50 protein-coding genes, 7 pseudogenes and 1 other annotated feature (1 of these 58 running past the window's edge) are annotated in these 57671 nt (G+C 55.7%); of the genes and pseudogenes, 33 read left to right on the top strand and 24 right to left on the bottom strand.

Annotation, left to right across the window (positions count from 1 at the left end; translation table 11 throughout):
- The 8 genes from IM295_RS21385 to IM295_RS21350 all read left to right on the top strand — a co-directional run.
- Nucleotides 1-151 carry the final stretch of an acetyl-CoA carboxylase biotin carboxylase subunit gene (locus IM295_RS21385; RefSeq protein WP_047955834.1) on the top strand. The gene continues 1247 nt to the left of window position 1, outside the view, so 151 of the gene's 1398 nt are visible here — the last part of the coding sequence; its start codon lies off the left edge, out of view; the stop codon is at nt 149-151.
- On the top strand, nt 141-1031 hold the full coding sequence (locus IM295_RS21380; RefSeq protein WP_193067291.1) for an allophanate hydrolase subunit 1: 891 nt from the start codon (nt 141-143) through the stop codon (nt 1029-1031). Before IM295_RS21385 ends, IM295_RS21380 begins: the two co-directional genes overlap by 11 nt.
- Entirely contained in the window at nt 1012-1839 is an 828-nt protein-coding gene (locus IM295_RS21375; protein ID WP_223812790.1) for a biotin-dependent carboxyltransferase family protein, read from the top strand. Before IM295_RS21380 ends, IM295_RS21375 begins: the two co-directional genes overlap by 20 nt.
- A gap of 111 nt (nt 1840-1950) precedes the next feature.
- The gene (locus IM295_RS21370) at nt 1951-2625 is read left to right on the top strand and encodes a TetR/AcrR family transcriptional regulator (RefSeq protein ID WP_047063024.1); all 675 of its coding nucleotides are present in this window, start codon (nt 1951-1953) and stop codon (nt 2623-2625) included.
- Between the two features lie 52 nt (nt 2626-2677).
- A complete protein-coding gene (locus tag IM295_RS21365) occupies nt 2678-3922 on the top strand; it encodes a S9 family peptidase (protein ID WP_080346974.1) in 1245 nt (414 codons plus the stop codon).
- A gap of 54 nt (nt 3923-3976) precedes the next feature.
- Nucleotides 3977-4846 (top strand): aldo/keto reductase, encoded by an 870-nt coding sequence (locus IM295_RS21360; RefSeq protein ID WP_047063023.1) that lies wholly within the window; start codon nt 3977-3979, stop codon nt 4844-4846.
- Nucleotides 4791-6140, top strand: coding sequence for an alpha/beta fold hydrolase (locus IM295_RS21355; protein ID WP_223812791.1), 1350 nt, complete (start codon nt 4791-4793; stop codon nt 6138-6140). Before IM295_RS21360 ends, IM295_RS21355 begins: the two co-directional genes overlap by 56 nt.
- 25 nt (nt 6141-6165) lie before the next feature.
- A complete protein-coding gene (locus IM295_RS21350) occupies nt 6166-7095 on the top strand; it encodes an NADP-dependent oxidoreductase (protein WP_047063021.1) in 930 nt (309 codons plus the stop codon).
- Nucleotides 7096-7466: 371 nt separating this feature from the next.
- Here IM295_RS21350 and IM295_RS21345 read toward each other — a convergent pair whose 3' ends face one another.
- The gene (locus tag IM295_RS21345; protein ID WP_052768068.1) at nt 7467-8117 is read right to left on the bottom strand and encodes a TetR/AcrR family transcriptional regulator; all 651 of its coding nucleotides are present in this window, start codon (nt 8115-8117) and stop codon (nt 7467-7469) included.
- A gap of 128 nt (nt 8118-8245) precedes the next feature.
- Between IM295_RS21345 and IM295_RS21340 the strand changes: the two genes are divergently transcribed.
- The 8 genes from IM295_RS21340 (at nt 8246) to IM295_RS21305 (ending at nt 17113) form a co-directional block, all read left to right on the top strand.
- Nucleotides 8246-9613, top strand: a complete 1368-nt coding sequence (locus IM295_RS21340; protein WP_047063020.1) for an efflux transporter outer membrane subunit — start codon at nt 8246-8248, stop codon at nt 9611-9613.
- Nucleotides 9614-9627: 14 nt separating this feature from the next.
- On the top strand, nt 9628-10788 hold the full coding sequence (locus IM295_RS21335) for an HlyD family efflux transporter periplasmic adaptor subunit (RefSeq protein ID WP_047063019.1): 1161 nt from the start codon (nt 9628-9630) through the stop codon (nt 10786-10788).
- Between the two features lie 20 nt (nt 10789-10808).
- A complete protein-coding gene (locus IM295_RS21330) occupies nt 10809-12356 on the top strand; it encodes a DHA2 family efflux MFS transporter permease subunit (protein ID WP_072208238.1) in 1548 nt (515 codons plus the stop codon).
- Nucleotides 12357-12374: 18 nt separating this feature from the next.
- On the top strand, nt 12375-13034 hold the full coding sequence (locus IM295_RS21325) for a paraquat-inducible protein A (RefSeq protein WP_047955835.1): 660 nt from the start codon (nt 12375-12377) through the stop codon (nt 13032-13034).
- Complete coding sequence (locus tag IM295_RS21320; protein WP_047063016.1) at nt 13031-13654, top strand: paraquat-inducible protein A; 624 nt, start codon at nt 13031-13033, stop codon at nt 13652-13654. The genes IM295_RS21325 and IM295_RS21320 overlap by 4 nt, the downstream gene beginning before the upstream one ends.
- A complete protein-coding gene (locus IM295_RS21315) occupies nt 13651-15312 on the top strand; it encodes an intermembrane transport protein PqiB (RefSeq protein ID WP_047955836.1) in 1662 nt (553 codons plus the stop codon). The genes IM295_RS21320 and IM295_RS21315 overlap by 4 nt, the downstream gene beginning before the upstream one ends.
- Nucleotides 15309-15926 (top strand): membrane integrity-associated transporter subunit PqiC, encoded by a 618-nt coding sequence (locus IM295_RS21310; protein ID WP_047063014.1) that lies wholly within the window; start codon nt 15309-15311, stop codon nt 15924-15926. The genes IM295_RS21315 and IM295_RS21310 overlap by 4 nt, the downstream gene beginning before the upstream one ends.
- A 152-nt stretch (nt 15927-16078) precedes the next feature.
- A complete protein-coding gene (locus IM295_RS21305; protein ID WP_047955837.1) occupies nt 16079-17113 on the top strand; it encodes a hypothetical protein in 1035 nt (344 codons plus the stop codon).
- Between the two features lie 139 nt (nt 17114-17252).
- On the opposite strand, the gene IM295_RS21300 is transcribed toward IM295_RS21305, so the two are convergent.
- The 7 genes and pseudogenes from IM295_RS21300 to IM295_RS21270 form a co-directional block, all read right to left on the bottom strand.
- Nucleotides 17253-18215 carry an MBL fold metallo-hydrolase gene (locus IM295_RS21300; RefSeq protein WP_047955838.1) on the bottom strand — a complete coding sequence of 321 codons (963 nt, stop codon included), beginning with the start codon at nt 18213-18215 and terminating at the stop codon, nt 17253-17255.
- Nucleotides 18216-18386: 171 nt separating this feature from the next.
- Nucleotides 18387-19079, bottom strand: a pseudogene (locus tag IM295_RS21295) (MipA/OmpV family protein).
- A 402-nt stretch (nt 19080-19481) separates the two neighbouring features.
- On the bottom strand, nt 19482-22565 hold the full coding sequence (locus tag IM295_RS21290) for an efflux RND transporter permease subunit (protein WP_047063008.1): 3084 nt from the start codon (nt 22563-22565) through the stop codon (nt 19482-19484).
- The gene (locus IM295_RS21285) at nt 22562-23692 is read right to left on the bottom strand and encodes an efflux RND transporter periplasmic adaptor subunit (protein WP_047063006.1); all 1131 of its coding nucleotides are present in this window, start codon (nt 23690-23692) and stop codon (nt 22562-22564) included. The genes IM295_RS21290 and IM295_RS21285 overlap by 4 nt, the downstream gene beginning before the upstream one ends.
- Nucleotides 23693-24324: 632 nt before the next feature.
- Nucleotides 24325-24915, bottom strand: a complete 591-nt coding sequence (locus IM295_RS21280) for a TetR family transcriptional regulator (RefSeq protein WP_047063004.1) — start codon at nt 24913-24915, stop codon at nt 24325-24327.
- 961 nt (nt 24916-25876) lie between these two features.
- Nucleotides 25877-26092: pseudogene (locus tag IM295_RS21275) on the bottom strand (LysR family transcriptional regulator); the annotation flags it as partial.
- A 258-nt stretch (nt 26093-26350) separates the two neighbouring features.
- Nucleotides 26351-26559: pseudogene (locus tag IM295_RS21270) on the bottom strand (recombinase family protein); the annotation flags it as partial.
- A 66-nt stretch (nt 26560-26625) separates the two neighbouring features.
- Between IM295_RS21270 and IM295_RS21265 the strand changes: the two are divergent.
- Nucleotides 26626-26955, top strand: coding sequence for a helix-turn-helix domain-containing protein (locus IM295_RS21265; RefSeq protein ID WP_052768066.1), 330 nt, complete (start codon nt 26626-26628; stop codon nt 26953-26955).
- Between the two features lie 156 nt (nt 26956-27111).
- On the opposite strand, the gene IM295_RS21260 is transcribed toward IM295_RS21265, so the two are convergent.
- Nucleotides 27112-27258: a hypothetical protein gene (locus tag IM295_RS21260; RefSeq protein WP_154400831.1), complete on the bottom strand. Its 147-nt coding sequence runs from the start codon at nt 27256-27258 to the stop codon at nt 27112-27114.
- Between the two features lie 338 nt (nt 27259-27596).
- Between IM295_RS21260 and IM295_RS21255 the strand changes: the two are divergent.
- From IM295_RS21255 to IM295_RS21235, 5 genes and pseudogenes are all read left to right on the top strand, one after another.
- Nucleotides 27597-27912 (top strand): annotated as a pseudogene (locus tag IM295_RS21255) (IS110 family transposase); the annotation flags it as partial.
- A gap of 220 nt (nt 27913-28132) precedes the next feature.
- Nucleotides 28133-29485, top strand: coding sequence for an MFS transporter (locus tag IM295_RS21250; RefSeq protein WP_193067288.1), 1353 nt, complete (start codon nt 28133-28135; stop codon nt 29483-29485).
- On the top strand, nt 29463-30806 hold the full coding sequence (locus IM295_RS21245) for an enolase C-terminal domain-like protein (RefSeq protein WP_047062999.1): 1344 nt from the start codon (nt 29463-29465) through the stop codon (nt 30804-30806). The genes IM295_RS21250 and IM295_RS21245 overlap by 23 nt, the downstream gene beginning before the upstream one ends.
- Before the next feature lie 9 nt (nt 30807-30815).
- The gene (locus IM295_RS23230; RefSeq protein ID WP_255467567.1) at nt 30816-30947 is read left to right on the top strand and encodes a hypothetical protein; all 132 of its coding nucleotides are present in this window, start codon (nt 30816-30818) and stop codon (nt 30945-30947) included.
- A 161-nt stretch (nt 30948-31108) separates the two neighbouring features.
- Nucleotides 31109-32160 (top strand): annotated as a pseudogene (locus IM295_RS21235) (IS3 family transposase).
- A 120-nt stretch (nt 32161-32280) separates the two neighbouring features.
- Here the strand turns inward: IM295_RS21235 and IM295_RS21230 are convergent.
- The 5 genes and pseudogenes from IM295_RS21230 to dacD all read right to left on the bottom strand — a co-directional run bounded on the left by IM295_RS21230 (nt 32281) and on the right by dacD (nt 37313).
- Nucleotides 32281-33395, bottom strand: a pseudogene (locus IM295_RS21230) (IS30 family transposase).
- A gap of 512 nt (nt 33396-33907) precedes the next feature.
- Entirely contained in the window at nt 33908-34243 is a 336-nt protein-coding gene (locus IM295_RS21225) for a DUF496 family protein (protein WP_028013754.1), read from the bottom strand.
- 159 nt (nt 34244-34402) lie between these two features.
- On the bottom strand, nt 34403-35461 hold the full coding sequence (locus IM295_RS21220; RefSeq protein WP_028013755.1) for an FUSC family protein: 1059 nt from the start codon (nt 35459-35461) through the stop codon (nt 34403-34405).
- A gap of 92 nt (nt 35462-35553) precedes the next feature.
- A complete protein-coding gene (gene sbmC, locus IM295_RS21215) occupies nt 35554-36027 on the bottom strand; it encodes a DNA gyrase inhibitor SbmC (RefSeq protein ID WP_028013756.1) in 474 nt (157 codons plus the stop codon).
- A 119-nt stretch (nt 36028-36146) separates the two neighbouring features.
- Complete coding sequence (gene dacD / locus IM295_RS21210) at nt 36147-37313, bottom strand: serine-type D-Ala-D-Ala carboxypeptidase DacD (RefSeq protein ID WP_048961279.1); 1167 nt, start codon at nt 37311-37313, stop codon at nt 36147-36149.
- Between the two features lie 198 nt (nt 37314-37511).
- Between dacD and sbcB the strand changes: the two genes are divergently transcribed.
- On the top strand, nt 37512-38948 hold the full coding sequence (gene sbcB / locus IM295_RS21205) for an exodeoxyribonuclease I (RefSeq protein WP_370551817.1): 1437 nt from the start codon (nt 37512-37514) through the stop codon (nt 38946-38948).
- A 57-nt stretch (nt 38949-39005) separates the two neighbouring features.
- On the opposite strand, the gene plaP is transcribed toward sbcB, so the two are convergent.
- The 4 genes from plaP to IM295_RS21185 form a co-directional block, all read right to left on the bottom strand.
- Nucleotides 39006-40364, bottom strand: a complete 1359-nt coding sequence (gene plaP / locus IM295_RS21200; protein WP_028013759.1) for a putrescine/proton symporter PlaP — start codon at nt 40362-40364, stop codon at nt 39006-39008.
- A complete protein-coding gene (yoeI, locus tag IM295_RS21195; RefSeq protein ID WP_099458931.1) occupies nt 40354-40416 on the bottom strand; it encodes a membrane protein YoeI in 63 nt (20 codons plus the stop codon). Before yoeI ends, plaP begins: the two co-directional genes overlap by 11 nt.
- A 219-nt stretch (nt 40417-40635) precedes the next feature.
- The gene (locus tag IM295_RS21190; RefSeq protein ID WP_041909174.1) at nt 40636-41565 is read right to left on the bottom strand and encodes a LysR substrate-binding domain-containing protein; all 930 of its coding nucleotides are present in this window, start codon (nt 41563-41565) and stop codon (nt 40636-40638) included.
- 41 nt (nt 41566-41606) lie between these two features.
- Nucleotides 41607-42431, bottom strand: coding sequence for an SDR family oxidoreductase (locus IM295_RS21185; protein ID WP_136485431.1), 825 nt, complete (start codon nt 42429-42431; stop codon nt 41607-41609).
- 175 nt (nt 42432-42606) lie between these two features.
- Here IM295_RS21185 and hisL point away from each other — a divergent pair, with 175 nt between their 5' ends.
- The 9 genes from hisL (at nt 42607) to hisIE (ending at nt 49823) form a co-directional block, all read left to right on the top strand.
- Nucleotides 42607-42657 (top strand): his operon leader peptide, encoded by a 51-nt coding sequence (gene hisL, locus IM295_RS21180; RefSeq protein WP_001364200.1) that lies wholly within the window; start codon nt 42607-42609, stop codon nt 42655-42657.
- Nucleotides 42633-42756 (top strand) — a sequence feature (His leader region). (Overlaps the previous gene by 25 nt.)
- 45 nt (nt 42757-42801) lie before the next feature.
- Nucleotides 42802-43701, top strand: coding sequence for an ATP phosphoribosyltransferase (hisG, locus tag IM295_RS21175; RefSeq protein WP_000886595.1), 900 nt, complete (start codon nt 42802-42804; stop codon nt 43699-43701).
- Nucleotides 43702-43706: 5 nt separating this feature from the next.
- A complete protein-coding gene (gene hisD, locus IM295_RS21170) occupies nt 43707-45011 on the top strand; it encodes a histidinol dehydrogenase (protein WP_193067287.1) in 1305 nt (434 codons plus the stop codon).
- Nucleotides 45008-46069: a histidinol-phosphate transaminase gene (hisC, locus tag IM295_RS21165; protein WP_028013763.1), complete on the top strand. Its 1062-nt coding sequence runs from the start codon at nt 45008-45010 to the stop codon at nt 46067-46069. Before hisD ends, hisC begins: the two co-directional genes overlap by 4 nt.
- A complete protein-coding gene (gene hisB / locus IM295_RS21160; RefSeq protein WP_069733075.1) occupies nt 46066-47133 on the top strand; it encodes a bifunctional histidinol-phosphatase/imidazoleglycerol-phosphate dehydratase HisB in 1068 nt (355 codons plus the stop codon). Before hisC ends, hisB begins: the two co-directional genes overlap by 4 nt.
- Nucleotides 47133-47723, top strand: coding sequence for an imidazole glycerol phosphate synthase subunit HisH (gene hisH, locus IM295_RS21155; RefSeq protein WP_193067286.1), 591 nt, complete (start codon nt 47133-47135; stop codon nt 47721-47723). The genes hisB and hisH overlap by 1 nt, the downstream gene beginning before the upstream one ends.
- Nucleotides 47723-48460, top strand: a complete 738-nt coding sequence (hisA, locus tag IM295_RS21150) for a 1-(5-phosphoribosyl)-5-[(5-phosphoribosylamino)methylideneamino]imidazole-4-carboxamide isomerase (protein WP_193067285.1) — start codon at nt 47723-47725, stop codon at nt 48458-48460. The genes hisH and hisA overlap by 1 nt, the downstream gene beginning before the upstream one ends.
- Entirely contained in the window at nt 48442-49218 is a 777-nt protein-coding gene (gene hisF / locus IM295_RS21145; RefSeq protein WP_045260395.1) for an imidazole glycerol phosphate synthase subunit HisF, read from the top strand. Before hisA ends, hisF begins: the two co-directional genes overlap by 19 nt.
- Nucleotides 49212-49823: a bifunctional phosphoribosyl-AMP cyclohydrolase/phosphoribosyl-ATP diphosphatase HisIE gene (hisIE, locus tag IM295_RS21140; RefSeq protein ID WP_045403080.1), complete on the top strand. Its 612-nt coding sequence runs from the start codon at nt 49212-49214 to the stop codon at nt 49821-49823. The genes hisF and hisIE overlap by 7 nt, the downstream gene beginning before the upstream one ends.
- A 40-nt stretch (nt 49824-49863) precedes the next feature.
- Here the strand turns inward: hisIE and wzzB are convergent, their stop codons facing one another.
- Nucleotides 49864-50844, bottom strand: coding sequence for an LPS O-antigen chain length determinant protein WzzB (gene wzzB / locus IM295_RS21135; protein ID WP_182035433.1), 981 nt, complete (start codon nt 50842-50844; stop codon nt 49864-49866).
- A 191-nt stretch (nt 50845-51035) separates the two neighbouring features.
- On the opposite strand from wzzB, the gene IM295_RS21130 reads away from it, so the two are divergent.
- A complete protein-coding gene (locus IM295_RS21130) occupies nt 51036-52040 on the top strand; it encodes an NAD-dependent epimerase (RefSeq protein ID WP_047367916.1) in 1005 nt (334 codons plus the stop codon).
- Nucleotides 52041-52091: 51 nt separating this feature from the next.
- Here the strand turns inward: IM295_RS21130 and ugd are convergent, their stop codons facing one another.
- From ugd to IM295_RS23160, 5 genes and pseudogenes are all read right to left on the bottom strand, one after another.
- Nucleotides 52092-53258, bottom strand: coding sequence for a UDP-glucose 6-dehydrogenase (gene ugd / locus IM295_RS21125; protein WP_193067284.1), 1167 nt, complete (start codon nt 53256-53258; stop codon nt 52092-52094).
- A gap of 225 nt (nt 53259-53483) precedes the next feature.
- Entirely contained in the window at nt 53484-54890 is a 1407-nt protein-coding gene (gene gndA / locus IM295_RS21120; protein ID WP_028013772.1) for an NADP-dependent phosphogluconate dehydrogenase, read from the bottom strand.
- Nucleotides 54891-55038: 148 nt separating this feature from the next.
- On the bottom strand, nt 55039-56505 hold the full coding sequence (locus IM295_RS21115; RefSeq protein ID WP_193067283.1) for a glycoside hydrolase family 1 protein: 1467 nt from the start codon (nt 56503-56505) through the stop codon (nt 55039-55041).
- A 57-nt stretch (nt 56506-56562) separates the two neighbouring features.
- Nucleotides 56563-57435, bottom strand: coding sequence for a glucose-1-phosphate thymidylyltransferase RfbA (rfbA, locus tag IM295_RS21110; RefSeq protein WP_028013773.1), 873 nt, complete (start codon nt 57433-57435; stop codon nt 56563-56565).
- 48 nt (nt 57436-57483) lie between these two features.
- A pseudogene (locus IM295_RS23160) lies at nt 57484-57671 on the bottom strand (hypothetical protein); the annotation flags it as partial.

Genomic DNA, 57671 nt, shown 5'->3' with positions numbered 1-57671 from the left:
CATCAAAACCACCGCCCCGCTGCATCAATGGCTGCTGCAACACCCGCAATTGCAGGCGGGAGAATTTACCACCACCACCCTTGAGCAGTGGCTGGCGGAGCGCGACAGTGCAGCCACGCCGCCGCTACAGGAGAGGCGCTATGGCCAATAATCCGATTCGCTACTCGTTTGGCGGAGATGAGCATCTTTTTGCCGAAATTGACCAGTCAATGTCGTTAAATGCTTTTTTCCACGGCCTGACACTGACACGGGCACTGGAGGCATGCCAGCTCCCCGGTGTGCTGGATATTTGCCTGGCGAACGCCTCTTTCCAGGTACGCTTTAACCCGGACGTGCTGGCACCGCAAACGCTGCTCGACAAGTTGCAGGCGCTGGAAGCCGATAGCGAAGCCGACGCAACGCTGGCGACACGCATTATTGAGGTGCCGGTGCTGTACAACGATCCGTGGACACACGAGACGTTAATGCGTTTTCGCGATCGCCATCAGGCACCGGAAGGCAGCGACCTCGACTATGCCGCACACATCAACGGTTATGCGGATAAAGACGACTTTATTGCCGCGCACAGCGGTACGCCGTGGTTCGTGTCGATGGTGGGTTTTGTCGCCGGATTGCCGTTTATGTACCAGATGGTCGGGCATGACAAACAGCTCCAGGTACCGAAATACCTGCGCCCGCGTACCGATACGCCCGGGTTATCCCTCGGTCATGGCGGCTGCTTCGGCTGTATCTACTCGGTGCGTGGCGCTGGCGGTTATCAGCTGTTTGGTATCACGCCAATGCCGATCTATGATCCGGCGCAACGTCAGCCGTATCTGCAAAGCGAAATGGTGTTCTTCAAAGCGGGTGACATTGTGCAGTTCCGCGCCATCGATCATCAGACTTATGACGACATCAGCGAACAGGTGAAAAAAGGCATATTTTCCCCGCGCATTCGCGATGTGACATTTGTGCTTGCAGACTTTGTCGCCGATCCGCAGGGCTATCCTCAGTTATTGAAAAGGGGGTTGTATGACCATCAATGTGATTAAGCCTGGCCTTGCCACCACGGTACAGGATGCAGGGCGTGAAGGCTATTACCACCTGGGCATTCCCCCCTCCGGCGCATTGGATCCGTATTCAATGCAGATGGCGAACCTGCTGGTGGGTAACGCAGCCGATGATGCGGTGCTGGAGATGACGCTGCTCGGCCCGGAGTTACATTTTTCCACCGATGCGCTGATCGCGGTGTGCGGCGCGGCGATGACGCCGATCGTTGACAATCAACCTGCTGCTGCGCACAGCGCGCTGTATATCCACGCCGGGCAACATCTGCGCTTTGCCCCGGCCCGCCAGGGATGCCGTGGCTATCTGGCGATTGCTGGCGGCCTTGATGTGCCGCGCGTCCTGGGAAGCGGCTCGACCTATACGCTGGGGGCGCTGGGGGGCTTTCAGGGGCGGCGACTGGCAGCGGATGATGTGTTGAACGTGCATCCAGTAAACGCAGATCGCTTCCGCCGCGAGGGGAACACTGTTCCTGAGGCATTACTGCCGGTGCTGGAGAAATCCGTCACTCTGCGACTGGTACCGGGCCTCTATATCCACCGACTGACGGATGCCGCGGTCGATACCTTCTTTGCCGACGACTGGTATGTCAGTACCGAAGCCGACCGCACGGGCTACCGTCTGAAAGGCGGGCAGCCGCTGGCGTTTAACCCACGGACGCCACCGTTTGGCGCAGGCTCTGATCCCTCCAATATTGTCGATGCCTGCTACCCCATTGGTTCCGTTCAGGCACCGGGTGGGCTTGAGCCAATTGTCCTGCTGCGCGATGCGGTGGGCATTGCATTCACTGCCTGACAGTCTGATTGCGCTCTTACTCCTTCCAAAATCTTGCGCTTTGCCATTTGAACTGCTGCTATTTGTACTGTATAGTACAGTACAAATATCTATCCAGACCGGAAGAATAAAATGGTAGCTGACGAAAGAACCTCCGCTCCTAAGCACAGAACTGCCAGAGGAGCCCAACGTGTCCGTGACCTGACTGAGGCCGCCGCCGAGTTGTTCCTTGAACGGGGCTTTGATGCAGTCGCTGTTGATGACTTGATTGCGCGTGTTGGTGGATCACGAAGCACCATTTACAGCCACTTTGGAGGAAAAGAAGGTCTTTTCAGGCATGCAATGATCGACCTCTGTACCGAGGTTGCCAGGCCGCTGGAGCAACTGAACATCGCGGACGGAGAGCCAGGCGAGGTGCTGCCAGTTCTTGGCCGGCAACTACTGAGATCTGCCCTGTCTTCACGCACCCTTGCGTTGCATCGACTTCTGGTCAATGAAGGCCGGCGCTTTCCGGACGTTGCCAGAGCTATGTGGGACGTCAGCTACGGTAAAGCCATCCAAATTCTTTCAGTCTGGATTGCCGCTCAACAGCAGCCGGGAAAAGGATTAGGCCGCGACGTCCCCGCCAAAGCGCTGGCGGAACATTTTGTCAGTCTGGTGGCCGCTAACACCAAGCTTCAGGCTGCGTCTGGACTTCGATCACCAACATTGACTGATGCTGAAATCGAGGAAATCGTTGGTCATGCTGTACAAATTTTTCTTCATGGCGCAGCGGGTGGGCAAACGGACGAAGACAGTAAGAAATGAAACATTTTTTTAACCACGTAGCAACCAGCAAGAAGAATGGAGGTAGAAATGTATGAATACTCAAAGTAGTCAGTCCGGAAAAGAGCAGGCTAATACGAATGCGGCCAATGTAAAAGTTGCCAGCCCGGAGAAAAAACACTGGGCACAACCGAGTTTCTTTAACGACAACGTGCTGCTCGATGCGCTGATCAAGCACATCCTGGGCCTGATGCCCTATGGCATGACCGACTTCGGCGAGGTCATGGACGTGGTGCACCAGCTCAGGGGCAGCGACGAAGAGACCTGGGTCAGTGCCTGGGCCGCGCTGGCGACCCGGCTGCAAGACAGGGCCGAAGATGCGGACAGAAATAACAGGTCTGTCACCGCGGCCAGTGCCTACCTTCGCGCTTCGACGTACTGGCGCTGCGCGTTGCTTTATTTCAGCGACTTCGGGGACAAGCGTATGAAGGAGTACGCAGTCGCCAGCGCATCGTGCTACGAGCGACACATCTCTCTGTCCGGCTATCCCGCCGAACGCATCGAAATCCCCTACGAAGGCAGCTTCCTTCCCGGCTATTTCTACAGATCACCTCATGCTGACGAGAAAGCCCCGCTACTCATCGTCACACCGGGCCGGGATACCTGGGCCGAGGACACCCGGTGGGTTTGCGAAGGTGCGCTTCAGCGGGGCATTCACTGCCTGACCTACGATGGCCCTGGCCAGGGGTTCGCGCTGCGTCTGAACAACCTGACCTTCCGCCCCGACTGGGAGAAGGTTGTCAGCCCGCTGATTGACTTCGCGCTGGAGAAGTTTACGGAGATAGACGCCTCCAATATCGCGCTGATGGGCCTGAGCTTCGGCGGCTATCTGGTGCCTCGCGTGGCTGCGTTCGACAAACGTATCAAGCTCTGCATCACTGATCCGGGCAACATCAGTTGGGGACGTCAAATCATCGCGCAGCTGGAGCGTTTCGCCGACCGGCCGCTGGCCGAGCTTCCTGATCAGTTACGGAATCTGGTGAGTGATTACGCCTGGAAGCATGGCGTGCCCAACTCGATCAAAGATGTAGTGCAGGCCCTCCAGCCCTATGACAACTCAGCCATCCTGGACCAGGTGACCTGTGAAACGCTGGTGCTGGATGGAACCGGCGAGGTCTTCCACGGTGCCAGGCCGTTCTTCGACGCCTTGAATTGCCCCAAGGAGTATCTGTTGTTCGATGAGTCTTCGACGGCGCAGTCGCACTGCCAGATAGGAGGCTATGCCACGGCCACCGAATTCATCTTCGACCGGATTGCAGACCGGCTTGGGCGCGGGTAAATCGCGCGTCTCGCTGAACCTTGTGGTCTTCTCAAATTTTCCCAGGAGCATGACATGGACTCATCCGCTACCCCCTCCCCTGAATTCCGTCTCGGCGGGGATCTGTCGATCAACCGGCTCGGCTTTGGCGCCATGCGCCTGCCTTGCAATGGTTTCCGCGGTCCGGCTCGCGATCCGGAGACCGGCCGCGCGGTGCTGCGCCGCGTGGTTGAACTTGGCGTCAACCTGATCGACACGGCCGATTTCTACCAAAGCTCCGATGGTGTAGTACGAGCCAATGCGCTCATTCGTGAAGCGCTGCATCCCTATCCTTCAAATTTGGTGATTGCAACCAAGGTCGGTGTTGTATTCAACCCGGATGGCAGCCACCGGCCCGCCACGGGCGGAGACATGCGTAAGCTTGTCGAGGAGAACCTGGCAAGCCTCGGCGTGAACCGCCTCGACCTGGTGTACCTGCGCATCGGTGAGATGACGGTACCGCACGGCGAGTCGCTTGCAGAGCGCTTCGGGGCGTTGGCCGCACTTCGCGAAGAAGGCCTGATTCGCCACCTCGGCATCAGCAATGTCGATATCGGGCATTTCAATGAGGCCCGCGCCATCGCTCCGGTCGTGGCCGTGCAGAACAACTTTCACTTCGCCCGGCGCGAGGATCGGAGCCTGTTGCAGACCTGCGAAGAATCCGGCATCGCCTTCTGCCCGTTTTTCCCGCTTGGCGGAGGTGTGGGCGAGATCGACGACGGGCGGCTTACCCGAGTGGCAAAGCGGCACGGTGCCACGCCTGTTCAGGCCGCGCTGGCCTGGTTACTGGCGTCCTCACCGGCCATGCTGGCAATCCCTGGCACAGGGTCGGTCAGGCATCTTGAAGAGAATGTCGCCGCTGGCGGCATCCGGCTCACTGAAGAAGATCATGCCGAACTCGCGTGAAGCGGTTTGCCGCACGATACCGGGCCACCCGAGGCACCGTTTTATACTGATCGCAGCGACCCTTGTTACAGCGGGCATATTGACCGGCTGCGCCAGCGTAAAACTGAGCGCCCCGCCCGCTGCAGCAGTGAGCTTCGAGGACTATCGACGCGAAACAATCCAACATATACAGGCTGGTCGCCATTTTCAGCTTGCCGACCACGATGCCGAACTGACGTGGAATACACCTCAGGAGTGGCGACCCGCGTCGTCGGAGAAAGGAAGTTATCCCCGCAAAGGGATCCTGCTCGTGCATGGCCTGGGCGACTCGCCGTGGTCATTCCGGGACCTTGGCCAGCCGCTGGCAATGCAAGGGTTTCTCGTGCGAACGGTGCTTCTCCCCGGACACGGAACCCGCCCCGAGGATCTGTTGCAAACCACAGCAGAGCAATGGCAGCAGGTCGTGTGGGAACAGGCCAACGCACTGCAGAAGGATGTCGAAGGACCAGTCTACCTGGGGGGCTTCTCCACGGGCGCCAATCTGGCTCTCGACTACGCTTACTCCCATCCAGAAATCGCAGGGCTGGTGCTGTTTTCGCCAGGGTTCAAGAGCATGCCATTCGACTGGCTTGCGCCACTGGCAGCCCGTATCAGGCCCTGGCTCATCACACCGGACGGCAACGTTCCGATGCAGAATGCCGTCAAATACTTCAATGTACCGGCCAACGGTTTCGCACAATTCTACCGGACCAGCGCCAACGCGCGCCGGCTATTGCGAGAGCGGGCCTATGACAGGCCGGTATTCATGGCGGTCGCCGGGCATGACTCGGTGCTGGATACTGGTTATCTGCTCGACGTTTTCCAGCGGCGCTTCACACACCCGGACAGCCGCCTGATCTGGTACGGCAAGGCACCGGACAGTCTGGTGGATATGCAACGCGTTCTAGTTCGTCCCGACAGGCTCCCCGCATGGCGCATCAGTCAGTTTTCGCACATGAGCCTGACATTTGCCCCGGCCAACCCCGTGTATGGCGAAGGCGGAATTATTCGTATCTGCCTGAATGGCTTTAGTGCAAAAGACACGCAGGCCTGCGAGCAAGGCGTACCGGTCTGGTATTCGGACTGGGGCCACCGTGAGCAGGGAAAAGTCCACGCGCGGCTGACTTTCAATCCCTATTTCAACTGGCAGAACTCGGTTATGGCGACCGTTCTGGGCAGGTCGCAGACAGCTGATGCCTCTGCCGAAAGGCCGGCGGCTGCCAGCGTCAAAGACATCGACATCAATACTCCGCCGCGCGACGCGGTGACGTTCTAAATCCCATTGTCATTACGAGGCATCCATGAAGAGAGTCCAGTTCAGCCGCTACGGCGGCCCCGAAGAAATGTCGCTTGCAGAATATTCGCTGCCAGCCCTTGAACCCCGGCGAGTCCGCGTGCGCGTAAAGGCCGCAGCAATCAACCCGCTCGACTGGAAGATTCGCCGTGGCGTCATGAAGTTCGTTACTGGCAACCGGTTTCCCCAGGGCATGGGCTCTGACTTTGCAGGCATTGTCGACGAGGTTGGCACCGCCGTGACAGACGTCCGGGTTGGCGATGAGGTGTTCGGCACGGTAGAAATCAAAAGGCAGGGTGCGTTTGCCGAGGTCGTCGATGCTGACGCGAGGCTGGTTGCCCCCAAGCCCGCCGCGCTGTCATTCAGTGAAGCTGCGTGCTTACCCATTCCATTCGCCACCGCCTGGGCGGCCATTGTGGGCGCAGCGCGTGCTGGCAGCGAGTCGCGGATATTCATTCACGGCTGCAGCGGCGCGGTCGGCAGCAGTGCTGTGCAACTGGCTCAGGCCTGTGGAGCACAGGTTTCCGGCGCCTGCGGCGAAGCCTCGCTGGCAAGCGTGGAGCTGGCCGGTGTCCGCCCGGCCTTTACCTACCCGGACAAAACGTCCTTCGCCGCTTATGGCCCGTACGACGCGGTGTTCGACACGCTCGGCACGCTCGACGTCGCCGAGGGTCTGGCGATGCTGAAGTCCGGGGGACGCTTCATCGACATTAATCCGACACCTGGCAGAATGCTGCGCGGCTTTATTTCAGGGCGCTACCGGATGGTGTTCGCAACAGGGGGATTCAGGAACCTGCGGGAGATAGCCCGACTGGCCTGTGAAGGCAAAATCCATGTATCCATTGGACTGGAAGCGCCGTTCACCGACGCGCTGACTGTCATCAGGAACGCAGAACTCGGCCGGCGGCCTGCCGGGCGGATTGTGCTGATCATGTAATCAGCGACGGACCTGTCTCAGGAACCCGGCAATGGCAGAAAACGGCCATTGCCGAACATGATATCAACTGAAACTCAGTGGCGATCATGACGGGACATGGCGACTCTGGTTAAACAAGATTGTTCATGTATAGCTATGCCACAGCAATATCGCATGGACTGAAGCAACGAAACGACTCCAGCCTAGCCCGGGCGGCAAGGTACACGGATCGCCAGTGGTGCACGAGAATACGGGTTTTACAGCGACACAGGTATCAGTGCCTCCTGCTTTGCCGTGACGAAGGAGCCGGGCAGCATGTTGCCGGTGGTGACCTGTGCTCCATCGCTCTGGATTTGGACTTTGCGATGAGAAGGTCAGACCGAGAACAATAGTTACTGTCCCCCGCCGTTGCTGACATAAGCCCGAAGGAACGCATCGACCGCTGTTGCTACAGCTTCCTTTGGCGTAAACCAGGGTTGAGCACCAAATAACAACGGTTCAATAAATCCGATTTCGAGCAAACCCTTTAGATGCGCCGCGGCAACGCGGGCGTCTACCGGACGAATCACACCATTCTCCTGCTGACGGGCAATATAGTTTGTCATATGTTCCCACGCCCGCCCGGCCCCCATCTCGTAGAGCGTGGCTCCCAGCGTAGAACTTGCGCCTTCGGCAATGGCAGCTCGCATGATGGCAAGCGTATCTGCAGAAGTCAGCAAAGCAAGCAGGGCCTCACCAAAACGCCGAAGTGCCAGTGAAACATCCGGCTCGGACAGATCAAGCAGTCCCATAATCTCATCTGCTTGTTCTTCCATCACTGCCATCATGGCAGCAGCGAATAACGCTTCCTTGGATTTGAAGTAGCCATACAGGGTGCCTTTCGATCCTCCGATCCGCGCTGAGATCATCGCCATGCTGGCGCGCGCATAACCGACATCGCGAAATACCTCGATTGCCACATCAAGGATCGCCTTACGCCGATCGTCTGTCTTTACTCTCATTCGAAACCTCACTTTTTCATACAGCACTGTACGATTTTGCATTGACACCTGCAAGAACATATATCTAAAATGACCGTACAGTATGGTTATGTAGGCATATTATGGGGTCATCAAATTTCCAATGGCGGACCACGGCGTCGGGAGGTGTCACCGCCTTTGTGGTTGTGCTCATGCTAAGCAGCTGTGCTCCCCTGCCACAAAAAAATGACGTGGTGCCTGCAGGACCAGAAAGCTTCGCGAGTGCTACAAGCTTTTCCGCACCCGGGAGGGCCTGGCCCTCGGATCGCTGGTGGGAAGAATTTGGCGACGCCCAGCTCAATGCACTGATCACCGAGGGGTTGAAGGGAGCGACCGATTTGCGCGTGGCTTCAGCACGTTTTGCCCGTGCCGAAGCACTGGTTCAGGAGACCCGGAGCAGGTTGCTTCCCGCCATCACAGCAAATGGTGAGGTCGGATCGACCAAGCAAAGCTACAACTATCTTTCCCCGGCAAGTGGGCTGCCCGAGGGCTGGCGTGATTATGGTCAGACAACCCTCAATCTTACCTGGGAGCTCGACTTCTGGGGCCGCAACCGGGCGGCATTAGCAGCAGCGCGTTCACAAGCCGAAGCAACAGGTGCCGAAGCTGCGGCCACTCGTCTGGCTGTGTCAGCAGGCATCGCCAGCGCCTACGGAGATCTGGCCGGAGATTACGCCGAACATGATGCCGCCGAACATGCTATTAAAGTGCGTAAGCGCACACTGGAACTGATAGAGGGTCGTAATAAGCAAGGGCTGGAAAATAAAGGTGCGGTTGAGCGCGCCCGTTCAGCACTCGCCACAGCTCAGGGCGATCTGGCTGAACAGAATGAATCCCTCTCCCTCACTCGTCACCGGATTGCAGCACTGATTGGGGCTGGCCCTGATCGCGGACTGACTATAGCGCGTCCGGGCGCGACCATTACTGGCAGCTTCGGCCTGCCAGCCAATCTACCGGCCGAATTAATCGGACGACGCCCTGACATCATTGCCGCACGGCTCCGGGCAGAAGCTGCTGCGAGCCAGATCAAGGAAGCCAGGGCGGCCTTCTATCCAAACGTCAATCTGACAGGTCTGATTGGCCTGCAGGCTCTCGGCATCGGAAATGTGTTTGAGTCAGGGTCCGATTTTGGAACAGTCGGCCCGGCCATCAGCTTGCCGATCTTCGACGGCGCGCGTTTGCGCGGACAGTACCGTGCCGCCGAAGCCGATTACCGGGTGGCCGTCGCCCAATATGACGGCGCATTAACGCAGGCGCTGCGAGATGTGGCTGATGCAGCCACAAGCACACGCGCGCTGGACCTGCGGCTTGAACACGCACAGGAAGCAGAGCGCTCTGCCAGTGCCGCATGGTTCGTTGCCAGCAATCGTTATCGCGGCGGCCTTGCGACCTATCTTGATGTGCTGGCTGCCGAAGACGCCCTCATCAGCACCCGCCGCACGGTCGCGTCTCTGAAAAGCCGCGCCCTTGTCCTCAAGATCGCCCTCATCCGTGCGCTCGGTGGCGGCTATCGCGCATAAAGGAAATCCGAGCCATGTCTGAATCCACCAATACCATTGAACAAGATGTTCCCGTTGCCAACAATACTGCTGCGGATAGCAGAGCGCAAAACGCCAGGCGAAAGCGGCTATTTCTGGCCCTGCTGGCGAGCGTCGCTACGCTCGGGGGTGGCTATTACGCATATGATCTTTTCGTCGCATCCCGCCATGCTGAAACCGACAATGCCTACGTCGGGGCTAATATCGCTCAGGTGACCCCTCTGATTGGGGGGCCTGTGCGCGAAGTCCTGGTGGATGATGCGCTGCACGTGAAACAGGGGGATGTTCTCGTTCGACTGGACGATACGGATGCCAGGATAGCGCTAAAGCGCGCCGAAGCTGAGCTGGCGTTGACTGAACGCCGCGTGCGCGGTCTTATCGCCACGGATGGCGGTCTTGACGCGCAAATAGCGGCACGGGCTGCCGACGAAGTGCGCGCCCAGGCGCAGGTCTCTTCTGCACAGGCTGATCTTGCCAGAGCGAAAATCGATCTTGACCGCCGCAACGCCCTGGCTGAGTCGGGCTCCGTCTCAGGCGAAGAGTTGACCACAGCGCGCAATGCCTACAGCACTGCGCTCGCCAGTCTGAGAGTTGCTGAAGCAGCCCGTACGCAGGCCGCGGCCAATCGTGCCACTGCCATCGGGAGCCGTGACGCCAACCGGGCACTTATAGACAAGAGTACACCTGACACCAATCCCGAGGTGCTGGCAGCACGTGCTGCACGGGAGCAGGCTCAGGTCGACCTCGAACGCACCATTCTTCGTGCACCCGTTGATGGGATCATCTCCCGTCGCCAGGTGCAGGTTGGTCAGCGTGTGCAGCCTGGCGCAATGCTGATGGTCGTGGTCCCGATCCACGCCAGCTATGTGGACGCCAACTTCAAGGAGGGTCAACTCAGGAAGGTTAAGCCAGGCCAGTCGGTTAAGCTCACCTCAGACCTCTACGGTAATAGCGTTAAGTATGACGGCAAAGTCGTCGGTTTCTCCGGCGGTACCGGCTCGGCCTTTTCTGTAGTGCCGGCGCAAAACGCAACCGGCAACTGGATCAAGGTCGTCCAGCGCCTGCCAGTAAGGATTGCACTCGATCCCCAACAGCTTGCAGAGCATCCTCTTCGTGTCGGTCTGTCTATGACCGCCGATATCGACGTCTCCAACTGATTGTGAGGAACCAGACGATAATGGTTGATTCCATCTCTCAGCATGAAAATCCAGCCGCCCGGTCATTAAGGGGCGGGAAACTCATCCTCGCCGCTATCCTGATCGGGCTGGGCAATTTTTTGGTCGTGCTGGATACCACTATCGCCAACGTCTCGATCCCCCATATCGCCGGCGGGTTAGGGGTCTCGTCCAGCCAGGCAAGCTGGGTTATCACCTCCTACGCAGTGGCCGAAGCGATCACTGTGCCGCTTACCGGGTGGCTCATGCGCCGCTTCGGTGGTTATCGTGTGTTCATTACCTCTTATCTGGCCTTCGGCGTGCTCTCGCTAGTGTGTGGCCTGTCGGGCACGCTTGGCATGCTCGTCGCCGGGCGCATATTCCTGGGTTTGGCCGGTGGTACGATCATTCCCCTTTCGCAGACCCTTCTGCTGCGTATCTTCCCACCTGAGAAGGCGACAATCGCGACAATCATATGGGCGATGACAACCACAGTCGCACCGATCGCCGGTCCCATTCTTGGCGGCACGATCTCCGATAACGTCGGGTGGGAGTGGATATTCTTCATCAATGTGCCAATTGCTGCCGCCGGTGGCCTAGGACTTCTGTACCTGATGCGAGGCCAGCAGGAAACGGTCACCCGGTCTCCGATTGATGTAGTGGGTCTTGGCCTGCTTATTGTGTGGGTCGGTGCGCTCCAAATCATGCTTGATGAAGGCCGCAACCATGACTGGTTCGCTGCAACAGAAATCCGCGTGCTTGCAGTGATTGCAGTAATCGGCTTTGTCGCCTTCCTGATGTGGGAACTGACCGAAAAGAATCCCATCGTTAATCTGCACGTGTTTCGCCATCGCGGCTTCGTTGCGGCTTCCATTACCTACTCGGTTGCGTTTGGTGCGTTCTTCGCCAGTATTGTTCTGATCCCGCTCTGGCTGCAGCAGAACATGGGCTACACCGCCACGTGGGCAGGATATGCCACCGGGATCATGGGGATTCTCGCAGTAATTAGTTCCCCCATCATCGGTCAGGTAGCGGCAAGGCTCGATCCACGGCTGATTGTATCGGTCGGATTGCTGGGACTTGGTGGCATATCTGCGTGGCGGGTGGGATTCACGCCGGATATTACCTTCATTCAGATGGCCTGGCCGATGCTGCTGACGGGCCCATTCCTGATGATGTTTTTCATCCCTGTAACCGGTCTGTGTATGGCGAGCGTCACAACAGCAGAACAGGCCGACGCGGCCGGGATCTCAAATTTCATGCGAACGCTCGCCGGCGCGTTTGCGACTTCAATAGTTCAGACCGGGTGGGCCAACGCGACACGTGAGAACCAGACTGAACTGGCAAGCGCGATGACTCAGGGACAAACCACCCTCGACAGCATGATGGCCAGTGGAATGTCGAGAGAGGTTGCCACATCTACGCTGAGCAGCATCGTTGAGGGCCAGAGCGTCATGCTCGCAACACTCAACATGTTCGCTGCGATTGCTTTCTGCTTCGCCTTCGCCGCCGCATTAATCTGGTTCTCTCCAAAACCAAAGGGACCCATCGACATGAGCGGCGGTCACTAAACAACAGGGCATAAAACCATGGCAAAGAAACTGAGTCTCTCCGCTAAACTCATCGTGTTTCCAGACCTCGTTGTCTGCGAGCACTGCGACAGGGTGTACCGGCGCATCGCGCTGGCCCCGGGCGAGGTTGCACGCTGCGAGCAATGTACTGCCATCCTCTATCGCGCCAACCGTCTGGATGTCGATCGTTGGCTGGCGCTGACCGTCGCCGCAGCAATCGTGTTCGTGATCGCCAACGTCTGCCCGGTCGTTCGCATCAGTATGCAGGGGTTGCACAACGAGACCACGCTCTGGCAGTCGACGGCGGCGCTCGCCTACGGACCTGGCGCTCCCATTGCAGTACCAACTGCAATATCAATCATCGTGGCACCACTTCTACAGATCACTCTGCTGGCCTGGGTGCTGGCTTTTGCCCGCACTGGTCGGCGTGCGCCAGGCTTCGCGCAGGCGATGCGGATGCTGGTCGCGTTGCGCCCCTGGAGCATGATTGAGGTCGGTCTGCTCGGCATTCTGGTGGCGGTCATCAAACTGTCAAGTTTCCTCCAGGTAGCACCCGGACCGGGGATCTGGGCCACGGCCGTGTTAGTGCTGCTGATTACGCTGATCGCGAGCCGCGATATCCACTGGCTGTGGGAGCTGACCGAATACAACCAGCAACGGCAGGCGGGCCGCACATGAATCTGCCTCCCCGCGCGTGCCACCTGGGTGTCATCGGCTGCCATATCTGTAGACTCGTTTGCCAGGACAAGCTCGACGAAACGAAGCACGTACACTGCCCTCGCTGCGGCGCATCACTGCATCGTCGGCGCCCCGACAGCATTGTGCGGGCCTGGGCCTTGTTGATCGCTGGCTTGATTTTCTACATTCCGGCCAACGTGCTGCCGGTTATGTATACCAGCCTACTCGGCAGTGGCAGCGGTAGCACCATCATGAACGGCGCTATCGAGTTCTGGAAATCCGGGTCTTATGGCATCGCTCTGGTGATTTTCATTGCCAGCGTGGCAGTTCCCTGCACCAAGTTTCTTGTCCTCACACTGCTGCTGATAACTTCACAACGACGCAGTAACTGGGCGAGACGCGAGCGAGCCAGACTCTACCGGCTCGTTGAGGTGATCGGCTACTGGTCAATGCTCGACGTACTGGTGGTGGCTGTAGTTGCCGCGCTGGTCAAGTTCCAGGGCCTGAGTGATATCGAGCCACGAGTTGGCATCTTCTTCTTTGGCGTGGTGGTGATCCTTACCATGCTCTCAGCTATGACCTTCGACCCCCGTCTGATATGGGATGATAAACCGGAATGAATAACGAACCCGAACATATCCACCAGCCCGGCAATCCTGCAGTGGCCCGCCGTCGCTGGCGTATTTCCCTGGTATGGCTGGTACCAGCCATCGCTGCACTGGTCGGGCTGTCAATGCTGGCGCATACCTGGCTGTCAGCTGGTCCTGAAATCACTATAGCTTTCCGTACAGCGGCAGGACTGGAGGCAGGCAAAACACCGGTCAAGTACAAGGACGTGACCGTGGGCACAGTAACGGCAATCACACTCAGCGACGACGGCTCGCACGTTGCCGCCACGGTCTCGTTGGCCAGGAGCGCGGAAAGTCTGACCCGCAGCGACACGCGGTTCTGGGTCGTGCGCCCGCGTATTGGCACCGGCGGTATATCAGGCATCGACACACTTCTCTCCGGCGCCTATATTGCGGCGGATGCTGGATCGGAACATGCATCCAGCAAAGTCTTTACTGGCCTTGAAACGCCGCCAACGGTTATTGGTGGTATGCCCGGAAAGTCATTTGTCCTGCATACCGAAGATCTGGGGTCGCTGGATGTTGGCTCGCCGGTCTACTTCCGGCGTATCCAGGTGGGCCGGGTAGCCTCCTACAAGCTTGATGATGATGGTAATCACGTCAGCCTGCAGGTCTTCATCGACAAACCCTACGACAGCTTTGTCACTACCGATACCCGATTCTGGAATGCCAGTGGGATGGATGTTTCGCTGGGTGCTGACGGACTCAAGCTCAAAACGCAATCCGTGGCCACAATTGTGGCGGGAGGAATTGCTTTCGCCGCCTCTGCACGCGGCAAAGATCACACGCAAAAGGCACCTGAAAATACCCAGTTCAGTCTTGCACCGGATCAAGCCAGCGCCATGGCTGAACCCGACGGGCCGGAGCAGTTCGTCCAGCTACGCTTCGACCAGGCACTACGCGGTTTATCTGTAGGTGCTCCGGTTCAATTCTCGGGGATGGATCTGGGCAGGGTGGTATCAATAAACCTCGACTACGATCCAAGTACGCTCCGATTCCCCACAACCGTTGGCATCGTGGTGTATCCACAACGTCTTGGGCGTCTGTTGGATAAATTGCCTGGTACAAATACAGAGCAACAAGCCGCTCAATTTCTGAGAGAACTGGTCGAACATGGCCTGCGCGCGCAGGCGAGATCAGGAAATCTGCTGACCGGACAGCTCTATGTTTCGCTGGAATTTGTTCCGGATGCACCGAAAAGAACCATAGACATATCGGCACGCCCACTAAGCGTTCCCACAATCAACGGCAGTTTCGATCAGTTGCAGGGGCAGGTGGCCAGCATCGTCGGCAAGATAGAGAAGATGCCCCTCGACTCAATCGGGCGAAACCTCGACAGCACATTAGCAGAACTTGACAAGACCCTTAAGCAAGTCAACAGCCAGACGTTACCGCAAACCACGCAGACCCTGCTGCAGGCCCGGCAGGCCTTTGGTGCGGCACAAGGTGTGCTGGCCGAAGATGCGCCATTACAGCAAAACCTGGGCCAGACGCTACAGGAAGTTCAGCGGGTATCTCGCTCACTACGGGTGCTGACAGACATGCTTGGCCGGCATCCTGAATCACTGTTGCGCGGACGCCCGGAATCTCCCTCGCCTCCTGCCACAGGAAAAGACAACACAGTAAGTCAACAGGAATCGCATCAATGAAAAGTTACCGTTTTTCTGGGCTTCTCGTGCCGGTCTTCTTTCTGAATGCCTGCGCGTCTCCGCCAGTACATTACTACTCACTTCTCGCACCGTCCGGGGAAACAATAACGACGAAGCCACCGGCCCCCTTCATGGTTGATGTATTGCCGGTCGGTATCCCGTCACAGAACGATCAGTCACAACTGGTCGTACGACAGGGCGCCGCTGGTGCCGTTGTCCTTGATAACGAGCGCTGGACTGGCCCGCTGGATGACGAAATTCGTAGTGCCTTATCGTCAGTACTGACGCATGAGTTGGCCACCCAGGATGTGGCCGGGCTGCCACAGACCTCTGCCAGGCCTGTACTCAGAATCAAACTCCAGTTGCGTCGGTTTGATGCCTGGCCCGGACAACGGGTTCAGCTTGATGCCGACTGGAGTTTGGGATTCGCGAATGAGGCGGGAAAGCCACGGCTGGTCTGCCGGGGCTATCTGGATGAGCCCGCGCCAGGAGGCTATCCGGAAATGGTTCAGGCCCAACAACGACTGGTCGCTGCGTTAGCCAGGAGGATAGCGACAGATGCACGAGCCTGGGCACATTCTCGTCAGGCAGCTTGCGTGGACCCACAGGAGTAACCCCGGGAGTATTGCGCGTCCTGCCCGTGATCGACGGAGGATGTGATCGGGAGTCCGACGATAGTAGATTGATAGACAGCATCCGCAATCGCGAGAGGGTGGACCTCGCCTTCTTGAACCACCTCCCCATAAACATTGAGGGTTGAATGACAATGGATACACCCAAGAACCTGACAAACGGTGCAACGCAGGTAGCGCCGGTGGGATCAATCGAAGCCTCTGAAGACCTGACTGGAATTCCAGGCACGCATTGGCTGATCGTGAGCGTGAGAGCGTTGGCACCCGATGGCGAAGGGCGACTGGATTTGGTGAACACATCCACGCATGCAATCCGTGCCCTTTATCCCTCTCCGGAGGCGCAGGTACGCTTCGACGCGCACACCTTTCACGGCCAGCCCGACCGGCCGCCAGAGCGCTTCAATCCACACGGACTCACCATTCGTCGTGGCGCGAACGGTGTCCACCAGCTCCTCGTCGTGCATCACGGCGTCCGCGAATCCGTGGAGATTTTCACTGTCGATACCCGTGACGTTCTGCCCCGCATCCACTGGCGGGGTTGCGTGCTTACACCGGGTTCTGTGACCGGCAACGGGGTCGCACCAATGCCCGACGGATTCGTGATGACGCAGACCACGCTGCCCATCCCCAAGAAGGGAGGTCGTGCGCTGAATTTCGAGGAAATCGAGGGTGGGCGCAGCATCGGTGAGGTGCTGGCCTGGAGTTCCCGTTCCGGATGGAGCAAGGTCGATACCGGAGGCGACCTGATGCCGAACGGAATCGAAACGTCGGCTGACGGAGAATGGCTCTACTACGCAGATTCTGTCCGCCAGACCTTTAACCGCTTTTCGTTCAGAGCCGGTGCCGCGAAGAAACATGTAATTCAAACCGGTTTCCACAGCGACAATGTACACTGGGCGCCGGACGGTAGTCTTTTGCTCGCGGGCCAGCAAGGCACCCTACGGGAAATCGTTGAGTATTTCTCCGGGAAGGAAGGTGCTGCGTGCGGGAATGCGCGCGTGCTACGCATTGACCCACAAACAATGAGCGTGCAGCCGCTGGTTGACTGCGCGGATTTTCCTCTGGCGAGCGGCGCAGTCGAAATTCAGGGCACCCTGTGGCTGGGACGCATCAGGGGGACAATCGGCCGGGTGGATTTACGTCAGGTGCATACCGCATTGCCAGACTAGCGTGGGACGCCAGGGCTTGCAGGATCCACCCAGGCTTCCGCCAAGAAAGCGTGGGGACCGGGCTGCCAGCGGAAATCGTCAAGGCCTTACTCATTTTCTGTCTGTACGACAATGCGCTGACTGCCCGGCGGGTATGAGATTAGTCATTCGGATAACGCCACACGTCCGCGGTTTCGCCAACGGCAAGAACCCGCTTTTCCGATGCGGGAAGTCCAAGGCGCTCCCACTCTGCTGCCAGGCGAACCGGCGGTTCGTCTAGCGGCTCGTAGGTCAGCTTGAAAGTCCCCCAGTGCATGGCGAAGAAGCACCCGGCACCAAGATCCCTGTAGGCCCGGGCAGCCTCCTCGGGGTTCATGTGCTGGCGGCGCATGAACCAGGACGGCTCATAGGCGCCGATGGGCAAAAGTGCAGCATCGATCACCGGGAAACGGCGGCCGATTTCCCGGAACCCGTCAAAGTAGCCCGTATCGCCCGAATGGTAGATGCAGGCGGAAGCTCCCTCGAGAATGAATCCGCCCCACAGCGTTTCGTTTACGTCGGTCAAGCCGCGACGGCTGTAGTGCTGGGCGGGCACGAAAGTCACCCTCACGGGGCCGATGTCGATGGACTGCCACCAGTCCAACTCGCTTGCGGAAATCCCTTTTTTTGCGAGGAACGACGCCATGCCCAGGCCGGCGATCACCGGCGCATCGACGCTCTTCACGGATGGAAGGTCGAGATGGTCGTAGTGGTTGTGACTGATCAGCACCGCGTCGATGGATGGCAGATCCTCGGGGCGCAGGCCAGCCGGAACATTCCGCCCCCCTGGCCCCAGGGCAAGCTCACCGAAGACCGGATCGACGAGGAACGACTTCCCTTCGATCTGCACCAGCCAGCTCGCATGCCCGATCCAGGTCAGGCGCGCGCCTTCACCCGTGCCCGGTGGAGTGGCGATCGCGACGAGATCGGGCACCACACACGGCACCGAAGCCTTTCTCGGTACACCACGGCCCCGGCCTGCAAGACTATCGACGACCAGCATCCGAAATGCCGGCACCACGGTGCCGGGAGCTTCGCTCCCGTCAAGATTCCTGAAACGTCTGGATTTGCCGAAAATTGCCATAGCCACCCCTTCCACATTGACGATGAGGATGAACGCCTATGGCATGAGTCGCTCGATGAACACACCAATCGGTGTTCCAGAAGACCTTCCCAATACGTTGCATCCCCCTCATTTCGAGTCGAATGCGATACCCGGCAAACGCCAACAACGGGCGATGCCATCAATCGCTTCTCAGAACCGATAGAGGTAGCCGAGACCAAGGCCATACTGCGTGCTCTTTTCCACCAGCGGGCTGTTGCGGATCGAGCTGCCCATGTGCTTGGCGCCCATGTCGAGGAACATGGTGTGACTGGACACGGGCTGCCAGTCCACGCGAAGCCCGATTTCGGTATTGAGCGCGGAACTACCGCCGTAGGCCGGGCGCCAGCTCCGTGCCTCGTCTGACCTTACGCCGTATTAATAGTCCACGTACTCGCCATCCACCCACTCGGCCGCCAGCCGCGGGGCCAGCCCGATTGTGCCTGCGGTAAATCGCCTGTCGATCTGCAGCGTCGTCCGCATCCCCCCGCTGTTGCTCATGGCATCCGTGAGCACTTCAGCAGAGAAATTGGCAATGCCGGTACGCCAGATGGCGGCGGCGCCGAGCCAGAAACTGGAGTCTCGATCGCGCATGCCCGCGAAATATGGGGAATCGCCCGAATCGAAGCCTTCCCCGATGTACCGACCACGCAGCCTGAATGACACCGGCCCGACCGACGGAAGCTTGACGTCCAGGACAGGCCCGGCCACCTGAATCCATTTGTTCTCATAGGTAATCATTGGCAAGCCTCGAACGCGGTCGTCGAAGTCGCGGTAGACGCGGTACTGTATGCCACCGGCAACGCCAATCCCCCACGTCGGTTCACTGCGTCCGGCTTCGGGCATCGCCTGACCTCTCGCCGACTTATTCGTATCGTCGGTCTGAGCCCATGCAACGGGTGTTGAAAAAATGCCAGCGACCAGGATCGGTAGCGCAGCGTAAGACGGCTGCCGGCGCAGGCGGACTGCGCATTGAGGACGAGATGACATGATTGATCCCTTTTAAGGAAAACGTGAAAATGCCTCCCCTGTACTGGGGAATGGCAGCTCGCGGACCACGCCATCGGGCCATCTCGATGAGTTCGCGGACCATCACCAGCAGACGGCCGCACTGCACCGTCTGCCTGATTTCCATACCGTCCGGACGACACTGGGTCGTCCCGCACGGGTCAGTGCAGGCGCTGCGCATCAAGTTTCGATGTGACGAGTGAATTGCAGGACTGTTGAGTCGTGACGAGGTTAGTTGCGTCATCGCTCAACCTCGTCAGCGGTAGCGCGTACGGTGTGTCGAAAAAAACCAAGCGATGCCAGCCATTTCTCGATCCTGTCCACATACAGGAACACGGCTGGCACGACCAGCAGGCTCAAGGCAGTCGATGTGATAAGGCCGCCGATAACCGCCATGGCCATCGGCCGGCGGAAGCTAGAATCCGCACCTAACCCCAGCGCGATAGGCAACATGCCGGCGATCATCGCGATGGTGGTCATCACGATGGGACGGGCACGCTTGTGGCACGCATCCAGCAGCGCCTCGTGAACAGGCAATCCGCGCTCGCGTATACCGATAACCGCGTACTCGACGAGCAGGATGGAGTTCTTGGTGACGATACCCATAAGCATCACCAGACCGATCATCGAAGGCACACTCAACTGGCTGCGCGTGACCAGAAGCGCGAGGAACGCGCCACCTATGGACAGAGGAATGGCAGAGAGGATGGTGATGGGCTGAAGGAAATCCCTGAACAGCAGCACCAGAACGCAGTAGATGCACAAAACACCGACCACGAGCGCCATGGCAAAGCCCCCGCCGAGTTCGGCAACGATCTCCGCGTCGCCGGCCTCAATCACCTTCACACTGGACGGAAGGGACTTGATCGAAGTCAGGTTGGCCACAGCCGCCTGCGCCGTCCCGAGCGCGGTACCTCCCAAATCGGCCGAAATGGTGACGTTGCGAAGACGGTCATGGCGGTCGATCTGCGCGGGGCCACTTTGCACAGTCAGGCTGGCGACACTTGCCAGCGGCACCGACCCGTCGCGCCCCGGCACGCGCATGTTGCCGAGCGTGTCGATGTCCTGCCGCGCGGCATCGGGAATGCGCGCGCGGATATAGACCTGGCGGTTGTCGAGGTTCAGGCGCGCCACCTGAGCGTCGAAATCGCCTCTGGTTGCCACCCGCACTACGTCCCCGATCGCCTCGGTCGTCACGCCGCGCTCGGCGGCGCGCTCCGGGTCGGGACGGATGATGATCTCCGGGCGCTCCAGGCTGGCCGTCGAGGCAATGCCAGTAAGGCCCTTGACGTCGCGCAGTTCGGCTTCCACCGCATCCGCGCTCGCCTTAAGTGCCTCGGCATTGTCGCTGGCGAGGATGATCGTAAGCTTTTCGCCCGGCCCGCCGCCGCCGATGGCAAAGCGCGCCCCGGGAACATCGAGCAAGCGTTCCCGCACGGCTTTCTCGATGACCTGCTGCGAAGGGCGATCATTACGCGGCCCCAGCGTGAGCGTGAGCGACGCGCGCCGAACTTCGCCCGCCTGCGCCCCACCGGGGCCGGCACTTTGCGCCTTGCCCACCGTGGCGAAAACATGGGCGATGCCGTCAACATCGCCGATGGCTTTGCGGGCCGACCCGGCGACCGCCAACGTGTCCTCCAGCGAGCTGGCTGGCGGCAATTCGATGCTCAGGGTCGTGCTGCCGCTATCAGAGGCGGGGATAAAGCCCGTCTCGATGAAAGGCACCAGGGCGAGCGAAGCCGCGAGAAAGATGACCGCTCCGCTCAGGGTCGTCTTGCGATGCTTCAGGCACCAGCGCGCCGTTGCCATGTACCAGCGCATGACCCGGCCATCTTCCTTCTCGGGGATCGGCTCGGGCTTGAGCAGGTAGGCCGCCATCATGGGTGTGAGCAGGCGCGCCACCAGCAGCGAAGCGAGCACGGCGATCACGGCGGTCCAGCCAAACTGTTTGAACACCAGGCCGCCGATACCACTCATCATGGCCGTCGGTAGGAAGACGACCACCAGGCTCATTGTGGTCGCCATCACCGCCAGGGCAATTTCGGTCACGGCGTCCTCTGCGGCTTCCCGGACCGACTTGCCCCTGTGCCGGTGGCGCTCGATGTTCTCGATCTCCACGATGGCGTCATCGACCAGGATGCCGACGATCACCGCCAGCGCCAGCAGCGTCACGGTGTTGAGCGTGAAGCCCAGCCAGGCCATGGCCGCGAATGCCGGAAGGATGGACAGCGGCAGAGCGGTCGAGGCTATCAGCGTCGCCCGCCAGTCGCGCAGGAACAGCCAGACGACGATCATCGCGAGGATGGCCCCCTCGTACAGCATCGCCATGGAGCCCTCATACTGCTCAAGCGTCTGGCCGACCGACCCCGAAATCTCAGTCAGGCTGAGCGCCGGGTCGGCCTGTTGAAGGCCGGCCAGGGCCTCGCGAACGCCCTCGGCCAGCCGTACCTCGTCAAAGCCCCTGGCGCGGTACACGCTGAAGCCGACCACATGCTCGCCATCGAGCAGGGCCGCCTGCGTGGGGTCGGCCTGACCATCGACGATGGTCGCGATTTGGTCCAACCTGAAGCTCTTGCCGTTGGACAACGCGATTCGCAGGTCCGCAAGCTCCGATGCCTGGCGAACCGTGGCAATCGTGCGAACCGACTGCTCCTGGCCGCCAAGCTGACCACGGCCGCCGGAAGATTCCTGCTGAACCTGGCGCAGTGCACGGGAGACATCCGCCGCCGTGATGCCGAGGGCAGACATGCGCGACGGATCGAGCTCAATCCGAACCTCACGTTCGATTCCGCCAAGCCGCTCGAACCGACCGACTCCGGGAAGCGAGAAAATAGTCTTGGCAATGGTGTCATCCACAAACCACGAAAGCTGCTCCTCATTAAGCCGGGACGACGATATGGCGTAGGTCAGAACGGGCGAACCTACGCTCGTGGAAGCACTGACGGTCGGTTGCAGAAGATCATCCGGCAGATCAGACCGGATGCTGTCAACCGCGTTCTTGGTTTCGATCAGCGCGTCCGACAGGTTCTTCTCCAGCACGAATTCGACCTGGATTGAAACCAAACCATCCGTGATCGATGTGCGCAGATGGTTCAAACCACTCAAGGTCGCAAGTGAATCCTCGACCTTGCGCGCGACCTCCGTCTCCAGCTGCGCAGGAGCCGCCCCCGGCTGCGTCAGCATGACCGTGACCATTGGTAGATCAAGGTCTGGAAGATCCTGCGTAGGCAGCTTCTGGAACCCCCATAGCCCTGCGAGTGCCAGCAGTGCGAACAGCAGGATCGAGGGGATCGGATTGCGAATGGACCAGGTAGCGAAATTCATGGTCTGCCCGCCCCAGCAGGCTGCCCCTGCGAAACCCGGACCAGATCGCGATCCTTGAGGAAGCCGGCTCCCCGGACAACAACACGCTCGTCCTTGCCAAGCCCCTCGGTGACCTCGACCTCACGGCCATTACGCCGGCCGACGCTGACGCTTCGCAGCGACACGCGGGACGTGGCACTGGTGTCGGCCAGCACCAGGACGTGGCTGCGCCCATCGCGGATGACAACGCTCTCGGCGGGCACGACCAGCGCCGGCTCTGTCCCGAGTCCGAGCCTGCCGTTGGCGTACATACCAGCCCGTGCCGTGCTTCCAGGGTGGATGTCGGCGTAAACAGTGGCCAGGCGAGAGGTGCTATCCAGAATCGGCGAGGTCTGGCGAACCGTCGCCTTCGCTGTCTTGCCGTCGGGAAGGTCTAATGTTACCTGCTGCCCGATCTCGACCTGAGCGAGTTGCTCGGCGGTCAGTTCGCCACGCCACTCCAGGCGCCCCCGGCGAATCATGCGAAACAGTTCCTGGCCCACCGTAACGACGCTGCCGAGCGTTGCAGTCCTGTGGCTGATGACACCATCGTCCGGCGCAGTGACGTCGGTGTAACGCAGCCGCAACTGATTGGCAGCGAGCAGCGCATCCGCGGTCCTGGATTGAGTCACCAGCTGGAGCACGTCCTGTTCACTCATCGCGCGGCTGCTTTGCAACGCGAGCGCGCGCTGCCGGTTGGCGGCAGCCTGATCGGCATTCGCTTTCAGTTCCGCGCGTTCCGCCAGCAACAGATCCGGGTCAAAACGAGCGATAATCTGTCCCTTCCTGACGATATCGCCGACATTGACGCGAACATCGATGAGCTGATAACCACCAATCTGAGCACCGATGCTGGCTTCTTCCCATGCGGCAATCGCACCCGAAGCCCTGATCTCTATGGGCCACGAGACTTCCCGGGGGATGGTGCATGTGACGGTCAGCGCCGGCGTCGCCGCGGCAGTCGCTTCCTCCAGCGTCGTATCGCCCCTGCCGACGACTATCGCCAGCGCCGTCACAACGAGGGCCACTCCCCCCACGAAATACGCGATCCGGTGCCGCCGGAGGTGTCCCCGGGTGGGCTGGTTACGGTGTTCTTGTTCCTGACTCATGGCGATAATTTTCCTTACGGGCGATACAGGGGTGGCAGACGGAGCGTCGTCCATTTGCTCAGTCGTTGTGGGCTGCGGTACTGCGGCCCATAACGGCGGGTTCCCTGCGGCGCGCACAAGGAGACCCGGGATGGGTGCGATCGTAAGCAGCGGCGATGGCGCTTTCCTGCGCGCCCCTGAGCTGTCAACCCGGGCCTTCCTGCCCGAATAAGGTGATTACATCCGCCTTATACCGGACTTCGTTCGCGTGCGCGCAACTGCAGACGCATCGGCGGTCTGGAGAGAGGTATCCGCATCCAGCCACGCGGGGAACATAGCCGTCAGGGAACTCACGTCATTGGCGTTGCGCGCATCAGGCTCACTGCGGGCCACTTCTTCTGTCGCAGGGGCATCTCCCCACAGGTCTGGCTCTCACAAGAACCTGGCGCCAGAGAACCCCGAAGTGGTGCTGATCGTGTCTGTGCCACCTGTCTGGGTTTGCGATTTGTCTCGCGACACCGCGCCGTTGACCCCGGGCCATTGAGCGCATCTGGTCTGGCTGGGACCAGGGCCAGGCGCAGCGACCAGCACGCTCGTCATGAGCCGGGGACGATAGCGTTGCTGATGGCCCGACAAGACGTGCATAGCTGCCATCACAGTTCGCCCACCAATGAAAACGCCCTGGCCACGATGGAGCGCAGGTTCTGCCTGCCGCCATCCGCATACCACTCGTCAAGGGCAGCCGTCCATGCGGACGTCACCGCGCCCACGATGATGCGCGCTTTGAGCATGCTCAGCCCGGTCTCGCTTTCTCGTTCCACGAGTGCGGCAGCGAGCGACACCTCCCGATCCATCCGCTTTTCGCATCCCTTGGCGAGCAGAGCCGGCGTTTCCTTCAGCAGGCGCACCAGTGCAAAAGCCATGTCAGGATTGGCGTCATACCGCAGGAGCGTCGTGGCCAGCGTCTCTCTGACCGCATCCAGTGGCCCCTCGTGGTCGGGACGCCCCCGCAATTCATCGACCAGCTCATGCGTCTTCTCGTCGTGCCACAGGAAGATCAGATCTTCTTTAGTCTTGAAGTAGCGAAAGAACGTACGCCTAGCCACACCAAGCGGCTCGACGATGTGTTCGATGGTCGTGTGGGTAAAGCCCTGTTTCAGAAACAACTCAAGCCCGAGGTTGGATAGCTCCCTCCGGGTGCTCTCTTTGTGCCTTTCGCGAAGGCCGGGATTTTTATTTGCCATGAGAGTATTCTGTCATATCTGGCACCAAGTGACAATAAGGCACTTAGTGCCATAAGGCATCTGGTTTGCTCTAAACCGACGCTTCGAAGCGCTTCATTGCTGCCATATAATGAAGGTTTATAAAGACCGACCGGGAGACGCGGCTAGCACCAGAGATCAATGTGCCGGGAGGCTTCTTTCACAAGATCTTGGCCGCAGGTATAATCGAATGCTAAATCGCCTACATCAACTCAAGCGCTGCTTCGAGTCTTCCGTCGAAGTTCTGCACGATATCTGCGACACCATTGTTACGTGAGCTAGTGATCCGCTCCGCAAGTTTCTCTATGTTCTATCCAGAGGGCAGAAACACATCTGATTAGTTTACTTTTAGGTGAAATTTAGGTGGTACCAAGGGGGAATCTTCGCCTGCCAATGCCGCCAGATGTGCGACTGCAGAAGATCTCATGGAAGCCCCAATACACCGCGGGACCGTCCGCACTTGGGCTATTCGTGTCGGCCTGAGTGAACGCACTCTCGCACGGTTGCTTATTCAGGAAACCGGTATGAGCTTCGAACGCTAGCGCCAGCAGATCCAAGTCATTCTTGCGGTGAAATGGTTGAGTACTGGAATGTCGGTTCGACAGGTCGCCGATAGTCTGGGTTAAGAAAGTGCCGGTAACTTTGTGACTATGTTCCGCAAATCACTCGGCACTTCACCGAGGCGCTACATAGCTGAACGCAACCTCCGGCTCAGTTGATCGAGAGCAACGGCATCTTCGAGTGCCGTGGATGGATAGAATGATCTGTTTTATCGGGGTACCGCACGTTACTCCGACCGCGCATGACACTTCATGGCTGTGGAATGTGGCAGTGGTTTCCCGCCCCAGCCGTGGCTCGTTCACCGGCCTCCGTGGCAACAGCGAGAAGCTCGAAAAGGAATACACAGTCTGCTGCGGATTCTTGAGACCGGTTTGCAGGAAATTTATTCGCCCAAGCCATCGCGCAGACGATCGATAAGCCACTCTAGTGAAACAGACAAGCGGTTGTTATCGGAGCGAAGCAAGTAAATAGTCAAAGCCGATTCGACTGCCAGGTGACGGATAACGACATCCGATCGTTGGCTTACCGGGATCTTGGTCGCAGTCATCAAGCCGATGCCATAGCCTGCGCCGTCCAATGTAAGCATCAGATCCAGCGAGGGACACTTCCCTCGATTAATCCTACCCTGCAATAGTGGACACGGGACTAAGTGAGAAAACTCTCAACCAGAGGGACTCATGACAAGATCATTATCAATAAGCAAAAAGCCCCGTAAATTACACACACCTGAATTCCTCAATGAAGCTCTGATTGTAGTGGCATAGAAAATTTGGCCACCTGATTAAAGGTTATATTCTCATTCAACACAAAACAAATGACTTAATGAGCAAGAAAACTAAGCGTACTTTCACCCCCTGAGTTCGTGGCATAATGTACTGACTTTCGTTTCTGGCCGTCCTATTAATGCCATTGCCGGTAGCGATTTTATTGGCGTCATTTTTTAGGCCGCCCCTTCTTCCCTCGGGTCCCTTCTGAGGCCTGACCTGCTGTTGTTCGCTCGGCAATCAATTCTCGCTCAAACTCCGCCTGTGCGGCAAAGATTCCAAAAACAAGCTTGTCACTGGCTTCCCTGAGGAATACACGAACCCCCTTCTGACGCTGCTGGGCTATGAAACACTCCGTTGTCGGGAATTGCCGCTGGCGCTGAAGCTGCCAACAGAACGCAGGGCGCGCAGCGTTGCAGACAAGCTGCTGAGCCAGCCGGCCTGCATAATGGATCAGCAACAGCCTGCCCATGAAGCGGGGCTCAGCATCAGAAGCATCAACTGTCTATTCAGTCAGCAGACCGGGCTGAGTTTCAGTCATTGGCACCAGCAGGCAAAGGTGGTGGCTTCACTGCGCTGGGTGTCAGAGGGATTGCCAGTCAGTGAAATCGCATCGCTGAGCGGTTATAGTAACGTCAGCGCCTATATTGACGTATTCCGTCAGAGCTTCGGTAAAACGCCCAGTCGGTTTAACTGAGAGCACGGCAGTACGGTGCATATCCGGTAAACATAAGTATATTCCCTGATTAACGAGAATTTACATACAGCCTTATAAAGCCTGAACAGAGCTTTGTGACGTGCATATATTAACCGCGCGCCTTATGCCGACTGACAGAGCGGCTGCATCCGTTACTCATCTGAATCCTGCTGCATCAACCAACGCGCGCACGTTGTCAAAGACATCGTTACCTTTATAATCACCTTCGTCTGGAGTTGTTGATAAAGCCTGCAGCGATACGCTCAGCGCCAGTATCAGTTTAGCGCGTTCTTCAGTTAGCATCGCTCTGGCTCAGTAAGAACAGTCCCCATGATTTCACTTTGACTAGGCTTAAACGTAGCTTTAAGACTCGCCTCCCGTTGTTTGCCAGGCATTGTACTTGATGACGGACAGGACGATTGCCGGCCTTAATGCAGCAATTGTTCTGCCGCGGGCCTTAATGAAATCCGCTGGCCCACATCTCACAATTACCTCAGCGAACTCAACGTTCGGAAGTCTTATCAGGTTTGGTGAACCACGGTCTGACCTGTTTTGGCATTACATTACACTGCCTGCACAACCTGTTGACATTCTCTTTGTACTCCCAAGCTCCGAGGCTTTGTGTTGCCAACTGTTCAGTTATGGGACCGCGCATGCTTGCCGCACTGGATGATAACCGCGACCGCTTCAACAGCGCCGAAGAAATTCAAAACTACTCTGGCGTTGGCAGTGTGCGAAGTTCGTCCGACAGACATTCGTGGAATGGACTGCGAAGACGGTTAACTCATCGTACTGGGCCAGCGAGAAAAAGGAAAATCGCATCAATCCGCTATCCGAGCTCTGGCGTTCAAATAGATCCGGATAATTTATAGCTGCTGGAAAAACAGAACCTGTTACGACGAAGCAAAGTATTTGCTGGCTCTCCAAGCGCGAAACTCGCCCTTACTGAAGCCATAAAAAGCTTGTCGAATGTCTCAGCGCGTGAAGCGGACATCACCTCCTGAGTGAGCCAGCGCACAAACCCGCACGAAACTCTTCGACGTGAATTTACATAACCTTATGAAATTTTATAACTGTATGGCATTTGCCTAACCCTTCCAGGGCAAAAATACATAACTACTCACCAACCCTGCTGCGTATAACTATAGCGGTGTTTTTCTCTCACTGAAGGTGACGCATGACACAACAACGCCATGAATTATCAGCCGATCATGAGGCGCATATCGCTTCTGCGATTGGCAAATTCTTCCGCCGCATTATCCCGATGCTGGCGCTGATGCTTATTATTAACCAGATTGATCGCGCCAACATTGGCTTCGTCAAAGCCCAGCTGCAAACCGATGCCGGAATCAGCGCGGCGGCCTTCGGCTTAGGCGCAGGACTGTTCTTTATCGGCTATGCGTTGTTTGAAGTGCCCAGCAATATGATGCTGAAGAAGTTCGGCGCAAGGGTGTGGCTCACGCGCATTATGATCACCTGGGGAACGGTGGTGGTACTTACCGGTTTCGTCAGCACGCCAATGCATTTTTATATGCTGCGTTTCCTGCTTGGCGTGGCGGAGGCGGGCTTCTTCCCTGGCGTGCTGTTCTATTTTCGTCAGTGGGTGCCCAATGCCTGGCGAGGCCGCGCAACCGCAATGGTATTGAGTGCAACCGCAAGCGCGTTTCTATTCTCTGGCCCGCTCACCGGCGCAATCCTGATGATGCACGATGTCGGCGGACTTGCGGGTTGGAAATGGGTCATGTTTCTGGAAGGCGGCGGATCGATAGTGATCGGCCTGCTGGCGGCGTTTGTACTGGTATCGAAGCCAGAAGGGGCGAAATGGCTCAGCGACGCGGAAAAACAGGCGCTCGCGCAGCAACTGGCAATTGAAGACGCGACGCGTGACGAGCGTGCCGTCACACAGGGACGCTGGGGATTGATCACCGATCGCAGCCTTATATTCTACTGCCTGATCTTCTTCACCATGACCATGACCGGTTACACGCTGGTGTTCTGGTTGCCGCAAATTATCCAGCGTATTCAGGGGTTCAACAGTTTCGAATCCGGACTGCTGACCGCCATCCCGTGGCTCTTCGCCATTGTTGCGCTGTTTCTGCTGGGCAAAGCCACCGACCGTTATCGCGATAAGCTGGAGAAAGGGCTGGGCATCGCCATGCTGATCGCCGCATGCGGCACCTTTATGGCCACGCTTGGCACGCCGTGGTTTGGCTTTGTGGCGATGATTGTGGCTTGCATCGGTTCCAAAGTCAGTGCCGCGTTCTTCTGGCCGATGCCGCAAAGCGAACTGCCCGTCTCGATAGCGGCACCGGGCATTGCGATGATCAACTCTGTCGGCAACCTTGGCGGATTCTTCGCACCCACGGTGTTTGGCTATCTGGAGATGCACACCGGCAGCACCACCGGCGGCCTCTACGCGCTGACCAGCGTGTCCGTGGTGACCGGCCTGTGGCTGTTGCTGCGCACCAAACCTGTTCCCCCCACTTTAGGTCACAAGGAGAGACTTCATGTCAGACAGTCCAGTCATTAATACCATGCGCATCGTCCCAGTTGCTGGTTATGACAGCATGCTTTTGAATATCGGCGGTGCCCATAACTGCTTCTTCACGCGCATTATCGTGATCCTCACCGATTCTGCCGGGCATACCGGGGTGGGCGAAACGCCCTGTCATGCCTCGACGTTGCAGTTGCTGGAGCAGTTTCGCCCGCTGATTGTAGGCAGCTCGCTGCTGCGCCTGAATGCCACGCTGAGCCAGCTTTTCAACAGTGAGGCGCGTCAGAAGCACACTTCACACACCAACGACATCCACATTCCGCAGATGAATCCGGAGAAGTTTTATAACGCTGCGGCGGCGATTGAGGCCGCGCTACTAGACCTGCAAGGCAAGCTGTTTAACCTGCCGGTCGCCGATCTGCTTGCCAGCGGCAAACAGCGTGAGCGTATTCCGGTGCTGGGTTATCTGTTCTATATCGCCGATCGCAAGCGCACCACAATGCAGTACCGCTCGGGCGATAACGCGGCGGATGGCTGGTTCCGTCTGCGTCATGAGGCGGCAATGGACAGCGCTGGCGTTCAACGGCTGGCGGAAGCGGCAGTGGAGCAGTACGGCTTTCGTGACTTCAAGCTAAAAGGCGGCGTGCTGGCAGGCGAAGCGGAAGTGGAAACGGTTGAAGCGCTACTGGCGCGGTTTCCCGGCGCGCGCGTCACTGTCGACCCCAATGCCAGCTGGTCGCTGGATGAGGCGATTCGCTTTGGTAAACAGTTGGCAGGAAAGGTGCCCTATCTGGAAGATCCCTGTGGTGCTGAGCAAGGGTATTCAGGGCGGGAAACGCTTGCCGAATTCCGTCGCGCCACGGGCGTGGCGGTCGCGACCAATATGATTGCTAACGACTGGCGCCAATTACATCATGCGCTGCAACTTAACGCCATCGACATTCCGCTTGCCGATCCGCACTTCTGGACGATGCGCAATGCCAACGTGATAGCGCAATTGTGCAACGAATGGGGGCTGACCACCGGCTGCCACTCCAATAATCATTTTGATATCTCACTGGCAATGGTGGCGCACCTGGGCGCAGCGGCGCCTGGCGATCGTCAGACCGCCTTTGATACTCACTGGATTTGGCAGGATGGCCAGCAACTGACGCATCAACCGCCGCAGATCCGCGATGGCTATCTGGAATTACCGCCAGGCCCGGGTTTTGGCATCGAATTGAATATGGAACGCGTCGAGGAGGCGCATGCGCTTTACAACGCGCTGCCGGATAAGAACCGAAACGATGCGCTGGGGATGCAATTTTTAATTGATAACTGGCGCTATGATGCCAAACGTCCGTCAATGGTTCGCTAAGGAAGCGAAATGAAGAGAATATTACGTGCGGTGGCGCTCATGGCATCGATTGCCGCCAGCGCGCCACTGCTGGCGCAAACTTTTGTCTACATATTAGAAGCCAGTGATGGCACCATCGCACGCTACGCGCTGAACGAGTAAACCGACGCGCTGCAACTGCTGGGGTGACACTGACCCAAAATCCTGCTCCATTCAGAAACAGAATTCCGGCATGATAAACACTCCCCTGAACGGAGGTGGTGCCGATGAAAAAGTCACGATTTACCGAAGAGCAGATTGTCTTTGCCCTGTAGCAGGCCGAGCTGGGGATGTCCGTACCGGACGTCTGCCGCAAGCTGGGCATCTCCGACGCCACGTTTTACACCTGGTGTAAGAAATACGGTGGCATTTCACCCTCAGAACTAAAGCACATGCGCCAGCTGGAAGAGGAAAACCTGCGTCTGAAGAAACTGGTGGCCGATCTCAGCCTCGACAAGGCTATGCTGCAGGACGTGCTGGCAAAAAAGAACTGACGCTGGCACGCCTGCGCGAATGGATCAGGGATTTACAGGCCCGATACGGTGCCAGCGAAAGACAAATCTGTTTTGCGCTATGGCTCAGCCGCAGCTCGTTCCGGTACCATTCCGTTGCGGCAGACGACAGTGCGCTGCGCCTGCGCATCAGGGAGATTACCTAAACCAGGGTTCACCATGGCTACCGCAGGGTACACGTGATGCTCAGGCGGGAAAGCTGGCGTGATAACCACAAACGCATTTGCCGCCTGTACAGTGAACAGGGCCTGTCGCTGCGCCCCAAGCGTCCACGCCGTAATAAATCCGCACAGCGGCGACAGCCGCAGCCTCAGGGGCTGTATCCGAATCACGTCTGGGGCATGGATTTTGTCTCTGATGCGTTGTTTGACGGAAGGCGACTACGCCTGCTGACGGTTATAGACCTGTACACCCGCGAATGCCTGGGGATCTGCGTGGTGCAGAATCTGCGTTCAACAGAAGTGGCGGAAATGCTGAACAGCATAGAGCTCAGGCGTCCGTTACCTCAGATGCTGAAAACCGACAACGGCTCTGAATTTGCGGGGAAAATGCTGGACAGCTGGGTGTATGAACGGGGTATCCGTATCGACTTCTCACGCCCCAGAACGCCGACGGACAATGCGACGGTAGAGTCCTTCAACGGCAGGCTGCGACAGGAATGTCTGAACGAGAGCTGGTTCATGTCCCTGGAGGATGCGCGGTGCAAAATCGAAGCCTGGCGCATACACTATAACCAAAGTCGTCCCCATTCTGCGCTGGGCTGGATGACCCCCTCCGAATTTGCCGTAAAATCTGCCGGTTGCCAGAATATGCAGCCAGAATGAAGCCAGTTATTCCTGATTATGAATGGATCACATACGGGGAGCGGTTCAACAAACCGACATTATGGACTGACGGTTGTATCTAATACCGGGGGCAGGTCAAATCCTCTATGAGCTGTGAGTTCAACTGATGGATGCAACACACTGATTGAACCGTTCTGCGGGTGATTCATAGTCTAGCGTTTTTCTCGGTCTTTCGTTGAGCTGTCTGGCAACGCTGTTTAGTCTCTGCTGGCTGTGAATCGATAAGTCAGTTCTCTTTGGAAAATATTGTCTGAGCAACCTATTCGTATTTTCATTTGAGCCACCTGCCAGGGAGATTGAGGATCACAGAAGTAAATCTGGATGTCTGTAGCTACAGTAAATCGGGTGTGGCTGGTCATTTCAGCTCCTCGATCCCAGGTTAATGTTTTATAAAGCTCAATAGGTAATCCCCGGGCTTGCCTGATGAGTGCAGATATAACGGTTATGGTCTTGTTGTCCCTGATTTTGGCCAACATAACAAAGCGGGAATGGCGTTCTACGAGGGTGACGATACAGGAGTTTTTCGAGCCCTGGATCAGGTCACCTTCCCAGTGACCCGGTATGGCTCTGTCTGCGGCTTCAGGTGGCCTCTCGCTTATCTGTACCGCATTCGGGATTGATCCTAATCCTTTCCCTTTAAGCGATGACGTTCTGGATCTACGCACGGCTCTTCCGCTTCGGAGGCATTGCTGCAGTTCTTTTTTTAATGCCCCCCGAGTTTGTATGAAAAGCGTTTTATATATCGTTTCATGTAACACATGCATTTCCTGATTATCCGGATAACAGCGTTTCAGCCAACCGGCGATTTGTTCCGGCGACCAGTCCTGATGCATCTTCTCTGCGATGATTTTACAAAGTGTAGGTCTTTCAATTAGCTTGCAAGGTTTTGGTCTCAGAGCATTTTCCCACGCAGCAGCATCCGCTTTTGATGCACGATATTGTTTTGCACCACCGTGCCTCTTAATCTCGCGGCTAATCGCTGAGGGAGCTCTCGATAGTTTGTTTGCGATCGCTCTGATGCTGATTTTTGCTACAAGCGCTCTGGATATTTCCTCTCTTTCATCAAGTGAAAGCGCTAACGGGTGCCGCTTTCCGACAGGGGGACGGTATCCACCAGTCTGGTGGATAGTGGGCATAATAGAAGAATGATATCTGTCGAACATTCTGGCGATATCATGCACGGAATCACCTTGTTTGTATCTGTCTTGGATAATCGCTTTCTGTTCCGACGTTTAGTAAATCCGCGTTCTTCGTTTCATGGCAACGTCCCCCTTGATTAAGGATAGCGTTGCATCGACCCGTTGAACTCACAGCAAAAAGCGAACAAACCGCTTTTTGCTAACAAGTCTTATTGGCCTCAGTCAGTACTATTTTTATAGCAGGTACGACCGCACAAGTAGGCTTCCCAGCGCCACAATTAGGGAACATTGAATGCCTATAAACAGATTTATTTAACCCACAACTAATGGTGGTCATTTTGGTGGTCTTGACAGGATGAAGATTCAAGTTTAGCTTCCTTATTAGCCAGTTACTGGCAAAGGTGATCCCAGTCAGAGGAGCCAAATTTGAAAAGCCTGCTTTTGAAGCAGGCTTTTTGCTTTTCTGCGTCGGGTAGAATTGTCAGCTGGCGGCCGCGCCTGACCCGACCTACAAATCAGCGGACCGTTGATCGTCAAATAAAAAAGGCTCCCTGTCACCAGAGAGCCTTTTTCACAATTCGCTGCGATTATTCGCTTTTAGCTTCGGCGTTTTTGATTTCGCCCATCACTTTCAGCTTTTTGGAGATGTCGCGACGCTCTTTGGACAGCTCGGCATTTTTGATGATGTAATCATCAACGCGGTCTTCATAGTCGCTCTTCATGCTGGCGATGATGCCCTGAATAGCTTCAACGCTCATGCCCGGCTTGATGTAGTCGCTCAGGTTGTCGAGCAGCAGAACACGTTTCTGGTTGTCACGGATCTTCTTCTCAACGTCCTGGATTTCACGCTGCAGTTTGTTTTTGCGGCGGAACAGGCGGACGAATTCCAGAACATCCTGGAACGAAGGCTTGATAGTTTCCATTTTTTACACCCCTGATAATGTGAGATTCGGATTCGTTAAAGCAACCGCTGTAACAATAACCTTACTGACAGCAGCTGCGAATGACAATGGCTATATCGTTTAAAGCTATCATAACCCCAATTGCTGCTGAATCGAAGCAGCAGGCGTCACATCCGCGTTTTATTTGCGCAGCGCCCGACAAATCAGGTGCGATAGCAGTTCAAGCTGTCGCGCCAGCTCCAGGCTCAGCCAGACATAGCCGTGAATGGGCGTTTCCGCCACGTTATCGCCCTGCCGCTCGTTGATTAACTGCTTCAGTTCCGCCACGATTTCATTGAGCCGCTCGCTGTTCGCCAGAACGGGCTGCGGGTTGCCTTCATAGAGCGCATGGGCGATGGTCAGCAGGGTCTGCTGCGTCATCATCTGCGTCTCTTTGAGGGTCTGGGCGTTAAGCATCAACAGATGGCTGGGACGCGTGGCCCAGTGCGCGTTGATTTGCAGTTCAAGCATGCACACCAGATTGCGGCTGACCGTCTGGATAGCTTCGAAAATCGCTTTCTGAATATGGGTCTCTTTACTGGCTGGTACTATCAGGCCGCGCATTTTGACCACGTCGTTGAGGATGGTTTGCAGATGCTTTTCCAGCCGGGGACGCTCAACCAGATTCGGTGAAAACCCCGCCTGGTAAACGCGGTTAAACGCCGTGACGTAGTTAGCCATCTGGATACGCCAGTGCAGAAAAGCCCGCTGCGGCCAGATGCCGGTAAACAGCATGGCGAGCAGCGAGCCCAGAATAACGTCCCCGCTTCGCCACATCGCCGTGGTCATATCCCCTGCTGGCGCGCCGACCACGACCGCGAGAGTGATACCAATCAGCAGCGCCTGATAAGGCCGTTTGCCCAGCGCCAGCCAGCCGCACAGGAACATGGCGGCACCGCACCATGCCAGCATCACTGGAAATGAGATGAGCTCAAGCTTCAGGGCAATCAGCCCCAGGGCAGAGCCAAGCACGGTACCACCTATTCGCTCGAAGGCGCGCGGGACAACGTTTCCCCAAAATGAGATTGGCCCCATCACCACCACCAGCGTGATCAGCGGCCACGTTCCTTCCGGTATATCCAGCAACCTGACCAGTACAAAGGTCAACACGAACGCCAGCGCGATGCGACACCCGTGCACCACGCGGTAATGTTTATATAAGCGAATTTCAAAAGGGGTTAATGATTTGTCGGGACGCACACCCGCTCTCCAGCAACACGGCAAATCACAATTGTACTGTGTTTTCAGCCGGGCGGATCGCTCCCGGCTGAAAAACCCTTCATTAAGCAGGCTTAAACCGTTTTGTGCTCTACCGCGATAAACATTTCAATATCCCAGTAGCCGTCCGCGTTGCCATCATTGAGATAGCGCTCAAAGCAGGGCTTAAGCGCCATCTGGTATTTATTATCCTGCAGCAGGGAATTAAAGAACTGATACCACGGGGTTGCAAAGTCGTAGTTTTCCACGCGCGCCGTCGCCACGGCATAATCACCGGCCGCGATTTCCGTCATCATCACCCCTTCGCTGTTTTCCGGGATGACGAAATCATCCGGTACGGTAACGGCCGTATCGCAGCGCAGTTTTTCTGCCGGAACCTCATCGGGGTTATCGTAATAGACCGCCACCCACTCCAGCGGCTCAATGTGACGCCCGTCTACCCACATGACCAGCTGTTCAAAGCCCTGCTTGACCGTTTTTTCCCACGGCCCAACAAGATGAAAACCCGCAATCTTACGTTTCTGTTGCTGCTTGATGCTGTAGTCCATGCTGCCTCCGATTAGAACTGTATATTTATACACTATAAAGCAGGATTTCTATTATCGGCAAACGAGGAGTGTTTATTATGTGAGCAGACTCGCAACCCTGCCAGTCTGCCCATCAGCGGTTAAAGCGTGTGGTGAAGATAATCGCTCAGGCGTGAGAATACGCCTCCCTTATCAACGGCTTCCAGAGTGACCAGAGGCCAGTGCGCCACGACTTTGTCGCGGTCATAGAGCTGGATCTCCCCGACCCGCTGATGCGCGGCAATCGGTGCTTCCAGCTCTTTTTTATCCAGCACGTATTTGGCTTTGATGTTCGGTACTTCCGCTTTCGGCAGGGCCAGCCAGAAGTCCTGGTCGGTGCCCAGTTTCACCTGTTCTTTATCGCCGTACCAGATACGCTCTGTTCCGACTTTTTTACCGTTATGCAGGATCTGCACCGTATCGAAATTCTGCTGCCCCCAGTGCAGCAGTTTGCGGGCCTGGTCCTCGCGCCCTTTCGGGCTGTCCGCGCCCATCACCACCGCAATCAAACGACGCTGACCGTCCACCGCGGAGGCAATAAGGTTAAAGCCTGCTCCTGAGGTATGCCCCGTTTTCAGGCCGTCCACGTTCATGGTTTTATCCCACAGCAGGCCGTTACGGTTCTGCTGGGTGATACCGTTCCAGGTGAGACTCTTTTCGCTGTACATATGATAAAACTCGGGCTCACCGTGGATAATGGCCCGGGAGAGCACGGCCAGGTCATAGGCCGAGCTGTGCTGGCCCGGCGCGTCCAGCCCGTGGACGGTTTCAAAGTGCGTATCACGCAGGTTCAGCTTCTGCACGTAGTCGTTCATCATCTTCACAAACTGCGGCTGTCCGCCCGCCACGTGATCGGCCAGCGCCACGCAGGCATCGTTGCCGGAATCGACAATCAGACCGCGGCTTAAATCACGCACGGTGACGCGATCGCCCTCTTTCAGGAACATCAGCGACGAACCGTCAAAAACCGGGTTGCCCTTTGCCCACGCATCGCGCCCTACGGTGACGATGTCATCCGGGGTAATGCGGTGGCTGTCAATGGCCCGATCCACCACATAACCCGTCATCAGCTTGGTGAGGCTCGCCGGGTTACGTTGCTGATGTTCGTTGCCCGCCGTTAAAATTTGACCAGTCGTGTAATCCATCAGCACCCAGGAGCCAGCCTGAATGGCCGGAGGCTGCGGCGAAAAATCCAGTGGTTCGGCCGCAAAAGCAGATGAGACACTCGAAGCGAGTAAAGAAACAGCAATAAACAGACGGCGTTTCAACGGTATATCCTCAGGTCATTAAAAATCGATGACCTTTTTACGGGACTTCTGATGTCGTTACCTGGCTTAATTGCAAAAAAATGTGACAGAACGCAGGTTTTACGCGGAAGCGGTCTCGCAAATTTGCGACGCGGCGGCGCTTTTTATTCGGTCTGACCCGCACGATCGTTTACCATAGTGACGTCATTTTTTAACAGGATGGTATTACTGGTGTCTGACTCTGCCGCACGCCCGACTTTTTTATTCCACGACTACGAAACCTTTGGCACGCATCCGGCGCTGGACCGACCGGCGCAGTTTGCCGCCATCCGCACCGATGACGAATTCAACATCATTGGCGAGCCTGAGGTCTTTTACTGTAAACCGGCTGATGACTACCTGCCGCAGCCCGGCGCGGTAATGGTCACCGGGATCACGCCGCAGGAAGCACGGGAAAAAGGCGTTAACGAAGCAGAGTTCGCCCGCCGCATCCACGATCTGTTTACCGTGCCTAATACCTGCGTGGTCGGTTACAACAACATCCGCTTCGATGATGAAGTGACGCGCAATATCTTCTATCGCAACTTCTACGATCCGTACGCCTGGAGCTGGCAGAACCGCAATTCACGCTGGGATCTGCTCGACATCATGCGCGCCTGTTATGCCCTGCGCCCTGAAGGCATTAACTGGCCGGAAAATGAGGAAGGGCTAACCAGCTTCCGGCTGGAACACCTGACGCGCGCCAACGGCATCGAGCACAGCAATGCCCACGATGCGATGGCAGACGTTTATGCCACCATTGCCATGGCGAAGCTGGTGAAAACCGCACAGCCCCGGCTGTTTGAATATCTGCTGAGCCACCGAAGCAAGCAGAAGCTCATGACCCTTATCGACGTACCGCAGATGAAGCCCCTGGTGCATATCTCCGGCATGTTTGGCGCCTGGCGCGGCAATACCAGCTGGGTTGCGCCGCTGGCGTGGCACCCGGATAACCGTAATGCGGTTATCATGGTGGACCTGGCGGGCGATATTTCGCCGCTGCTGGAGCTTGACAGCGATACCCTGCGCGAACGGCTTTACACCCCGAAAAATGAACTCGGGGATCTGCCTGCGGTGCCGGTTAAGCTGGTGCACATCAATAAATGTCCGGTGCTGGCGCAGGCGAACACGCTGCGTCCGGAAGATGCCGACAGGCTGGGCATTAACCGTCAGCACTGCCTGGATAACCTGAAAGTGCTTCGCGATAACCCGCAGGTGCGCGAGAAAGTGGTCGCCATCTTCGCCGAGGCGGAGTCGTTCGTGCCGTCCGAAAACGTGGATGCCCAGCTCTACAACGGCTTCTTCAGCGATGCCGACCGCGCAGCCATGAATATTGTTCTGCAAACCGAGCCGCGTAACTTACCTGCGCTGGACATCACCTTCGCCGATAAGCGCATCGAAAAGCTGATGTTTAACTACCGGGCGCGCAATTATCCCGGCACGCTGGATGAAGCAGAACAGGCGCGCTGGCTGCAGCACCGTCGAAACGTGTTTACGCCAGAGTATCTGCAGCATTACGCGCAGGAGCTTGAGTCGTTATACAACCAATATGAAGGCAACGCAGAAAAACAGATCCTGTTAAAAGCCCTGTTCCAGTACGCGCAAGAGATAGTCTGAAGTGAGATATAAAAAAACCGGAGACAAGGTCTCCGGTTTTTTTTTAAATGTTAAGACTTAAGCAACGTCTTCGTACTGCGGAACCGGGTTACGGAAGCTCTTCGTAACGCAGGCCAGGTACACCAGACCGATACCTGCCCAAATCAGGCCAAGCACCATCGAGCTCTCTTCCAGGTTAACCCACAGCGCGCCCACGGTCAGGGCACCGCACATCGGCAGGAACAGATACTGGAAGTGATCTTTCAGCGTCTTGTTACGCTTTTCACGGATCCAGAACTGAGAGATAACCGACAGGTTAACAAAGGTGAACGCCACCAGCGCACCGAAGTTAATCAGCGCCGTTGCCATCACCAGGTCAAAGTTAATCGCCAGAAGCGCGATCGCACCGACCAGGATAATGTTCATCGCCGGGGTACGCCAGGTTGGATGCACGTAGCCGAAGAAGCTTTTCGGGAATACGCCATCACGACCCATTACGTACATCAGACGCGCAACGCCTGCATGCGCGGCCATACCGGACGCCAGTACGGTGATGGTGGAGAAGATCAGCGCGCCGACCTGGAACGCTTTACCCGCCACATAGAGCATGATTTCCGGCTGAGACGCATCCGGATCCTTGAAGCGCGAGATATCCGGGAAGTACAGTTGCAGGAAATAGGTCGAGAAAATAAAGATCAGACCGCCAATCAGCGCCGTCAGGAAGATGGCACGCGGGATCACGCGCTCTGCATCCTTCGTTTCCTCAGACAGGTTGCTAATCCCGTCGAAACCGGTAAAGGAGAAGCACAGAATCGTCGCCCCGGTAATCATCGGGATCACATGCGCATCACCAGACCAGAACGGTTTGCTGCTCGCCAGGGTGCCCGCGCCTTCGCCGTGGAATACGCCATAGATCACCATGCCAAGAATCACGGCAATCAGGACAACCTGAAGCACAACGATAACGGAGTTAAAGTTGGCAACGGACTTGATGCTGCGCAGGTTAAAGGCCGTCATAAAGGCTACCAGCGCCACGACGAAGATCCACGAGGGAATCGATGGCACCAGCGCTTCAAAATAGATTTTTGCCAGCAGAATGTTGATCATCGGCGCGAACAGGTAGTCGAGCAGCGAAGACCAGCCCACCATAAAGCCAACCGTCGGGCTGATGGATTTCTGGGCATAGGTGTAGGCGGAACCTGCAGACGGATAGCGACGCACCAGTTTACCGTAGCTCAGCGCGGTAAAGAGGATCGCAATCAGCGCAAAGCCGTAAGCCGTCGGCACATGACCGTCAGTGAGGCCCGATACGATACCGAATGTATCGAACAGCGTCATCGGTTGCATATAGGCAAGGCCCATCATAACAACCGGAATCAACGTAAGCGTTTTACGTAATTCCACGCGAGAGGTGTTTGGAGTTGCGTTATGCGACATAGTTATTCTCCTTTACGGTGATAACCGCCACGTAAGCGAAAAATTGCCCCATTTCTTTCTTCCTCAGCGACAACAACTGTCGGATTTTAGTAAATATCTATCCGGTACGAAGCCCGGCCTCTTGGTTTTTAGTTTCGTTTCGTACATGCAAAAAAAAATAACCGACGCCTTTTATATCGTCGATTATTCATTTGGTTGCAGCGGCGGCATTTTGCCCCACATCGGATACAAAAGGCAATACTTTGCAACGCACCGGGTCATTTTCTTTTTTCTAACTGGCTGATTTCTCGGCGCTCCCCTGAGAGTAAACTGCAGCGATAGCACTATTTGCTAAAATTTCGTCCCGCCACCAGGCGCTGGCCAGCCCGGCGGTTTGTTCATTCCAGCCGACCCACACCGATTCGTTACTGCTTTGCGCAAGCACCTGTTTTTCAACAAGCGCACCGCTATCAATAAAGCGCTGCGCCAGATAGCGCGGCAAATAGCCGCAGCCCAGGCCGCTAATTTGCAGCTCCAGCTTGGTTTTAAAGTCAAAAACGGTAATGGCCTCCTGCTCATCCAGCAGCTGCGAGGAAACCGCACATTCGGGGCGCGAGCTGTCCCCGACTACTATTGCGCGGTACCCCTTAATAACGCGACGGTTAAGAGGATCAGGCTCCTGAGCCAGCGGATGATGGGGCGCCACGGCAAATACCTGCTCCAGCACGCCCAGGCGGGCAAAACCAAAGTCACTCAACTGGGGAGGCTCGTGCAGGGCACCGACAAAGATGTCCGCTCTGCCCTGGGTTAAGGCATCCCAGGAGCCGCCCAGCACGCCGTTGATGAAGATCAGCCGGGTGACGCTGTGATGCTGGTAAAACGCTTCAATGAGCGGCGTCAGTAGAGAAAACGGAAAGGTATCATCCACGCCTATCACCAGCTCATTCTCCCATCCCTGATGGAGCTTGACGGCCTGCTTTTCCAGCTCGCGAACGGTATGAAGAACGTCACGGCCTTTTTCCAGCAGCATCTGCCCGGTGCGGGTAAACCGCGCGCGGTGCCCGGAGCGATCGAGGATCTGAATATTGAGGTCGCTTTCCAGTTTTTGAACGGTATAGCTCAGGGCCGAAGGGGTTTTGTAGAGCTTTGCCGAGGCAGCCGCAAAGCTCCCCTCTTTTTCCAGTGCATCCAGAATAATAAGAACATCCAGCAGCGGTTTCATGCTCGCCCCCTTCTGGTGTGCGATAGTCTCCGCTGCGGGGCTTATTCCATGGGCATCACCAGCGGATCGGGATACTGATACTCAAACCCCAGCTCATGGCAAATGCGATTGCCATCAACAATTTTGCCTTTACTTTCGTTCTTTGCCTCACCAAAAACCGGCGGAGCCAACCCAAGCTGGCGTGCCATGAGCGGGTAAAACGTGCTGCGCGCCGGATGAGACGGTGCACATATATTATAGATGTGTCCGCCTTTTGGAGCCTGTAAGAGTAGCTCAATCGCGCCAATAACATCTTCAAGATGCACAAGATTCACGCCATGCTGACCGTCTGGTGCCGTCTTACCGGCAAAGAAGCGCCCCGGATGACGCCCCGGGCCAACCAGCCCCGCCAGACGAACGATATCGACCTGCGTGCCGGGAAGGTTATGCAGCCAGTCTTCCAGCTCTTTCAGGACCTGACCGCTCACGGTTACGGGACGGCGCTCGGAACTCTCTTTCACCACGCCCTCAGCATCGCCATAAACCGACGTCGAGCTGGTAAAAATTATGCGCGGGACGTGATGCGCCAGCGCGCTGTCGACAATCTCCTGCATCGCCTGCAGGTAGAATGATTCGCCCGGGCCACTGCGCCGTGCGGGTAGCGTAATCACCAGCGCATCTACGTTCATCAGCGTGTCCAGATCGTCCGCATCACACACCAGCTCCGGCTCCAGACGCAGTTCAACGCCATCAATACCGCACATTCGTGCCGCTTCGACCCCATCCCGGGTGGTCTTGCTCCCGGTCACCTGCCAGCCTTTCGCGGCTAATGACATCGCCAGCGGCATTCCCAGCCATCCTAAACCGACAATCGCGACCTTTTTCATGCGAATTCTCCTGACTCTCACTCGTCTTTCATAAGGCTACGCCAGCCCGGCAGAACACACAATTCATAGCATCAATATGAAATGAATTAATGATCAAAAAAAGCCCTTGCAATATGTCGTACAACTGGTTTAGGTTAAAAGACATCAAATGAATAAGCATTCATCGAGAATTTATATGACACGCGTTCAATTTAAACACCACCATCATCACCATCATCCTGACTAGTCTTTCAGGCGATGTGTGCTGGAAGACGTTTGGATCTTCCAGTGGTGCATGAACGCATGAAAAAGCCCCCGGAAGATCTTCTTCCGGGGGCTTTTTTTTGGACCAAATTCAGACAGGTTAAAACAGGTTAACGAGGAATAAAGAATGTTAGATAACTCACGTTTACGCATAGCTATTCAAAAATCAGGCCGTTTGAGTGACGATTCACGCGAACTGCTGGCCCGCTGCGGGATCAAAATCAACCTGCACACCCAGCGCCTGATTGCTCTGGCTGAAAACATGCCCATCGACATTCTGCGCGTGCGTGATGACGATATTCCCGGCCTTGTGATGGACGGCGTCGTTGACCTCGGTATCATCGGTGAAAACGTGCTGGAAGAAGAGCTGCTGACCCGCCGCGCCCAGGGTGAAGACCCGCGTTACTTCACCCTGCGTCGTCTGGACTTCGGCGGCTGCCGCCTGTCGCTGGCAACGCCGGTTGATGAAGCGTGGGACGGCCCGGCCGCGCTGAACGGCAAACGTATCGCCACCTCTTACCCTCACCTGTTGAAGCGTTATCTCGACCAGAAAGGCGTGCAGTTTAAATCCTGCCTGCTGAACGGCTCCGTTGAAGTGGCACCGCGTGCGGGTCTGGCGGACGCCATCTGTGACCTCGTCTCGACCGGCGCGACGCTGGAAGCGAACGGTCTGCGCGAAGTGGAAGTCATCTACCGCTCTAAAGCGTGCCTGATTCAGCGCGACGGCGAGATGGCCGACGCCAAACAGCAGCTGATCGACAAGCTGCTGACCCGTATTCAGGGCGTGATTCAGGCGCGTGAGTCCAAATACATCATGATGCACGCCCCAACCGAGCGTCTGGATGAAGTGATTGCCCTGCTGCCGGGCGCTGAGCGCCCAACCATCCTGCCGCTGGCGGGCGATCAGCAGCGCGTGGCGATGCACATGGTGAGCAGCGAAACCCTGTTCTGGGAAACCATGGAAAAACTGAAGGCGCTGGGCGCAAGCTCCATCCTGGTGCTGCCAATTGAGAAGATGATGGAGTAATGGCCATGAGCTTTAACACAATCATCGACTGGAATAATTGTAGCGACGAGCAACAGCGCGAGCTGCTGATGCGCCCGGCGATTTCCGCCTCTGAGAGCATCTCACGCACCGTGGCGGAGATCCTGGATAACGTCAAAGCCCGTGGCGATGACGCCCTGCGTGAATACAGTGCAAAGTTTGATAAGACGGAAGTCGGCGCATTGCAGGTTACGGAGCAGGAAATCATTGATGCCAGTAATCGTCTGGGTGACGACATCAAGCAGGCGATGGCCGTTGCGGTGAAAAACATTGATACCTTCCACACCGCGCAGAAGCTGCAGACCGTGGATGTGGAAACCCTGCCCGGCGTGCGTTGCCAGCAGGTGACGCGCCCGGTGGCGTCAGTGGGACTTTATATCCCTGGTGGTTCAGCGCCGCTGTTTTCGACCGTATTAATGCTCGCCACGCCGGCGCGTATCGCCGGATGCCAGAAAGTAGTGCTGTGTTCTCCGCCTCCGATCGCCGATGAGATCCTCTACGCGGCAAAACTCTGCGGCGTGCAGGCGGTGTATAAAGTGGGCGGCGCGCAGGCGATTTCCGCCCTGGCGTTCGGCACAGACTCCATTCCTAAAGTCGACAAAATCTTTGGCCCGGGCAATGCGTATGTGACCGAAGCCAAGCGTCAGGTCAGCCAGCGTCTCGACGGCGCGGCCATCGATATGCCTGCCGGTCCGTCTGAAGTGCTGGTCATTGCCGACAGCGGCGCAACGCCGGACTTCGTGGCCTCCGACCTGCTTTCACAGGCAGAACACGGCCCAGACTCGCAGGTCATCCTGCTGACGCCGGATGCCGATATGGCGAAACGCGTGGGCGAAGCCGTTGAGCGTCAGCTGGCCGAATTGCCGCGCGCGGAAACAGCGCGTCAGGCGCTGTCTGCCAGCCGCCTGATTGTAGCGCGCGACCTGGAACAGTGCATCTCCATCTCCAACCAGTACGGCCCGGAGCACCTGATCATTCAGACCCGCAACGCGCGCGATCTGGTCGACAGCATCACCAGCGCGGGCTCGGTGTTCCTCGGCGACTGGTCACCGGAGTCCGCGGGGGATTACGCCTCCGGCACCAACCACGTCCTGCCAACGTATGGCTACACCTCTACCTGTTCCAGCCTCGGCCTGGCGGATTTCCAGAAACGCATGACCGTGCAGGAACTCTCCCGTGACGGGTTTGCCTCACTGGCTTCTACTATTGAAACCCTGGCCGCCGCCGAGCGTCTGACCGCCCACAAAAACGCCGTGACGCTGCGCGTTGCCGCCCTGAAGGAGCAAGCATGAACATTGAAGAATTAGCCCGCGAAAATGTCCGCCGCCTGACGCCTTACCAGTCTGCGCGTCGTCTGGGCGGAAACGGGGACGTCTGGCTGAACGCCAACGAATTCCCGACTGCGGTGCAGTTTGAGCTGTCGCAGCAAACGCTGAACCGCTATCCGGAGTGTCAGCCAAAAGCGGTGATTGAAAACTACGCCCAGTACGCGGGTGTGAAGCCGGAGCAGGTACTGGTCAGCCGCGGCGCGGATGAGGGCATTGAGCTGCTGATCCGCGCGTTCTGCGAGCCGGGCAAAGACGCGGTGATGTACTGCCAGCCCACGTACGGAATGTACAGCGTCAGCGCCGAAACCTTCGGCGTGGCGTGCCGCAACGTCCAGGCGCTGGAGAACTGGCAGCTCGATTTACAGGGCATTGCCGACAATCTCGACGGCGTGAAGGTCGTCTTCGTCTGCAGCCCAAATAACCCCACCGGGCAGATTATTAACCCGCAGGATATCCGCACCCTGCTGGAGATGACCCGTGGTAAAGCGCTGGTGGTGGCCGACGAAGCCTACATCGAGTTCTGCCCGCAGGCGACGCTGACGGGCTGGCTGGAAGAGTATCCGCATCTCGTTGTGCTGCGCACGTTGTCAAAAGCCTTCGCCCTCGCGGGCCTGCGCTGCGGGTTTACGCTGGCGAATAAAGAGGTTATCGACCTGCTGCTGAAAGTGATCGCCCCGTACCCGCTTTCAACGCCGGTTGCCGATATTGCGGCACAGGCGCTGACGCCTCAGGGTATCAACGCGATGCGCGAACGCGTGGCACAGATCCTGGAGGAACGTCAGTACCTTGTCACCGCGCTGAAAGACATCCCTTGCGTCGAGCAGGTGTTCGACTCGGAAACCAACTACATCCTGGCGCGCTTCACCGCCTCCAGTGCCGTATTTAAATCTTTATGGGATCAGGGCATTATCTTACGAGACCAGAATAAACAACCTTCCCTGAGTGGCTGTTTACGTATCACCGTAGGCACCCGCGCAGAGAGCCAGCGCGTCATTGACGCCCTGAAAGCGGAGAAAGTATGACCCAGAAGATCCTTTTCATCGATCGTGACGGCACCCTTATTTCGGAGCCACCTGCCGATTTCCAGGTCGATCGTTTCGACAAGCTGGCTTTTGAACCGGACGTGATCCCGGTGCTGCTTAAGCTTCAGAAAGCGGGCTATAAGCTGGTAATGATCACCAACCAGGACGGTCTGGGTACGGACAGTTTCCCGCAGGCGGACTTTGACGGCCCGCATAACCTGATGATGCAGGTGCTAACCTCTCAGGGCGTGGTATTTGATGAGGTGCTGATTTGCCCGCACATGCCAGCCGACGAGTGCGACTGCCGTAAGCCAAAGGTGAAGCTGGTTGAGCGCTATCTGGCCGAAGAGATGCTGGATAAAACCAACAGCTACGTCATCGGCGATCGCATCACCGATATTACGCTGGCGGAAAACATGGGCATCGCGGGGCTGCGCTACGATCGTAACGACCTTAACTGGGCAAAGATTGGCGAGCAACTGACAAAACGCGACCGCTATTCCCACGTTGAGCGTAACACCAAAGAGACGCAGATTGATGTAAAAGTCTGGCTGGACCGTGAAGGCGGCAGCAAGATCCACACCGGCGTCGGTTTCTTTGACCACATGCTGGACCAGATTGCCACCCACGGCGGTTTCCGCATGGAGATCGCGGTAAAAGGCGACCTTTATATTGACGATCACCACACCGTGGAAGATACCGGCCTGGCGCTGGGTGAAGCCCTGAAGCTGGCGCTCGGCGACAAGCGCGGCATCAACCGTTTCGGCTTCGTCCTGCCGATGGACGAGTGCCTGGCGCGCTGCGCCATGGACATATCGGGTCGTCCGCACCTGGAATACAAAGCTGATTTCACCTACCAGCGCGTCGGCGATCTCAGCACCGAAATGGTGGAGCACTTCTTCCGTTCCCTGTCCTACACCATGGGACTGACGCTGCACCTGAAAACCAAAGGCAAAAACGATCACCACCGCGTGGAGAGCCTGTTTAAAGCCTTTGGCCGTACGCTTCGCCAGGCGATCCGCGTGGAAGGCGATGCCCTGCCCTCGTCGAAAGGAGTGCTGTAATGAACGTGGTGATTCTGGATACCGGATGCGCCAACCTCAACTCCGTGAATTCGGCCATCGCGCGCCACGGCTATGAGCCGGTGGTGAGCCGCGATCCGGACATTGTATTGCGCGCTGACAAGCTTTTCCTGCCGGGCGTTGGCACCGCACAGGCGGCGATGGACCAGATTCGCGAACGCGATCTGGTCGATTTGATCAAAGCCTGTACCCAGCCGGTGCTGGGGATTTGCCTGGGCATGCAGCTTCTTGGCCGCCGCAGCGAAGAGAGCAACGGCGTTGACCTGCTGGGCATTATCGACGAAGACGTACCGAAAATGACCGACCACGGCCTGCCTCTGCCGCATATGGGTTGGAACCGCGTGTACGCCAAAGCGGGTGACCGGCTGTTTCGCGGCATCGAAGACGGCGCGTACTTTTACTTCGTGCACAGTTACGCCATGCCGGTGAACGTCAATACCATCGCCCAGTGCACTTACGGCGAGGCGTTTACCGCGGCGGTGCAGAAAGACAATTTCTTCGGCGTACAGTTCCACCCGGAACGCTCTGGCGCCGCGGGCGCGCAGCTGCTGAAAAACTTCCTGGAGATGTGATGATTATTCCCGCGTTAGATTTAATTGACGGCACGGTTGTCCGTCTTCATCAGGGCGATTACGGTCAACAGCGCGACTACGGAAAGGACCCGCTACCGCGCCTGCAGGATTATGCCGGCCAGGGTGCACAGGTGCTGCATCTGGTGGATTTAACGGGCGCGAAAGATCCGGCGAAGCGCCAGATCCCGCTGCTGAAAAAACTGGTTGCTGGTGTTGACGTGCCCGTGCAGGTCGGCGGCGGCGTGCGCACCGAAGACGACGTGGCGGCTCTGCTGGATGCGGGCGTGGCGCGCGTGGTGGTCGGTTCAACCGCCGTGAAAGATCCTGAGACGGTGAAAGGCTGGTTCCGCCGCTTTGGCGCCGACGCCCTGGTACTGGCGCTGGACGTGCGCATTGACGAGCAGGGTAATAAGCAGGTGGCGGTCAGCGGCTGGCAGGAAAATTCCGGCGTAACGCTGGAAGCGCTGGTCGAGACGTATCTCCCTGTGGGCCTGAAGCACGTGCTGTGCACGGACATCTCGCGCGACGGCACGCTGGCGGGTTCCAACGTTTCTTTATATGAAGAAGTTTGCGCCCGTTATCCGCAGGTGGCATTCCAGTCATCTGGCGGCATCGGTGACTTAGCCGATATCGCCGCGCTGCGCGGAACGGGGGTACAGGGCGTGATTGTGGGCCGGGCCCTGCTGGAAGGTAAATTTACGGTGACGGAGGCGATTCAATGCTGGCAAAACGGATAATTCCTTGTCTTGACGTGCGCGATGGTCAGGTTGTGAAAGGCGTGCAGTTCCGCAACCACGAGATCATTGGCGATATCGTCCCGCTGGCAAAACGCTATGCCGATGAAGGCGCTGACGAACTGGTCTTCTATGATATCACCGCCTCCAGCGATGGCCGCGTGGTCGATAAAAGCTGGGTCGCGCGCGTGGCGGAAGTGATTGATATTCCGTTCTGCGTGGCGGGCGGGATTAAGTCTGCTGATGACGCCGCCAAAATTCTCTCTTTTGGCGCCGACAAGATTTCCATCAACTCCCCTGCTCTGGCCGAGCCGGAACTGATTACCCGCCTGGCCGATCGCTTTGGCGTGCAGTGCATAGTGGTAGGGATTGATACCTGGTTCGACGCCGCGACCGGCAAATATCACGTTAACCAATATACCGGCGATGAAAGCCGGACGCGCGTGACGCAGTGGGAAACGCTCGACTGGGTGCAGGAAGTGCAGAAGCGCGGCGCAGGTGAGATTGTGCTGAACATGATGAACCAGGACGGCGTGCGTAACGGTTACGATCTCGAGCAGCTGAAGAAAGTTCGCGCGGTGTGCCACGTTCCGCTGATTGCCTCCGGCGGCGCGGGCACCATGGAACACTTCCTGGAAGCCTTCCGCGATGCGAACGTCGACGGCGCGCTGGCCGCGTCCGTGTTCCACAAACAGATTATCAATATTGGCGAGTTAAAAACGTACCTGGCCGACCAGGGCGTGGAGATCAGGGTATGTTAACAGAGCAACAACAGGCGCAGCTGGACTGGGAAAAAACTGACGGATTACTGCCGGTGGTTGTACAGCATGCCGTCTCAGGCGAAGTGCTGATGCTGGGATACATGAACCAGGACGCGCTGGCAAAAACAATCGACAGCGGCAAAGTGACGTTTTTCTCGCGCACGAAGCAGCGCCTGTGGACCAAAGGGGAAACCTCGGGTCACTTCCTGAACGTGGTCAGCATGACGCCAGACTGCGATAACGACACCCTGCTGGTGCTGGCAAACCCCATCGGACCAACCTGCCATAAGGGCACCAGCAGCTGCTTCGGCGAGGCGAGCCACCAGTGGCTGTTCCTGTATCAGCTTGAGCAACTCCTGGCGGAGCGTAAATCCGCGGATCCTGAGAGCTCCTATACCGCGAAGCTGTATGCCAGCGGGACTAAGCGTATTGCGCAGAAGGTGGGTGAAGAAGGCGTTGAGACGGCGCTGGCCGCGACCGTACACGACCGGGAAGAGTTGACGAATGAAGCGTCGGATTTGATGTATCACCTGCTGGTGCTGCTGCAAGATCAGGAGCTGGATTTGACGGCGGTGATTGAGAATCTTCGAAAGCGTCATAAATAAAAAAACCGGGGATTTTCCCCGGTTTTTTTTAATCTGCAAATCAGGCTTTTGGTTTGTAGTTGTGCAATGCGTTACGCGCCAGTACCACTACAGAACCCATCATCAAGCCCAGCAGCACGGCAAGAGTCAGAATGATTGGTTTTTTGGGGCTGTCACGATGTACAGGCAGATTTGGTTTCATAACGTAACGGTAGACGTGGATAGTATCCGGGTTTACGTTCAGATTTTGAATATCCAGCAAGTTTTGTCTGGTCTGATAGTAAGCAGCAGAAAAGACCAGCGGGCGTGACGCTTCATTGTCAATCATCGATTTCAGACCGTCGCTTCCCAGCAGAAACATCGTTTCCTGAGTCACATCCTGGGTTTGCTGAATGCGCGGCGAGGTAATTTTCGCCGCCTCAGCATTTTTCAGCGCCTCAGCAATCTGTTTGATTCGCAGCTCTTTCTGCTCTTGAGCGACCTTTTCCTGGCTTACCAGAGAATCGTTCAGGGATTTAATCTGTTCCTTGATATTGTCCTTGAGGTCAAGGGCAAGTTCTTTTGCCGTCTGTTCATCTACTTGCTGAATGTACTGCGCTAACTGCTTTTGAGCCGCTTCAGCAGAAGTGCTGATATAGGAGACGGTTAATGGCAACGTTTCCCCTTTAACAGCAGGCTCAATGGTCAGTTTTTCTGGCACGTCCTGATTGTCCAGCGCCTGCGATAACGCTGAGAAAGAAGAGTTAAAACGTCCAATAGCGCGCGTTTGAATGTCCAGCATCGAAGGGGCAGCGCTGCCGTAGAGGATGTTCAATGCATTTGAATAAGTCGCTATCTGGGCCGCATCTGGTTGTGCAATAATCGCCCGTGAGGTCCACTTTTCCTTTGCGACTGATAGATATCCTATCGCCATGGCAATAAAAACAAAAACAAAAATTGCTATCGTCCACTTCCCACGCCACAGCTGTAGCATTAATGCAAGTAAATCAATGTGCTCAGGGTCATTGCTTCGGCTGACCGGACTATTGTTGTTTTGCGTCATACAATCCCTAACAGATAAAAAGGGGGAAAATTATTATGTTTGCATAGTGTATATATTGCTGAGGATTTTTCTATAAGAATCCGATGAGTTATATCGGAAAGATGCGTTATGTAACTCGCCCCCTTCGCGCTATCATAGTCACTATGTGATGCGTTATCGCATCTGTAAGCGTTAGGTATTTGAGGAAAGATATGAAATTTCTGGTAACGGGTGCAGCGGGTTTTATCGGTTCGAATGTCAGCAAACGCCTCATTGAGGGCGGTCATGAGGTTGTCGGTATTGATAACCTGAACGACTATTACGATGTTAATTTAAAGCTGGCACGTCTGGAACGGCTACAATCTGAGCGATTCACCTTCCACAAGATGGAATTAGCTGACCGGGAAGGTATGGCTGCGCTTTTCGCTGACGAGAAGTTCGATCGCGTTATTCACCTGGCCGCACAGGCAGGCGTACGCTACTCCCTGGAAAACCCGCATGCGTACGCCGATGCCAACCTTATTGGCCACCTCAACGTGCTGGAAGGCTGCCGCCATAACCACGTTCAGCATTTGCTGTATGCCTCATCCAGCTCCGTATATGGCCTCAACCGTAAGATGCCCTTCTCCACTGCCGATTCCGTAGATCACCCGGTTTCACTCTATGCCGCGACCAAAAAAGCCAATGAGCTGATGTCGCACACCTATTCGCATCTCTACAACCTGCCGACCACCGGATTGCGCTTCTTTACCGTATACGGTCCGTGGGGACGCCCGGACATGGCGCTGTTTAAGTTTACTAAGGCGATGATTGAAGGCAAAAGCATCGATGTCTATAACTACGGCAAGATGAAGCGCGATTTCACCTACATCGATGATATCGCTGAAGCAATTATCCGCCTGCAGGATGTTATTCCCCATCCTGACGCAAACTGGACCGTCGAGACTGGCTCACCGGCAACCAGTTCAGCACCTTACCGCGTTTACAACATCGGTAACAGTTCGCCGGTAGAACTGATGGACTACATCACCGCGCTGGAAGAGGCGCTAGGTAAGAAAGCCGAGAAAAATATGTTGCCACTCCAGCCGGGCGACGTCCTGGAAACCAGCGCCGACACGAAAGCGCTCTATGACGTGATCGGTTTCAAACCGCAAACCTCGGTTAAAGACGGCGTGAAGAACTTCGTTGACTGGTACCGCGAGTTTTACAAGGTCTGAAAATAAAAAACCCGGCAAATCAGCCGGGTTTTTTATTTTAACGTAAGAGAATTAGTCGCTACCGAACAGATCGCGGGTATAGACTTTGTCAGCGACGTCAGCCAGCTCTTCGGCCATACGGTTCGAGATGATGACATCCGCTTCCTTCTTAAAAGCATCCAGATCGCGGATCACGCGGGAATTGAAGAACTGATCTTCCTGCATGGCCGGTTCATAAATAATAACCTCAACGCCTTTCGCCTTGATGCGCTTCATGATCCCCTGAATGGAAGAGGCGCGGAAGTTATCGGAACCGCTCTTCATGATCAGACGATACACGCCGACCACTTTCGGCTGGCGCGCAAGAATAGAATCGGAGATGAAATCTTTACGCGTACGGTTAGCGTCAACAATCGCAGAAATGAGATTATTCGGTACAGCCTGGTAGTTTGCCAGCAGCTGCTTGGTATCTTTTGGCAGGCAATAACCGCCGTAGCCAAATGACGGGTTGTTGTAGTGGTTACCAATACGCGGGTCGAGGCAAACCCCTTCAATAATCTGGCGGGTGTTAAGCCCAAGACTTTCTGCATAGCTGTCGAGCTCATTGAAGTACGCGACTCGCATTGCCAGATAGGTGTTTGCGAAAAGCTTAATCGCCTCCGCTTCGGTGGAGTCTGTGAACAGCACCGGAATATCTTTCTTCACTGCGCCTTCCTGAAGCAGCGCAGCGAAACGTTCAGCGCGATCAGAGCGTTCGCCAATAACGATACGGGAAGGATGCAGGTTATCATAAAGCGCTCTCCCCTCACGCAGGAACTCAGGCGAGAAGAAAATATTATCGATACCAAACTTTTCTTTGATGGATTTGGTAAAGCCGACAGGAATGGTTGATTTAATAACCATCACCGCATCAGGATTGACCGCAATAACATCTTTGATAACCGCTTCTACGGTTGAGGTGTTGAAGTAATTGGTTTTTGGATCGTAGTCAGTAGGCGTCGCAATGATGACGTAATCCGCATCGCGGTATGCATCTTCTTTATCTGTCGTGGCGCGGAAATTCAGCGGTTTGTAGCTGAGATAGTCCTGGATTTCTTTGTCGACAATCGGCGATTTCTTCTGATTGAGCATATCCACTTTGGCCTGCACGATATCCAGCGCAACCACTTCATGGTTCTGAGCAATCAGAATGCCGTTAGAAAGACCGACATACCCTGTTCCGGAAATTGTTATTTTCATTCGCTAATGACTTCTTTTAGTTAACTGTATTGATGGCCAGCAGACCATCGCGATAAACATAACTGTTGGGCTTTGTACCTCCTGGCAAACAGCACTGTCAAGGCAAACCAGGAGTAATCACAACGAGGGGGATGAGATTCAGACTACTTCGAATAATGCGCGGCATTTTTTGCATAAAAAAACCCGGAGACAGGCTCCGGGTTTGATGAAAGCGAGTAAGTTAACTTATTCCATCCATTCGGTGTGGAACACGCCTTCTTTATCCGTGCGCTTGTAAGTATGCGCGCCGAAATAGTCACGCTGTGCCTGAATCAGGTTGGCAGGCAGAACGGCAGCGCGGTAGCTATCGTAATACGCCACCGCAGCGGAGAAGGTTGGAACCGGGATACCGTTCTGTACAGCGTAGGCAACCACGTCACGCAGCGCCTGCTGGTACTCGTCTGCAATCTTCTTAAAGTACGGTGCCAGCAGAAGGTTAGCGATACCTGCGTTTTCAGCATAGGCATCGGTGATTTTCTGCAGGAACTGCGCACGAATGATGCAACCCGCGCGGAAGATCTTCGCGATCTCGCCGTAGTTCAGGTCCCAGTTATTCTCGTCAGACGCCGCACGCAGCTGTGAGAAGCCCTGCGCGTAGGAGACGATTTTACCCAGGTACAGGGCGCGACGAACTTTCTCGACGAACTCAGCTTTGTCACCGGCTGGTTTAGCCTGTGGGCCTGACAGCACTTTAGAAGCAGCAACGCGCTGCTCTTTCAGAGAAGAGATATAACGCGCAAAGACGGATTCGGTGATCAGAGACAGCGGCTCACCCAGATCCAGAGAGCTCTGGCTGGTCCATTTACCGGTACCTTTGTTCGCTGCTTCATCCAGGATCACATCAACCAGGTATTTACCCTCTTCATCTTTTTTCGTGAAGATATCTTTGGTGATGTCGATCAGGTAGCTGTTCAACTCGCCTTTGTTCCACTCGGTAAAGGTTTCAGCCAGCTCTTCATTAGAGAGATTCAGGCCGCCTTTCAGCAGGGAGTATGCTTCTGCGATCAGCTGCATATCGCCGTATTCGATGCCGTTGTGCACCATTTTTACATAGTGACCCGCACCGTCCGGACCGATATAAGTCACACACGGCTCGCCATCTTCCGCAACAGCAGCGATTTTAGTCAGAATAGGCGCAACCAGTTCGTACGCTTCTTTCTGGCCACCAGGCATGATAGATGGGCCTTTCAGCGCACCCTCTTCACCACCGGAAACACCGGTACCGATGAAGTTGAAGCCTTCAGCGGACAATTCACGGTTACGACGAATGGTGTCCTGGAAGAAGGTGTTACCGCCATCAATGATGATGTCGCCTTTTTCGAGGTAAGGCTTCAGGGAGTCGATAGCTGCATCGGTACCTGCGCCCGCTTTCACCATTAGCAGGATTCGACGAGGCGTTTCCAGAGACTCAACGAACTCTTTCACCGTATAGAAAGGAACCAGCTTCTTGCCTGGGTTCTCGGCAATCACTTCTTCGGTCTTATCACGGGAGCGGTTGAAAACGGAGACGGTATAACCACGGCTTTCGATGTTGAGCGCCAGGTTGCGCCCCATCACTGCCATACCGACAACGCCGATCTGTTGCTTGGACATTACATACTCCTGTCAGGTGTGGTCCCACCAGGTACTTCCCGGTGGATATATTATCGAATAATCTTAACTCAGAAATCGAGAGCAGAGGTAGGTAATTATGGTCATTAATACACTTTAGCCATAACAAAAGCATGGCTTTATCAAGTGGTCATTTTTGCGTCGTTGAAATACATTGCTTTTTATATTCTTTAATAGTTTTCTGGTATATATAATAGCTTAACTTAGGTATACGTTTCAAATTCTTATCATCGAAATCGACACCAATTATTCCAAACCTATTTTTGTAACCCCATAACCATTCGAAATTATCGAGCAAGCTCCAAAATAGATAGCCCTGAATATCCAATCCTTCCTTTTTTGCATTCATAACGGCAGTAACATGTCTCTTGAGATAGTCTGCTCTCAACTTATCAGAAATGACCCCTTCCTTAAGTTTTTCATCAGCTAAACCAAAACCTGCACCATTCTCAGTAATAATGAAGGTAGGATGAGCATATTCGGCATCAATCTTTTTCATCATTGTAACCAACGCCTCAGGAGAAACAGGTCCGTTGACGGATGGTTTTTTATCTGGGTTAGGGACATTACCTATTTCAAACGGTTCAGATTTATCATTCCTAACCAATGTTGGACCATAATAATTTACGCCGATGAAATCAGGTTTTCCTTGGGTAATCAATTGCATATCTTGAGATGTGGGCTTAAATTTAGGATATGCTGATTGATACATTTTCAATACTGAATCTGGATATTTTCCCTTATATAGAGCATCGAGAATCCAGTTGTTGTGGAGATCGTTACATAACTGCTCAGTAGTACTATTTGGATGTCCATTATCGATGCAAGGAGATAAGTTTAACGCAATGCCAATACGTCCATCATATTTAGCCTTATGGTAATTACGTACCACCATCGCATTTGCAATCAAAAGGTTGTGTAATGCTACCGCTTGTTTTCCACGAGACGCTACGGACAAAACGTCACGGTATCCGTCTGGTTTTTTTTCAATGAGATTTGCTGCAAGGGGTTCAAGAGTAAAAACATAGCCTTCAGGCTCATTAAAGGTAATAAAATTATGACTTTTATTACCAAAATTCTCAAAAATAACTTGCGCAAATTTTTCGAACCACACTGGTGATTCAGGGTTAGACCAACTACCTTTTTTATAAAGCGCTAATGGCATGTCCCAGTGGTAAAGTGTAATCACCGGCTCAATATTAGCTTCTTTTAAGTCAGCAATAAGTTGGTTGTAATATTCTAATCCCTTTTTATTTACCGTTACACCGTCAGGCATGACCCTGGACCAGGATATGGAGAAGCGGTACGAATTGACACCTAATTCTTTCATGAGTTGTATATCTTTTAGATAGACATCCCGAGAAATTTGATTGGCTGCAACATCTCCATTTTCAACGGTACCAATAGTATATTTTGTTACTTCATTATGAGTAAAATAATCCCAGTTTGAAGGACCCTTTCCACTCTCATTCCAGCCACCTTCAACCTGGTAAGATGAGGATGCCGTGCCCCAGAGAAAATCACATTGCTGTTTTTCACCAGAGAATGCAGGAGGTAAAAGAAGCGCAGAGGTAAGGAAAAAATATTTTGCTTTCATTTTATAATCAAAACCTGATAGCTATTAAGGGTATGATATTGTTAATTTTATGAATCGCTATTTGCTATTTTTTATTAAATTGAGCAAATACTGGCCGTAATTGGTCTTGCTCATTTCATTCCCGTAGGTCAGGACCTCACTCTCAGTGAGCCAACCGTTACGGTAAGCAATTTCCTCCAGGCAGGCGATTTTGAACCCTTGTCGCTTCTCAATAGTATGAATAAATTGTGATGCTTCGATTAAACTGTCATGGGTACCGGTATCGAGCCATGCAAAGCCTCGTCCCAGTAATTCTACCTGAAGATTTCCCTGTTCGAGATACATCTCATTCAGCGTAGTAATTTCAAGTTCACCGCGTGCTGATGGTTTAACGCGTTTTGCCATATCAACCACGTTTGCATCATAAAAATATAGGCCAGTAACAGCCCAGTTGGATTTAGGTGCAGCTGGTTTTTCTTCTATACTTAATGCCTTGAAGTTTTCATCAAACTCTACAACACCAAAACGCTCTGGATCCATTACCTGGTAGCCAAAAACAGTAGCCCCGGCATTACCTGAAACAACCGATTCAAGTTTCCTACCAAAACTCTGCCCGAAGAAAATATTATCACCTAATACTAAGGCACATTTATCACCAGAGATAAACTCTTCACCAATAATGAATGCTTGCGCAAGGCCATCAGGAGACGGCTGAATTTCATAGGACAAATTAATTCCGAAACGACTACCATCTCCTAACAAACGTTTAAAAGAAGGCAGATCTTCAGGTGTTGTGATTAAGAGAATATCACGGATACCCGCAAGCATAAGCACCGACATTGGATAATAAACCATAGGTTTATCATAAATGGGTAAAAGTTGTTTAGAGACTCCACGTGTAATTGGGTGTAAACGTGTTCCTGAACCGCCAGCAAGAATAATACCCTTCATTCTACTACCTCAATACTCTTAAGCTAAATTAGAATTAATATCTTTCAATTAAACAACATCTTTTCTGATATCAGTTGAGCACAATGTTTTTACCCATGAGTCTACGCTATAACGCGAAATTGCATCCGTATGCTTTTCATCATACGGGATATCAAAAAAAGCAGAGTCTATATAAATATTTTTGCGGTCTATAAAATAAAAATTTTCAGATGCATAAAAGTCGTAGTCCTTAACTC

The sequence above is a fragment of the Enterobacter cloacae complex sp. P14RS genome, assembly GCF_014895895.1.
GTDB lineage: Bacteria > Pseudomonadota > Gammaproteobacteria > Enterobacterales > Enterobacteriaceae > Enterobacter > Enterobacter bugandensis.
This window is presented reverse-complemented; position numbering and strand designations above follow the sequence as displayed.

What these genes read in the sequence shown, in the direction of transcription:
- IM295_RS21380 (WP_193067291.1), top strand. Translation starts at nt 141, where the DNA reads ATGGCCAATAATCCGATTCGCTACTCGTTTGGCGGAGATGAGCATCTT.
- IM295_RS21375 (WP_223812790.1), top strand. Translation starts at nt 1,012, where the DNA reads ATGACCATCAATGTGATTAAGCCTGGCCTTGCCACCACGGTACAGGAT.
- IM295_RS21370 (WP_047063024.1), top strand. Translation starts at nt 1,951, where the DNA reads ATGGTAGCTGACGAAAGAACCTCCGCTCCTAAGCACAGAACTGCCAGA.
- IM295_RS21365 (WP_080346974.1), top strand. Translation starts at nt 2,678, where the DNA reads ATGAATACTCAAAGTAGTCAGTCCGGAAAAGAGCAGGCTAATACGAAT.
- IM295_RS21360 (WP_047063023.1), top strand. Translation starts at nt 3,977, where the DNA reads ATGGACTCATCCGCTACCCCCTCCCCTGAATTCCGTCTCGGCGGGGAT.
- IM295_RS21355 (WP_223812791.1), top strand. Translation starts at nt 4,791, where the DNA reads ATGTCGCCGCTGGCGGCATCCGGCTCACTGAAGAAGATCATGCCGAAC.
- IM295_RS21350 (WP_047063021.1), top strand. Translation starts at nt 6,166, where the DNA reads ATGAAGAGAGTCCAGTTCAGCCGCTACGGCGGCCCCGAAGAAATGTCG.
- IM295_RS21345 (WP_052768068.1), bottom strand. Translation starts at nt 8,117, where the DNA reads ATGCAAAATCGTACAGTGCTGTATGAAAAAGTGAGGTTTCGAATGAGA.
- IM295_RS21340 (WP_047063020.1), top strand. Translation starts at nt 8,246, where the DNA reads ATGCTAAGCAGCTGTGCTCCCCTGCCACAAAAAAATGACGTGGTGCCT.
- IM295_RS21335 (WP_047063019.1), top strand. Translation starts at nt 9,628, where the DNA reads ATGTCTGAATCCACCAATACCATTGAACAAGATGTTCCCGTTGCCAAC.
- IM295_RS21330 (WP_072208238.1), top strand. Translation starts at nt 10,809, where the DNA reads ATGGTTGATTCCATCTCTCAGCATGAAAATCCAGCCGCCCGGTCATTA.
- IM295_RS21325 (WP_047955835.1), top strand. Translation starts at nt 12,375, where the DNA reads ATGGCAAAGAAACTGAGTCTCTCCGCTAAACTCATCGTGTTTCCAGAC.
- IM295_RS21320 (WP_047063016.1), top strand. Translation starts at nt 13,031, where the DNA reads ATGAATCTGCCTCCCCGCGCGTGCCACCTGGGTGTCATCGGCTGCCAT.
- IM295_RS21315 (WP_047955836.1), top strand. Translation starts at nt 13,651, where the DNA reads ATGAATAACGAACCCGAACATATCCACCAGCCCGGCAATCCTGCAGTG.
- IM295_RS21310 (WP_047063014.1), top strand. Translation starts at nt 15,309, where the DNA reads ATGAAAAGTTACCGTTTTTCTGGGCTTCTCGTGCCGGTCTTCTTTCTG.
- IM295_RS21305 (WP_047955837.1), top strand. Translation starts at nt 16,079, where the DNA reads ATGGATACACCCAAGAACCTGACAAACGGTGCAACGCAGGTAGCGCCG.
- IM295_RS21300 (WP_047955838.1), bottom strand. Translation starts at nt 18,215, where the DNA reads ATGGCAATTTTCGGCAAATCCAGACGTTTCAGGAATCTTGACGGGAGC.
- IM295_RS21290 (WP_047063008.1), bottom strand. Translation starts at nt 22,565, where the DNA reads ATGAATTTCGCTACCTGGTCCATTCGCAATCCGATCCCCTCGATCCTG.
- IM295_RS21285 (WP_047063006.1), bottom strand. Translation starts at nt 23,692, where the DNA reads ATGAGTCAGGAACAAGAACACCGTAACCAGCCCACCCGGGGACACCTC.
- IM295_RS21280 (WP_047063004.1), bottom strand. Translation starts at nt 24,915, where the DNA reads ATGGCAAATAAAAATCCCGGCCTTCGCGAAAGGCACAAAGAGAGCACC.
- IM295_RS21260 (WP_154400831.1), bottom strand. Translation starts at nt 27,258, where the DNA reads ATGCTAACTGAAGAACGCGCTAAACTGATACTGGCGCTGAGCGTATCG.
- IM295_RS21250 (WP_193067288.1), top strand. Translation starts at nt 28,133, where the DNA reads ATGACACAACAACGCCATGAATTATCAGCCGATCATGAGGCGCATATC.
- IM295_RS21245 (WP_047062999.1), top strand. Translation starts at nt 29,463, where the DNA reads ATGTCAGACAGTCCAGTCATTAATACCATGCGCATCGTCCCAGTTGCT.
- IM295_RS23230 (WP_255467567.1), top strand. Translation starts at nt 30,816, where the DNA reads ATGAAGAGAATATTACGTGCGGTGGCGCTCATGGCATCGATTGCCGCC.
- IM295_RS21225 (WP_028013754.1), bottom strand. Translation starts at nt 34,243, where the DNA reads ATGGAAACTATCAAGCCTTCGTTCCAGGATGTTCTGGAATTCGTCCGC.
- sbmC (WP_028013756.1), bottom strand. Translation starts at nt 36,027, where the DNA reads ATGGACTACAGCATCAAGCAGCAACAGAAACGTAAGATTGCGGGTTTT.
- sbcB (WP_370551817.1), top strand. Translation starts at nt 37,512, where the DNA reads ATGGTATTACTGGTGTCTGACTCTGCCGCACGCCCGACTTTTTTATTC.
- plaP (WP_028013759.1), bottom strand. Translation starts at nt 40,364, where the DNA reads ATGTCGCATAACGCAACTCCAAACACCTCTCGCGTGGAATTACGTAAA.
- IM295_RS21190 (WP_041909174.1), bottom strand. Translation starts at nt 41,565, where the DNA reads ATGAAACCGCTGCTGGATGTTCTTATTATTCTGGATGCACTGGAAAAA.
- IM295_RS21185 (WP_136485431.1), bottom strand. Translation starts at nt 42,431, where the DNA reads ATGAAAAAGGTCGCGATTGTCGGTTTAGGATGGCTGGGAATGCCGCTG.
- hisG (WP_000886595.1), top strand. Translation starts at nt 42,802, where the DNA reads ATGTTAGATAACTCACGTTTACGCATAGCTATTCAAAAATCAGGCCGT.
- hisD (WP_193067287.1), top strand. Translation starts at nt 43,707, where the DNA reads ATGAGCTTTAACACAATCATCGACTGGAATAATTGTAGCGACGAGCAA.
- hisC (WP_028013763.1), top strand. Translation starts at nt 45,008, where the DNA reads ATGAACATTGAAGAATTAGCCCGCGAAAATGTCCGCCGCCTGACGCCT.
- hisB (WP_069733075.1), top strand. Translation starts at nt 46,066, where the DNA reads ATGACCCAGAAGATCCTTTTCATCGATCGTGACGGCACCCTTATTTCG.
- hisH (WP_193067286.1), top strand. Translation starts at nt 47,133, where the DNA reads ATGAACGTGGTGATTCTGGATACCGGATGCGCCAACCTCAACTCCGTG.
- hisA (WP_193067285.1), top strand. Translation starts at nt 47,723, where the DNA reads ATGATTATTCCCGCGTTAGATTTAATTGACGGCACGGTTGTCCGTCTT.
- hisF (WP_045260395.1), top strand. Translation starts at nt 48,442, where the DNA reads ATGCTGGCAAAACGGATAATTCCTTGTCTTGACGTGCGCGATGGTCAG.
- hisIE (WP_045403080.1), top strand. Translation starts at nt 49,212, where the DNA reads ATGTTAACAGAGCAACAACAGGCGCAGCTGGACTGGGAAAAAACTGAC.
- wzzB (WP_182035433.1), bottom strand. Translation starts at nt 50,844, where the DNA reads ATGACGCAAAACAACAATAGTCCGGTCAGCCGAAGCAATGACCCTGAG.
- IM295_RS21130 (WP_047367916.1), top strand. Translation starts at nt 51,036, where the DNA reads ATGAAATTTCTGGTAACGGGTGCAGCGGGTTTTATCGGTTCGAATGTC.
- ugd (WP_193067284.1), bottom strand. Translation starts at nt 53,258, where the DNA reads ATGAAAATAACAATTTCCGGAACAGGGTATGTCGGTCTTTCTAACGGC.
- gndA (WP_028013772.1), bottom strand. Translation starts at nt 54,890, where the DNA reads ATGTCCAAGCAACAGATCGGCGTTGTCGGTATGGCAGTGATGGGGCGC.
- IM295_RS21115 (WP_193067283.1), bottom strand. Translation starts at nt 56,505, where the DNA reads ATGAAAGCAAAATATTTTTTCCTTACCTCTGCGCTTCTTTTACCTCCT.
- rfbA (WP_028013773.1), bottom strand. Translation starts at nt 57,435, where the DNA reads ATGAAGGGTATTATTCTTGCTGGCGGTTCAGGAACACGTTTACACCCA.